The sequence below is a fragment of the Rhodococcus sp. MurmanLake-1 genome (assembly GCF_056945715.1).
In genome coordinates this window covers 112921-155372 of sequence record NZ_JBWZNF010000013.1, presented here as the reverse complement: position 1 = coordinate 155372, position 42452 = coordinate 112921, and the positions used below count along the sequence as shown (strand labels likewise).

Below are 42452 nucleotides of genomic sequence, written 5' to 3'. Positions count from 1 at the left end.
GCCGAAGATCGCCGTGAGGAATTCAAGAAGAACATCGCAGAGTTGAAGCTGGACAAGAAGCAGGCAGGCGGCGACGCTGCGACGCGCATCGCCGGCCTGGTGCTCATGGTCGTCGGTGTGGTCGGCGCCTTCGTCGTCTACATCTCTTCGCTGACGCTCTCGGACCTGCGGGATCTGGTGTCGTACCAGATCCTCACCGTGGTTTTCCTCGCCCTGACAGTGGTCGGTGCCGCACTCTTCCTGGCCGCATCGGTGGCAAAGGTGCTGCGGCTGTGGTTGGTTCGCCAACTGCTCGAGGGTCAGGCCCAGACAGATCAGATCTCTCAGGCGCTGAGCACGCGCAACTGATCTCTGCGAAGAACCGACAGATGCCCGCTACGGAAGTTCGTGGCGGGCATCTGTCATTGCTCGGCTACCGTGGTGTCTCGACTACGCGGACGGTGGCCGGGAATCGCGTCGGATGGGATGGTCCTCCGGGATCTGCACCATCACGATCGGTGTCCCGTCCGGGTCGGCGATCCACATCTCGTGTAGGCCCCACGGTTCCTGTCTTGCCTCGCGCGCGATCTTCACCCCGGCGAGAACCAGTTCGGTCTGAACGGCAGTGAGGTCACGGACCTGCAGCCAGATCGCACCGCGAAAGCCACCCTCGCCGGTGCCGCCGTGCGCAGCGACTTCGATCAGCCCTTGGCCGGCGAAGAAGACTGTGCCGCCGGGATATTCACGAGCGATCGCCAGACCGAGGGTGTCTCGGTAGAAGCTCAGCGTTCGTTCGTACTCGCTCGGGCGCAATATCGTACGGCTACTCAGAATCTCCACGTCCGACCTCCCTCTCGCACCTACTGTCTCAGAAGTACCAGGGATATGGTGACCAATCGGGATCACGCTTTTCGAGGAACGAGTCGCGACCCTCGACGGCCTCGTCGGTCATGTACGCCAAACGTGTTGCCTCACCGGCGAACAGCTGCTGGCCGACCAACCCGTCGTCCTGCAGGTTGAACGCGTACTTGAGCATCCGCTGTGCCTGCGGCGACTTGCCGTTGATCTTGCCTGCCCAGTCGATCGCGACGTTTTCGAGTTCCGCGTGGTCGACAACCTTGTTGACCGCGCCCATCTGATGCATTTCCTCGGCGGTGTACGTCTCACCCAGGAAGAAGATCTCGCGAGCGAACTTCTGGCCCACCATCTTTGCCAGATAGGCGCTGCCGTAGCCGCCGTCGAAGCTTCCGACGTCGGCGTCGGTCTGCTTGAACCGTGCGTGCTCGCGGCTGGCGAGCGTCAGGTCGCACACCACATGCAGGCTGTGACCGCCGCCCGCAGCCCAACCGTTGACCAGGCAGATCACGACTTTCGGCATGAAGCGGATCAGGCGCTGGACCTCGAGGATGTGAAGGCGTCCGGCGCGTGCTTTGTCGACGGTGTCCGCCGTTTCACCTTCGGCGTACTGGTAGCCGCTGCGGCCACGGATGCGCTGGTCTCCGCCCGAGCAGAACGCCCAGCCGCCGTCCTTCTCGCTCGGTCCGTTGCCGGTGAGCAGGACCGCTCCCACGTCGGAGGTCATACGGGCGTGATCGAGCGCGCGGTACAACTCGTCGACGGTGTGCGGGCGGAACGCATTACGTACTTCCGGTCGGTCGAAGGCGACGCGAACGGTGCCTTGACTGACGTGCCGGTGGTACGTGATGTCGGTGAGGTTCTCGAATCCGGGAACAGGGCGCCAGAGATGCGGGTTGAAGGTCACCTCAGTCACGATAGAGGCACGCCTCGCGTGTCTAACGGATGCCTGAGGTAGAACACGTTCCCGGGCGCGCTAACGTGCAGGTCATGAGCGAACAAACCGCAGACGGCACGGAGATCGTCACAGACGGTGAGAAGCGGGGCGGATTTCCACGGTTCCGGCATACTCCCGCAGGTCCGGACTTCGGCCGCTTCGTCGAAGCGATGCGCAGGTTGCAGGACCTTGCCGTCTCGACCAATGTTCCCGACGACGTACTCGCAGACATCGCTACGCAGGCCGAGGAGCTTGCCGATCGGTTGACTCCGTACGAGGTGCCGGAGGGCAAGTCGCCCGCGGGCTCGAACATCCAACTGCCCGGACGCGGCAGCCTCCTCATGCTCCCGTGGATGGTCGAGAAGTTCGACACCGAAGGAGTCCGCAGTACCGGCGTCTTCCGCCGCTACCACCTGGGCGGCAACGGTGCCGCTCACGGCGGTGTCCTGCCCTTGCTGTTCGACGACGTCTTCGGGATGACGGTCCACGCGGGTGGCCGTCCGATTTCCCGGACCGGCTACCTCCACATCAACTACCGCGCGATCACTCCGCTCAACACGCAACTGGTGATCGAAGGGAAGGTGGATCGGGTCGAGGGTCGCAAGACCTTTGTCAGCGCACGTCTGACCGACCTCGACGGCAAGCTCCTCGCCGACGGTGAGGCGCTCATGATCGAACTGCTTCCAGGACAGCCCTGAGATGTTCCCCTCGTTCGACGATCTGATCTCGGACGCCGTGGTGCTCGCGCTGCCGATGCGAGTTCGCTTTCGCGGCATCACGACTCGTGAGGCTCTGCTCGTTCGTGGCCCGGCCGGGTGGGGAGAATTCGCACCCTTCGTCGAGTACGACGACGACGAGGCGTCGCAGTGGCTGCTCGCCGGGATCGAGGCGGCGTGGCTGGGTCCGCCGCCTGCGCTTCGTCACGCCGTTCCCGTCAACGCCACCGTGCCGGCGATCGACGCCTCTGCCGTTCCGCAATTGTTGGAGCGCTTCCCCGGGGCCCGGACCGCCAAGGTCAAGGTCGCCGAGAAGGGGCAGTCGTTGGCGCAGGACGTCGCCCGGGTGAACGAGGTGCGTCGGCACATCCCGAACGTGCGCGTCGACGCCAACGGCGGGTGGAGTGTGGACGAGGCGATCACGGCTTTGCGAGCGATCACCGAAGACGGTGAACTCGAATACGCGGAGCAGCCGTGTGCAAGCGTCGAGGAACTGGTCAGCGTCCGCGCCGCGGGGACCGGTGTGCGGATCGCCGCCGACGAGAGCATTCGCCGTGCCGAGGACCCGTTGCGCGTCGTACGAGCCGGGGGAGCGGACGTAGCCGTCGTGAAGGTGCCCCCGCTGGGCGGAATGCGTGCTGTGGTGGCGCTGTCGGCGCAGCTGGCGGACTACGGGGTGCCGGTGGTGGTCTCGAGTGCGCTGGACACGGCTGTGGGGATGTCCGCGGGACTGGCGGCCGCGGCAGCCTTGCCCAGGCTTCCGTTTGCCTGCGGCCTCGGCACGGGCGGCCTGTTCGTCCGGGATATCGCGGTCACCGGAGCAGCCGTCGACGGCGCTTTGTCCGTTGGTGCCGTCGAGCCTGATCCGGTTCTGCTCGAGACGCTGGCCGCGCCCGCGGACCGGCGCGACTGGTGGTTGGAGAGGGCCAGGCGCTGCCATCGGATACTCGGCAGTAGAGACCTGCCGAATTTCGTATAGTCTCGGGCGCGACCTGATGAACATCAGTGAAGAATGAAGGGATCGAAAGTGGTTGCAGCTCTGAACGAAACCCTGCTCGAGGAGTCACGGGTTCCCGCGGTCGTCGCGGACGTGCAGACCTTGATCGACGCAGAGGTTTCGGATAAGTCGGGGGCCTCAGGGCTGGCTCTCAAGGGTGGCTACGGCGCGGTCAAGAAGGTGAGCCCGTCCATCGTGCCGGACGCCGTCACCGCGCTTCTGCCGGCTTTCGTGGCAAAGCTCGAGCCGTACTGGCAGGAATTCTCGGCTTCCGGTGAAGGCAGCTTCGCCGATTTCATCAGCGCCCGCGGTGACGCGGTTGCCGATTCCCTCCTCGAGGTGACGGACGAGCGTATCGAAGGTAGCGACAAGGCCGTCGTCAAGTCGATGTACTCGAAGCTGCGCGGTTCGGCCAAGAAGCATGTGACTGCAGCTCTGCCGCGTCTGGGCGATGTGATCCAGAAGCACGCTGCATAAGCGAACGTAAGACAACGAGCGGCCCGGGAGTTTCTCCCGGGCCGCTCGTTTTTTTACGTTCGCTTGTCAGTGAGCCGAATGTCCGTGGCGCCAGAAGCCGGTGAAGGTGATGTCGGTCTTGGCGAACTTTCGGTCGTTCACGAGATGCCGACGCAGCCCGGTGGTGAGTGCCTGTTCGCCGGCGACAAACGTGTACGACGGCCCTTCGGGCAGTTCGGCGGCGCGGACGGTCTCGAGGGTCAGAACACCCGGCGTTGCGTGTTCGTCCTCGCGAACGAGCCAATGCACGTTGACGTTCGCCAACTCCGGAATGTCTTGCTTGTCTTCGATGTTCGGAATCTCGACGAAGACCTCGGCACGCAGGTCTGCCGGCGCGGTTTCCAGAATGCCGATGATCGCCGGAAGTGCGCTCTCGTCGCCGACGAGCAGTTGCCACTTGGCCTCGGGTGTGGGGTTGTAGATGCAGCCTTCGTCGAGGAGGGCGACATTGTCGCCGGTCGACGCGGTGTCCGCCCACGCGGATGCCGGGCCGATGTCGCCGTGATAGGCGAAGTCGATGTCGATCTCCGTGGTCTCACCGAAGAGACCGGATCCGGCAGCACGGTAGGCGCGAATCGTGTAGTTGCGCACGACCGGTCGCGTGTCCTTGGACATCAACAGGTACTGCGCGTACCAGAGATTGCTTGCCGCGCTCGGCAACCGGAGTTCGCTCTGGCCGACCTGCGGGATGAACATGCGGAACCACTGATCGGCACCCATCGGTGCGATGGTGGACAGCTCTTCGCCGGCAATGGTCACTCGGATGAAGCTCGGGCTGATTCGTTTGTTCGCCACGACCTGCGCCGACACGATGCTGCGTGAGGCCGGTTTCACGAACTTGGCGCGCTTGGCCATGACTGGTTGCTCCCTGATTAGCTGTTACTCGTACCTAATCAGGTAACCCTAACCTGATTTACGGCCGGTGTGGAGTGGTGGGTCTGTCCTTTTCGACGACTTCGGGAGGAAGGCCCCACTGCGCTCGGCCAAGTCGGCTCATCGGTGCGATTGCCGCGAAGTCCGGTAACCCGTCGTCGGCGACAGCCTCGGGACGTACTGCGACCGCGACCACATTTCCCATCACGACAAATGAATTACCGACCTCGATGACCTGGTGAAGCGTGCATTCGATGGCGATCGGGGAGTCGGCGACCCGGACGGGGCGAACCCGCTCGCTCGGTTCGCTACGGATGTTCAACTCGAGAAATTCGTCGGCCTCGGCGTCGTAGAAGGCCGAACTCTTGTTCACCACGTCTGCGAGCGTGGCGGTCGCCAGGTTGATCACGAATTCGCCGGTCGCTTCGATGTTGCGCAGACTGTCCTTGCGTCCGACCGACGTGAACTGCACGATCGGCGGCGCCGAACTTGCCACGGTGAAAAAGCTGTACGGAGCCAGATTGCCGACGCCGTCCGCCGACAGGGTGGACACCCAGGCAATCGGCCGGGGGACCACCGAAGCGGTGAGTAACTGATAGAACCGGCGGGGTTCGAGCTCGGCTGGATCGAAGAGTGTGCGCACCCACACATAATGCCGCTGTCCCCGCCCCTGGGCATGCTTGCACCCGAACATCTGACACTCTTGAAGGCGTGAATCCGTCCACTGCACAAGCCACAGCCGTCGTCGACGAACTGGTTCGTGGTGGCGTGCGTGAAGTCGTGCTGTGTCCAGGCTCTCGCAACGCGCCCCTCGCATTTGCCCTCCAGGCCGCCGATCTCGACGGCCGGTTGCGTCTGCACATGCGGATCGACGAGCGGACAGCAGGCTTTCTGGCACTCGGACTGGCAATCGCCGGGAAACGACCGGTCCCCATCGTGATGACCTCCGGGACCGCCGTCGCGAATCTCGGACCTGCTGTCCTCGAGGCGAACTATGCGCGAGTGCCGCTGGTGGTCCTGAGCGCCAACCGGCCTTACGAGATGCTCGGCACCGGCGCCAACCAGACCGTCGAGCAGCTCGGGCTCTTCGGCAGTCAGGTTCGCGCAACCATCAGCCTGGGCTTGGCCGAAGACGATTCGACGCAGAACAGCCAGTGGCGCTCGGCGGTCTGCCGGGTCCTCGCCGCTGCCCGCGGAACCAGATCCGGAAACGCGGGTCCGGTGCATTTCGACATCCCGCTCCGTGAGCCGCTGGTGCCGGACGTGCACATCCATGGCCCGGTTCCGGAGGGCCGTCCAGGCGGTGCAGCCTGGACCACCACGCAGAACGCGACGCTCGATGTTCCGGTCGATCTGGACCTCACCGCAGATACGGTGGTCATTTCCGGACACGGCAGCGCACTTCGGCCTGAGCTGGCCGGCCTGCCGACGGTGGCCGAGCCGACGGCTCCGATGCACGGGATCGCACTGCATCCACTCGCGCTATCGCAACTCAAGCCCAAGCAGGCGATCATCACCGGCCGCCCGACGTTGCATCGTCAGGTCTCGAAGGTGCTGGCCGACCCGGGCGTCGACGTCTACGCGCTGACTACCGGGCCGCGCTGGCCGGACGTATCCGGCAACGTACTCGCCACCGGAACCAGAGCAGTGGTCACCGGGACTCCCGATCCGGCCTGGATCGCTCGATGCGCCGCGCTGACCGAACACGCCGAAACTGCCGTCCGCAAGCAACTCGACGCCCACCCCAAGGCCACCGGCCTGCACGTGGCAGCTGCCGTGATGGATGCACTCGCGGACGGCGACCAGCTTCTGCTCGGCGCCTCCAACCCCGTTCGCGACGCGGCCCTCGTGAGCTATCCCAAGCCCGCTGTCCGGGTGCTGTCCAATCGCGGCGTCGCAGGTATCGACGGCACCGTCTCGGCGGCGGTCGGTGCCGCATTGGCGTACGAGGGCGGCCGGACCGTCGCGCTCATGGGCGACCTGACCTTCCTGCACGACGCGTCCGGGCTGCTGATCGGGACCGGTGAGCCGAGGCCGAGCGACCTCACCGTCGTTGTAGCCAACGACGACGGCGGCGGCATCTTCGAACTCCTCGAACAAGGCGACCCGCAGTACGCCGGCGTCTTCGAGCGAGTGTTCGGAACACCGCACGGCATGGACCTCGCTGCGCTGTGCGCGGCCTACCGCGTGCCGCACGCAGCCGTCACCGTCGACGCCCTGGCAACGACGCTGGCGCAACCCGCAAACGGCATTCGTGTGCTCGAAGTCGCGACAGATCGCAGTGGACTGCGCGAACTCCACGCTTCCGTGCGAGCACAGCTGTGACGCAAACGGTTCTGCGGCGCTTCCGCATCGGCGTACTCGTGGTTGCGGTCGGCATTTCGGTGCTCGCGGTGATCCTGGTTCTCGGTGCCTGGCGCAACGATCGGACCATCGAATCGAACATGGGGACCGCAACCGCCGAGGTGCTCTCGGCAGGCTCGCTACGTTCGGCGATCAGCTTCGTGACACCAGACGGCGCGAATCACAACCCTGAACTCGGCGTGCTCTACCCCACCAATCTGACTGTGGGACAACGCATCGAGGTGGAGTACTCCAAAGCCGACCCTGATTTGGTCCGGGTAGCGGGACGCAACGCGACGGTGGCGCTGATCCCGGCGGGATCGGTGATCGTCGTGACGTGGCTCCTGGCTGGACCGTCGATCTGGTACCTGCGCAAGCGGGAAGCGGGAGCTCCGGGATCGGCGCCGGTCGCCTCGAGTTAGTTCGCGCTTCGCCGGAACTTCACACGAACATGACGTGGACTTTTCCTGGCCCTGTCACCGTTCTCGGTGTGAGAGTAGCCATCGTTGCGGAGTCATTCCTGCCCAACATGAACGGCGTCACCAACTCGGTACTACGCGTGCTCGAACACCTCGATCGCACTGGCCACGACGCCATGGTCATTGCGCCGGACACTGTCGGATCCGACACCTCTGCCGCCACCGAACACGAAGGTGTTCAGGTGGTTCGGGTGCCCGCCGTCATGGTGCCCAAAGTCAGTTCACTCCCCGTCGGCCTGCCACAACCGCGTCTGACGACGGCCGTGCGGACCTTCGCGCCCGACGTCGTCCATCTGGCGTCGCCGTTCCTGCTCGGCGCCGGGGGAGTGGCCGTCGCCAAGCGGCTCGCGATACCCACCGTCGCGGTTTACCAGACCGACGTCGCCGGATTTGCCGAAAGCTACGGTCTCGGCGTCACCAGTCGCGCCGCGTGGGCGTGGACCCGTCGAATCCACAAGAGCTGCAACAGGACCCTTGCGCCATCCACGTCGGCAGTCGACGCCCTCGAAGAGCACGGCATTCCGCGCGTGCACCGGTGGGCCCGCGGCGTCGACGCACAACGATTCGCGCCTTCGCGTCGTAGCTCGGCGTTGCGGCAGTCCTGGATCGGCGACAGCGACCAGTTGGTGGTCGGCTTCGTCGGTCGCCTCGCGCCCGAAAAACACGTCGAGCGACTGGCCGTGCTGGCGGCCGATCCCAGCGTGCAGATCGTGATCGTCGGAGACGGCCCGGATCGCGAGAACCTACGACGACTGATGCCGGATGCGATCTTCACCGGACAACTCGGCGGTACCGCGCTGGCCGACGCCTATGCGAGCCTGGACGTATTCGTTCACCCCGGCGAGCACGAGACCTTCTGCCAGGCGGTTCAGGAAGCCCTCGCGAGCGGTGTACCTGTCGTCGGACCGGACGCCGGTGGACCACGTGACCTGATCTCGCATTGCCGCAACGGCTACCTCCTGCCGACGGACAGGTTCACCGAACTCCTGCCAAGCGCCGTCGACGCACTTCGTCAGCGTGATCTGCGGGTGCAGTTCGGCTCCGCAGCGAGGCGCTCGGTGCTGCACCGGACCTGGCCGGCAATCTGCGAAGAGTTGCTCCGTCACTACGAGGACGTGCAGGGCCTCGGGCGGCGAACGGGTGCCAGAGCAGCCTGAACGCCTTCGCTGCCCGAGGGTTGGTAGCGTTTCGGGTGTGGCCACTACACACGGAACCCGAGCAACTCTCGAGAAGCAACCGCACGAAGTCGCGTCGATGTTCGACGACGTCGCGGAGCGATACGACCTCACCAACACCGTGCTGTCCTTCGGCCAGGACAAGGGTTGGCGCAAGGCCACCCGCGAAGCTCTCGACCTCAAGCCGGGCGAGAAGGTACTCGACCTCGCCGCCGGAACCGGAGTCTCGACCGTCGAACTGGGGCGCTCCGGCGCCTGGTGCGTCGCCACCGATTTCTCCAAGGGAATGCTCAAGGCCGGAATCTCGCGCAAAGTTCCGATGGTCGCAGGTGACGCGATGTACCTGCCCTATGCCGACAACGTGTTCGATGCCGCGACGATTTCCTTCGGCCTGCGCAACGTCTCCGACTTCGAAGCCGGACTGCGCGAGATCGCCCGCGTCACCAAGCCGGGCGGACGTCTCGTCGTCAGCGAGTTCTCGACGCCCGTCTTCGGGCCCTTCCGCACGGTCTACATGGAGTACCTCATGAAGGCGCTCCCGCAGGTCGCACGCACCGTCAGCAGCAACCCCGACGCCTACGTCTACCTCGCCGAATCGATCCGCGCCTGGCCGACCCAGGAAGAGTTGGCACGCAAGATCGAGGCTGCCGGGTGGAAGAACGTCAAGTGGCGCAACCTCACCGGCGGCATCGTGGCGCTGCATTACGCCACTGCCTGAACTGCTGTGCGCCTTTATTAACCCCCGGCGGTTAATAAAGGCGCACAGCACTTGCTCAACCGAACAGCGGCCGGGAGTCGATCTTTCTCGACGCGGCCCCCGACGCACGCCATGCCTTCGCCGTCAGATCGGCGTCGGCGTCGGTGACGAGGTTCCCCATCACCCGAACGGCGACCGTCATCAGTGCCCGTGAGCGCATCGCAATCGGGCCCGAGGCGGGCAGGAATTGCGGAACCGTCAGCAGGCCTGCGAGCCGGCGCGCGACCGAGAATGCCTGCCCGTAATGCTCCCGAAGCACGGTCGGCCACAGCTCCGTGAGGTCGTCGGCGCCGAGCTGTTCGACCACCAGACGTCCGCCTTCGAGGCCGTAGTCGATGCCCTCACCGTTGAGCGGGTTCACACACGCTGCGGCGTCGCCGATCACGGCCCAGTTGCGTCCGGCGATGTTGGAGACGGCGCCGCCCATGGGTAGCAAAGCCGAAGCGGCGGAATGAATTTCGCTGCTCCACTGCCACTCACTTCGGCGCTGGTCGGTGTACAAGTCGAGCAAGGGACGCAGGGCACCCGGCGCCGGGCGCTTGGACGTCGCCAGTGTCCCGACGCCGATGTTCACCTCGCCGGTGCCGAGCGGGAAGATCCAGCCGTACCCCGCCTGCAACGTGCCCTCGGCGTCCCGCAGTTCCAGATGCGAGGTGATCCACGGGTCGGCGCTGCGCGGCGTCGCGACGTAAGCGCGTGCCGCGACGCCGTACGCGGTGTCCCGGTGCCACTGCCGTCCCAGCTTCTTGCCGAGCGTCGAGCGAACGCCGTCGGCGATGATCAGCGTCCGGCAACGAAGAGTGCTGCGTCCCGAGGGGCCGGCGAGTACGACGGCGGCTACTCGATCACCGTCGAGTTCGACGTCGACGGCCTTGGTGCCCTCGACCATGACCGCGCCGGATTCGACGGCGCACCGGCGAATGGCGTCGTCGAGTTCGGTCCGGGGGATCGCACTGCCGATCGGCGGGAACGACGTCCCTGGCCACTCGAGTTCGAGTTCTTGGCCGAAGCCGGACAACCGCAGGCCCTTGTTCGTCGTATGTGACCGAACCCACTCGCCGAGGCCGAGGAGATCCAGTTCGGCCACGGCGCGCGGAGTGAGTCCATCACCACAAGTCTTGTCTCGCGGGAACACGGCAGCGTCCACCAGCACGACGTCTCGGCCGCTGCGGGCGGCCCATGCCGCGGCCGAAGAACCCGCGGGACCTGCGCCGATGACCACAATGTCGGTTTCGGTCGGAAGCGAATCGACGACGGGGGACTGCTCTTCTACGGACACACTCACATCTTCCCAGGCTCGCGATCGCCACCGTGGCGAGGCCGTCCCGAGTGCGAACCGCTAGGTTCACTACCGTGGGAACCGAGCCGTCACTGACGACAGGAATGGGTACTGACATCGTGAGCACCGAAAAGACTGCTGCCGACGCAACCGCATCGAGCACCGTCGTTGCAGGCATCGACCTGGGCGACGAACAGCTCGCCGCAGTAGTGCGTGGTGGACTCTCCGATGTCGAGGAGTTGTTGGTCAGCGAGCTGTCCGACGGCGAAGACTTCCTCACCGAGGCCGCGCTGCATCTCGCGCGAGCCGGTGGAAAGCGCTTCCGTCCGTTGTTCACGATCCTGACCGCGCAACTCGGACCGGTGCCGAACGATCCGTCGATCATCACCGCAGCGACTGTCACCGAACTCGTTCACCTGGCGACGCTCTATCACGACGACGTCATGGACGAGGCGTCCATGCGGCGCGGAGCACCCAGCGCCAACGCCCGCTGGGGAAACAGCGTGGCGATCCTGGCCGGCGACTATCTGTTCGCGCACGCATCACGCCTGGTATCGACGCTCGGACCTGAAGCCGTTCGGATCATCGCCGAAACCTTCGCCGAACTGGTCACCGGCCAGATGCGCGAGACGATCGGCGTCAAGAAGGAACAGGATCCGGTCGAGCATTACCTCAAGGTCGTGTGGGAGAAGACCGGTTCGCTCATCGCTGCATCCGGACGATTCGGCGGCACCTTCTCCGGCGCCGACGCAGCTCACATCGAGCGTCTCGAGCGCCTGGGTGACGCCGTCGGCACCGCGTTCCAGATCTCCGACGACATCATCGACATCTCCTCCGTATCGGCGCAGTCCGGCAAGACTCCGGGCACCGACCTGCGCGAGGGTGTCCACACCCTGCCCGTCCTGTACGCGTTCCGCGAAGAAGGAGCCGACGCAGATCGCCTGCGGGAGCTGCTCGCGGGCCCGGTCACCGAAGACGCACTGGTAGAAGAAGCTCTCGAACTGCTCGAGCGTTCGCCGGGCATGGTCAAGGCGAAGGCAAAGCTGGGCGAGTACGCAGTCTCGGCAAAGGCCCAGTTGGCCGAGCTCCCGCAGGGACCGGCGAATGAAGCGCTCGTGCGCCTCGTGGACTACACGATCGAACGAGTCGGCTGACACACCTGGGGTGAAACCCTGACGACCCTGGGTGGGAACCCTGATGACCCTGTCCTTCGTTGACTGAACAGAACCGGTGCATACGCCGGGAGTTCGGGTGAGCCTTCGGCTCCAGCGAGGCAAGAGGTGAGCAGTTTGCACGGCTACGCGAACGGTGCGAAGACATTCGGGTTGTTGGTGGGGATGTCAGCGCTGATCGTCTTCATCGGTTCGCTGTTCAACAGCCCGTTCCTTCTGTGGGGATCCGTTCTGTTTGCCGTCGGCATGAATGCCTACGTGTACTTCAACAGCGACAAGCTGGCGCTTCGATCGATGCGCGCCCAGCCCATCACCGAGGTCGAGGCACCGGCGATCTACCGGATCGTGCGCGAACTCGCCACGACGGCGCACCAACCGATGCCCAGGCTGTACATCAGCCCCACGAACGCCCCGAACGCGTTTGCCACCGGTCGTAGCCCTCGTCACGCCGCGGTGTGCGTGACCAGCGGCATCATGCAAATCCTGAACGAACGCGAGCTGCGCGCCGTACTCGGGCACGAACTCTCCCACGTCTACAACCGGGACATTTTGATCTCGTCCGTGGCCGGCGCGATGGCCAGCGTCATCTCTGGCCTGGCCAACTTCGCGATGTACGCGAGCATCTTCGGTGGCCGAGGGAACGGGCAGGGAAGTAATCCGATCGCCTTGCTGCTCGTCTCCCTACTGGGACCGATCGCGGCAACCGTGGTCAAGCTGGCCGTCTCGCGCTCTCGCGAGTATCAGGCTGATCAATCGGGAGCCGAGCTCACCGGTGACCCATTGGCGTTGGCGTCGGCGCTGCGCAAGCTCGAGTCGGGCGTGGCAGCCGCGCCGTTGCCGCCTGAGCCCAAGCTCGCGGCGCAGTCCCACCTGATGATTGCCAACCCCTTCAGAGCGGGGGACAAGGTGAGCAAGCTGTTCTCGACGCATCCGCCCATGGCGGACCGGATCGAGCGTTTGGAGAAGATGGCCGGGATGTAGGGCCGTCGGCCCCTGTGCGCGGTTAGGTAGTCCCAGGACTCCTTAACCGCGCACAGGGGCGCAGCCCCCACTACCGGTAGTTCACGAACTGCAGGGCGATCCCGAAGTCCTCACCCTTGAGCAGGGAGATGACGCCCTGGAGGTCGTCGCGCTTCTTGCTGCTCACACGAAGTTCCTCACCCTGGATCTGCGCCTTGACGCCCTTGGGGCCCTCGTCGCGAATCTTCTTGGTGATCTTCTTCGCGTTCTCGCTGCTGATGCCCTGGACCAAGGTTCCGGACAGCTTGTAGATCTTTCCGGACTGCGCCGGCTCGCCGGCATCGAATGCCTTCAGCGAGATGTCACGACGGATCAACTTCTCCTTGAACACGTCGAGGGCGGCAAGCAGTCGCTCCTCGGTGTCGGCGTTCAACGTGATCGTCTCTTCACCAGACCACTCGATCGACGCTCCCGTGTTTCGGAAGTCGAAACGCGTGGTCAACTCCTTGGCAGCCTGATGCAGGGCGTTGTCCACCTCTTGACGGTCAACCTTGCTCACCACGTCGAAGGACGAATCAGCCACTTCACACTCCCGCTTTCCGGTAGTTCACGAACATCGAGTTCTGCCCACCTTCCATACCGGTGGACACCTCGACGTTATCGGGTCGGCACCGCCCGTTACCACCCGGTTTGCAAAATGGGGGTGTGTTCGTTGTATTCTTCTCACCGCACCGAGGAAGCCGTTTTCGGCCGCCGCACGTCGCGATATACTTGCGAATGCGCCGGATCGAAGCCTGGTGCAAGCACGGCAGATTGCCCGAGCGGCCAATGGGAGCGGACTGTAAATCCGTCGGCTTATGCCTACGTAGGTTCGAATCCTACATCTGCCACACCAAGTCAGCCCCGATTCTCTTTACGAGAGTCGGGGCTGACTTTTTTTGTGCTTGTTCCGAGGTCGGGTGCGCGTTGGTGACGCCGGCGTCGGCTGCGGCTCAGGGGTCTCGGGAGTGCTTCTTGGGATGGCTTCGGGGGAGTGCGGGGTCAAGTTGGTTCCCGCAAAGCCCTCGCCAGCGGCCCCGATCGGTGCAACAATGGGCTCCGGCACCATTTTTGCCCCGATGACCAGCGGATTTGGTGCTGGCGCTCGTTCGTGTGTAATCTTTCGGAGGCTTCAAGAGAGCGGCAACGCACTCCTGAGCCACGCCCCCTTAGCTCAGTCGGTAGAGCGTTTCCATGGTAAGGAAAAGGTCAACGGTTCGATTCCGTTAGGGGGCTCGCTGGATTGTGGTGCCGTGCTTTCCGCGCGACACTCGACACCGAGGCGGTGTAGCTCAGTTGGTAGAGCAAACGACTCATAATCGTTGCGTCGCCGGTTCAAGTCCGGTCACCGCTACACAATATGCATGATCCACCCTGATTGCTCGTAATCAGATACACCCGAAAGAAGGCATCCCGTGGCCTCCTCGACCGACGTTCGGCCCAAGATCACCTTGGCCTGCGAGGTATGCAAGCACCGCAACTACATCACCAAGAAGAATCGGCGCAACGACCCCGATCGCCTGGAGCTCAAGAAGTTCTGCCCCAACTGCGGAACCCACCAGTCGCATCGCGAGTCGAAGTAGTAAGTCCTTAACAGGACGACGATTTTCGCGGAAGACCCTCTCGGGGCCTGCGTCTTCGGGTCCTAGCTAGAAGAGAGTCTCACCGCGTGACAGATTTGCAAGAGAACCAGGCAGCGGCCGAGGTCCCTACGGACCCGGCCGCTCATGCCGTCCAGATGGTCGGTCACCACTATCGTGTCGAAGACTTCTACGAGGTCGGACGCGAGAAGGTGCGCGAGTTCGCTCGCGCCGTCCAGGACGCGCATCCTGCGCACTACGACGAATCGGCAGCCAAAGGCCTCGGATACGACGGCCTGATTGCTCCCATTACGTTCGTCGCCATCGTAGGTGCCATTGCTCAGCGACGTCTGTTCGAAGAGATCGTCACCGGCTACGACTTGAGTCAGATTCTTCAGACCGATCAGCGACTGGTGCTGCACAAGCCCATGCAGGTCGGTGACCGACTCTTCTGCGATGTTTTCCTGGATTCGTTCAGGCAGGCCGCAGGTAGCGACATCATCGTGACCAAGAACATCATCACCGATCAGAACGACGAAGCAGTTGTCACCACGTGGACAACGCTTGTTGCTCGAACGGGTGGGGAAGTGGACGAGAACATCGCCCACGCAGTCAAGGACGTGATGATGCATGTCGCTTCGTAAATTTTCCGACGTGAGTGTCGGCGAACTTCTCCCCGAGAAGTCCGTCACCCTGACGCGTGGAAACCTCGCCAACTACGCGGGTGTTTCGGGAGATCCCAATCCGATTCACTTCAGTGACGAGGTCGCACGACTTGCCGGCTTGCCGGACGTCGTCGCGCACGGCATGCTCTCCATGGGCATCGGTGCCGGCTACGTCACCGAATGGCTGGGGGATCCGGGTGCAGTGACCGAGTACAACGTACGGTTCACGAGCCCGGTGATCGTGGCAGCCGACAAGGCTGCCGAGATCGAGTTCACCGCCAAGGTGAAGTCGATCGACGAAGAAAGCAAGACCGCAGTACTGGCAATCGTGGCCAAGTCCGAAGGTAAGAAGATCTTCGGTCGCGCCACCGCCACGGTCCGTCTAGCCTGATCGCAGGGCGGATTGTGTTTGTTCCGGGGCTTTGAAGTACACTGAGATTTCTGGGATTCCTCAGCGCTGCGCGCTGCCCTGAATGTTGCAAGACATTCACCTCGGGTAGCGCGTATGTTGTGTGATCGCAGAACGGTTGATTCAGGCAGGGTCCACCTGTCGATGTCAACCAAAGGGGCGTAGCTCAACTGGCAGAGCAGCGGTCTCCAAAACCGCAGGTTGCAGGTTCAAGTCCTGTCGCCCCTGCCCCCGGATGCCAGCGACTGAGAGGAACGACGTGAGCGAGGAGCGCGCCAAGCGCGACGCCGACACTTCGGATGCGGAGACTTCAACGTCTGCCGATTCGACCGGTGTCGACGACACTGCAGCTGACGCGACTACGCGTTCCGATCTGTCGTTGGACAAGGACGGTGCCGAGAAGGCTCCCTCCGCATCCAGTGGGGTTTCCAACAAGCCGACCGGCAAGCGCGCTGCACGCGGCGCCTCGGTCAGCGCGTCCACCGTGAAGACTCCGGCCCGGACGGCATCCCGGACATCTTCGGCCAAGCCGACTGCAACGAACCCCGGCAAGAAGCCCAAGGCGAAGAAGGACAACATCTTCAAGCGCCTGCGCAAATTCTTCCGCGAGGTCATCGCAGAACTCCGTAAGGTCATCTGGCCGAACCGCAAGCAGATGATCACCTACACCAGCGTCGTGCTGACGTTCGTGGTCTTCATGGTCGCTTTCATCAGCGGCGTCGATATCGCTGTGATCAAGGGTGTCACCTGGCTGTTCGGCTGATCGCCGTAGCAGTCGGGCGTCTTTGCCTGCGAGCGCGACAAGACCCGACCCGGGTCCGAGTAACGAGAGGAAGCGAGTGCCCCAGTGAGCACCCCCGAGAACGACACGAATGAGGCTTTGGCCGAAGAGCGTGTTTCTGCCGAGGCGGCAGCCGAAGTAGACGTCGTGGTTGCCGAAGGCACCGATGCAGACGTTGCCGAAGGCACTGATGCAGACGCTGCAGCGACCGAGGACGTCATCTCCGACGATGCCGAGAACTCCGACGAGGCCGCTCCCGCCGCCGAGCTCGAGGTCGAGGATCCCGTTGCCGAACTCAAGGCTGCGCTGCGTCGCGCCCCGGGTGACTGGTACGTCATCCACTCGTACGCCGGTTACGAGAACAAGGTCAAGACCAACCTCGAGACTCGCGTTCAGAACCTCGACGTCGGTGACTACATCTTCCAGGTGGAAGTTCCCACCGAAGAGGTCACCGAGATCAAGAACGGCCAGCGCAAGCAGGTCAATCGCAAGGTTCTGCCCGGATACATCCTCGTTCGCATGGAGCTCAACGACGAGTCGTGGGGCGCAGTGCGCAACACGCCTGGCGTCACCGGTTTTGTCGGTGCCACGTCGCGTCCCTCGCCGCTGACCCTCAACGAGGTCGTCAAGTTCCTGCTCCCGCAGCAGGAGCAGAAGAAGCAGCAGGCTGCAGCGGCCGCCGTCGCAGCAGGCGAGGCACCGTCCGAGTCCTTCGGCAAGCCCCTCATCGAGGTCGACTTCGAGGTCGGCGAGTCGGTCACCGTCATGGACGGCCCGTTCGCAACCCTTCCGGCCAGCATCAGCGAGGTCAACGGCGAGCAGCAGAAGCTCAAGGTTCTCGTGTCGATCTTCGGTCGTGAAACCCCGGTTGAGCTCAACTTCAACCAGGTCGCGAAGATCTGACCACCCCAAAACTTGCAATTTGTTCGACGCAAGACACACACCCAAGCTAGAAACTAGGAACTAGAGATGCCCCCAAAGAAGAAGAAGCTCGCCGGGCTCATCAAGCTGCAGATCCAGGCAGGTCAGGCTAACCCTGCACCTCCCGTGGGTCCCGCGCTCGGTCAGCACGGCGTGAACATCATGGAGTTCTGCAAGGCCTACAACGCGGCGACTGAGTCCCAGCGCGGCAACGTTGTGCCGGTCGAGATCTCGGTCTACGAAGACCGGACCTTCGATTTCAAGCTGAAGACCCCTCCCGCCGCCAAGCTGCTCCTCAAGGCAGCCGGCGTCGCCAAGGGCTCCGGCGAACCGCACAAGACCAAGGTTGCCTCGGTGACCATGGATCAGGTGCGCGAAATCGCGAAGACCAAGGCTGAAGACCTCAATGCCAATGACATCGAGCAGGCCGCGAAGATCATCGCCGGCACCGCTCGTTCCATGGGCATCACGGTCCAGGGCTAATAGTCCGCTCCACAGCACTACGTGGGAGGGCCGGCCAGGCCCCGACCACAACTGAACCATTCACCACTGCACAGGTAATTCGCTGCAGTGATAAGTAAGGACAGAACAAATGGCAAAGCGCAGCAAGGCGTACCTCGCCGCCGCTGAGAAGATCGACGCAGACAAGCTCTACAGCCCGCTTCAGGCTGCAAAGCTCGCCAAGGAGACGTCGTCCACCAAGATGGATGCAACCGTTGAGGTTGCAGTTCGTCTGGGCGTCGACCCCCGTAAGGCTGACCAGATGGTCCGCGGAACGGTCAACCTGCCCCACGGCACCGGTAAGACCGCTCGCGTCATCGTGTTCGCTGTTGGCGAGAAGGCAGCAGAAGCCGAGGCTGCAGGCGCTGACGTAGTCGGTGCAGAAGACCTGATCGAGCGCATCCAGGGTGGATGGGTCGATTTCGACGCCGCAATCGCGACTCCTGATCAGATGGCCAAGGTCGGCCGCATCGCCCGTGTCCTCGGACCGCGTGGCCTGATGCCGAACCCGAAGACGGGCACCGTCACGGCGGATGTCACCAAGGCTGTCAACGACATCAAGGGCGGAAAGATCAACTTCCGCGTCGACAAGCAGGCCAACCTGCACTTCGTCATCGGCAAGGCATCGTTCGACGATGAGAAGCTGGTGGAGAACTACGGCGCAGCCCTGGACGAGATCCTGCGTGCGAAGCCCTCGTCGGCCAAGGGTCGCTACGTGAAGAAGATCACGGTCTCGACCACCACCGGTCCGGGCATCCCGGTGGATCCGAACCGTACTCGCAACCTCCTCGAGGATGCTGCAGACGCGTAAGCAGTCCGCATACGAACAAGAAGGCCGGCAGGGATCACTCCCTGCCGGCCTTCTTGTCTGTTTCGGGAGGGGGTGATCCCTGCCGGTGGTACCGGTCCAACGGGGGTATCGATCCAACGGTGGTATCGATCTAACGGTGGCATCATCGGGGTATGCACGAAGCGTTCCAGTTCCTCGGAAACTTTTGGTGGCTGATCTTCGTTTTCGGCGGCACCATCGGTGGGGCGCTGAAAGGTGTCGCGGTTGCCAACGAAAGGCGGATCGAGCGCCGGCAAGAGCGCTTCCGGCTCAAGCAGGAGACCAAGGTCGCCATCGCGCAGGCCAACGCACAACATCACGCCGACGAAGAAACACAGCGCCGAGAGCTGGCCAAGGCCATCGAGCAGCACGATGCGGTCGACGCCCGATGGTTCTCGTACGAGCTCGATCCGGTCACACTGCTCGACACTCCGATGATGACGGACATGCGTGAGCCTTTGACGGCCGATTTTCATCGAGCCAAATATCGTGCCGATCTGCTCCGTCCAGGCAATCCGGAGACGATGATCGGTAACCAGCAGGCGCAAACCGAGTACCGCGAGGCGGTGCACACTTACTCGATCGCCTTCGAGATCGCGGAAGCGGAGGCGAAGCGTCGCCGACGGAGCGGATTCACCCTCGACGAACAAGAGCGCCTGGTAAGGGCGCAACGTCTGCTGCGCCTGGCCATGGACGATGGCGCGACGCCACAGGAACGTCAGAGTGCGTATCGGAAGGCTCACAAGGAACTCGACGGGCTGCTGGTGCTGCCGGACCGAGCTCGGGCAGAGATCGAACACAAGATCGCCAGGGCTATCGGTGCTTGAAGAAACCGGGTGCGTGAAGAAACCAGCTGCGTGACGAACCCGATTTGGTTATGCAGCGAGCAGTCAGGTAGTCTTCGACGCGGAGTTCAGTGCTGGATATGAACTTCACCCCAAAATCATGTTCTACCCAAGACCGTTGGTGATTGCACTCAGTAATGAGTGTGGTTGAAAGTCCGGGAGTGCCCGGCGGCCCACGTAGGTGAACGAGGTAGGGGGATAGCTTGATGTAGTGGTTCTACAGTTTGCCTGGTTATGCACTGCTTTGCGTTGCATCGTTACGCTGATTCGTAAGCCTCTTCTTCATGTTTCCTCTGTACGCCCCGTGCGCTTGCGCCGGGGCGTTTTGCATGTCGCGGACTGTGTCTTCTCGGGTTCACCCGATGAGGTGCAGCGGTTCCTGAGTGGGACAACGACTGTCACGAGAGGAGGCGAAGTATGGCAAAGCCTGAGAAGGTTTCCGCAGTTGCGGAAATCACCGAGCAGTTCAAGGGTTCGACCGCCGCTGTGGTCACGGAATACCGTGGCCTTTCGGTTGGCAACATCACGACACTGCGACGCGCTCTCGGAGAAGGTGCCACCTACTCCGTCGCCAAGAACACCCTGGTCAAGCGTGCCGCCGCAGAGGCTGGCATCGAGGGCCTTGATGACCTGTTCGTTGGTCCGACCGCCATTGCATTCATCAAGGGCGAACCGGTCGACGCTGCGAAGGCTCTGAAGAACTTCGCTAAGGACAACAAGGCGCTCATCATCAAGGGCGGCTACATGGACGGCGCTGCGCTGTCCGTGGAAGAGGTCAACAAGATCGCGGATCTCGAATCCCGCGAAATCCTGTTGGCAAAGCTTGCCGGCGCGATGAAGGGCAACTTGGCAAAGGCCGCAGGCCTGTTCAATGCTCCCGCTTCGCAGATGGCCCGTTTGGCCGCTGCCCTGCAGGAGAAGAAGGCCGCAGAAGGCGGAGCCGCAGAGGCCCCCGCAGAGGCTGCCACCGAGGCTCCGGCCGAGGCCGAAGCCGAAAGCTGATCCGCACCCGCGCATCACTGCTATAACCCCGCCCGGTCGCGGATCAGCGACATGGGACTTACAGGAAGGACCGCCACAATGGCGAAGCTCAGCACCGAAGAGTTGTTGGACCAGTTCAAGGAGCTCACCCTCCTCGAGCTCTCGGAGTTCGTTAAGGCATTCGAGGAGACCTTCGAGGTCACCGCTGCTGCTCCCGTCGCCGTCGCCGCTGCAGGCGCACCGGCTGCCGGCGCAGAAGCTGCTGAAGAGCAGGACGAGTTCGACGTCGTCCTCGAGTCGGCTGGCGACAAGAAGATCCAGGTCATCAAGGTCGTCCGTGAGGTCGTTTCCGGCCTCGGCCTGAAGGAAGCCAAGGACCTCGTCGAGAGCGCTCCGAAGGCTATCCTCGAGAAGGTTGCCAAGGACGCCGCAGAGGCTGCCAAGGAAAAGCTCGAAGCTGCCGGCGCAAAGATCGTCATCAAGTAAGACGGTTTTCCCGCTGCTCTTCGCGAGTAGTAACGAAGAGGGCCACTCCCCACGGGGAGTGGCCCTCTTTTTTTGAACTTTTTTCGCGGGTGATATGTCGGAATCCATGCAGGTGGGAGGGGTGCCCGAACTAGGCTGTGACCTGAATTATGCTTCTTCCCTACTCGTTAGTAGTATTCGCAGTCACGGGTACCACTCCCATGCGATAGAGTGACCCAACCCACACGGGTGCATGCATGCAACGGACGTCGCGGAGGTAATGGTGGGAGTCGAGGTAGCGGTACAAGGACTGACAAAGTCTTTCGGGTCGCAGAGGATTTGGCAGGACGTGTCGTTGACACTTCCCGCGGGTGAGGTCAGCGCACTGCTCGGGCCTTCGGGTACCGGTAAGTCGGTGTTCCTGAAGTCCCTGATCGGACTGCTCCGCCCTGAACAAGGCTCCATTGTCATCGACGGCACGGACATCCTGCAGTGCTCCTCCAAGGAGCTCTACGAGATCCGCAAGCTGTTCGGCGTTCTGTTCCAGGACGGCGCACTGTTCGGCTCGATGAACTTGTACGACAACATCGCATTCCCGCTTCGTGAGCACACCAAGAAGTCGGAATCCGATATCCGCAAGATCGTGATGGAGAAGCTCGATCTCACGGGTCTGGTCGGCGCCGAGGACAAGCTTCCCGGTGAGATCTCCGGCGGTATGCGCAAGCGTGCCGGTCTTGCGCGTGCACTCGTTCTCGATCCCGAGATCATCCTCGTCGACGAGCCTGACTCCGGTCTCGATCCGGTGCGTACGACGTACATCAGCCAGACGCTGATCGACATCAACGCCCAGTCGGACGCGACGATTCTGATCGTCTCGCACAACATCAACCTCGCACGCACGGTGCCGGACAACATCGGCATGCTCTTCCGTCGTCAGTTGGTGATGTTCGGTCCTCGTGAGGTGCTGCTCACCTCTGACGAGCCCGTCGTCAAGCAGTTCCTCAACGGAACGATGATCGGTCCGATCGGTATGTCGGAGGAAAAGGACGAGGCTCAGATGGCGCACGAGCAGGCGCTCGTCGACGCCGGTCACCACGCCGGTGGTGTCGACGACGTCGAGGGCATCGTGCCGCAGATGAAGGCCACCCCCGGAAACCCGGAGCGTCAGGCTGTTCGTCGTCGCCAGGAGCGCGTCCGCCAGATCATGCACACCCTCCCAGCTAACGCTCAGGCGGCAATTCAGGACAGCCTCGACGAGGTTGACGGAACTGGGCAGTACGCTCCCCAGTACGCCGACGCGAGCGGCTATCAGGGGGAGTGGAACGACAACTCGCAAGACACGCAGGTCATTCCTGCATACGAGGGCGATCCCTACGGAAACACGACACACGGGCAAGGGTAGGCATATCGGATGGGGGTTACCCGCAACTCGGTTCTGAGTCCGGTCAACGGAGCATTAACTCAGGCCGGAAACATCGTCGAACTGTTTGTCGACGTCGTCAGGAATACGTTCCGGCGTCCATTTCAGTTCCGGGAGTTCATCGAGCAGGCCTGGTTCATCGCCAGCGTGACAATTTTGCCGACGGCATTGGTAGCCATTCCTTTCGGCGCCGTCGTCTCACTGCAGACCGGTTCGCTGATCAAGCAGTTGGGTGCAGAATCGTTCACCGGCGCTGCCAGCGTCCTGGCGGTGATCCAGCAGGGTAGCCCTCTGGTGACAGCATTGTTGGTCGCCGGTGCGGCCGGATCGGCCGTGACGGCCGACCTCGGTTCTCGAACCATTCGCGAAGAGATCGACGCGATGGAAGTCCTCGGAATCAATCCGATTCAGCGCCTGGTGGTTCCGCGTGTACTCGCGATGGTGCTGATCGCTGTGCTGCTCAACGGACTGGTGTCCGTAGTAGGTATCGCGGGTGGTTACTTCTTCAACGTGATCCTGCAGGGCGGTAACCCCGGTGCCTACATCTCGTCGTTCTCAGCTTTTGCGCAGCTACCGGACATTTGGAGCGGTGAGATCAAAGCCGCGGTGTTCGGTGTCATCGCCGGTGTGATCTCCGCGTACAAGGGACTCCACCCATCCGGTGGCCCGAAGGGCGTCGGTGAGGCGGTGAACCAGGCCGTCGTCATCACGTTCCTGCTGTTGTTCTTCGCCAATCTGATTCTGACGATGGTGTACCTCCAGATCGTGCCGGCGAAGGGATCTTGACCTAAATGACCATCGCACGAGGCCGCGGCGATCAGTTCCTGCTGAAGAGCCGCAAAGTTGCCAGAATTCCAGTGAACGCGTTGGACCGCGCTGGCGAGCAGATGTCGTTCTACGCGCGCGCCATCGCATGGACCCCGCGCACCCTGCATCGGTACCGGAAGGAGACGCTTCGGCTGCTCGCCGAAGTGACCTTCGGTAGCGGTGCGCTCGCAGTCATCGGCGGAACGATCGGTGTCATCGCGATGATGTCGGGATTCACCGGTGTCGTCGTCGGTCTGCAGGGCTTCGCCGCTCTGGAGCAGTTGGGTAGCTCGGTCCTGACCGGCTTCCTGTCCGCATACGTCAACACCCGTGAGATCGCTCCGATCGTTGCGGCTCTTGCGCTCTCGGCCACGGTGGGTTGTGGTTTCACCGCTCAACTCGGCGCTATGCGAATCTCCGAAGAGATCGATGCACTGGAGGTCATGGCAGTTCCGTCAGTGCCGTTCCTGGTCACCACCCGCATGATCGCCGGCTTCGTCGCCGTCATCCCGCTGTACATCGTGGGTCTGCTTGCGGCGTACCTCGCGTCGCGAGTGATCAGTACGGTGTTCAACGGGCAGTCGACGGGCTCGTACGACCACTACTTCAATCTGTTCCTGCCACCGCAGGACGTGCTGTATTCGTTTGCGAAAGTCTTGGTCTTCGCCTTCGTGCTGATTCTGATCCACTGCTACTACGGGTTCCATGCCTCGGGTGGTCCCGCAGGCGTCGGCGTGGCCGTCGGCCGCGCTGTTCGCGCCGCAATCGTCACGATCGCCGTTCTCGACTTCTTCCTCAGCCTCGCAATCTGGGGCACCACGACGACAGTGAGGGTGGCCGGATGATCGAGGCTCCGTCAGTCCTGCGCCGCCGTGTGCTCGGACTCGTGTTCTTCGTGGTGTTGGCACTGTTCCTGGCCTTCACCATCGGAACCTTCAACAAGACGTTCAAGGACGTCGTGAAGATCGACCTCGTCACCGACACCGTCGGAAATGCATTGCCACCCAACGCGGACGTCAAGGTTCGTGGTCTGCTGGTCGGCGAGGTGCGATCCGCGTCGACAAAAGACGGCCAGGTCACCTCGGTCCTCGCGATCGAACCGGACAAGGCTGATCTGATTCCGTCGAACGTGACGGCACGTCTGCTCCCGAAGACGCTTTTCGGTGAGCGATACGTCTCCCTGATCATTCCGGAGGGAACCACCGCTGCTCCGATTTCCGCGGGAACGGTGATCCAGCAGGACAAGAGCGGAAACGCTGTCGAGGTCGGCGACGTTCTGGACGGACTGCTCCCACTTCTGCAGGCGATTCCGCCGCAGGATCTGGCGAACACTCTGGGTTCTCTCGCGCAGGGTCTGACGGGGCGCGGCGCTGAGCTCGGTCTGACGGTCGATCGTCTCGAGGAGATCTTCCGCGGCGTCAATACCGAACTGCCCGCGGTTCAAGAGGATCTGCGCAAGTTCGCGGACTTCTCCCAGACATACTCGGACGCTGCGCCCGATCTGATCAACGCTCTCGACAATCTGCGGACCACGGGTAACACGGTGGTTCAGAAGCAGGACCAGTTGCGGACTCTGCTGGCGTCGCTCACCGTGACATCGTCGGACACCGCAGCCTTCCTCGAAGCGAACTCGTCCTCGATCATCACGCTCGCTGCGGATTCGAAGGAAGCTCTCCAGCTTCTGGCTCAGTACTCACCGACGTTCGGGTGCACGTTCAAGGGCTTCTCGGACACCGCCCCGGAAGCTGCCAAGATCCTGTCCACCGACGCGCCCAATCCTGGTGTGCGTGCGAGTATTCAGATCGTGAACCCCAAGGGGCGCTACCTGCCCAACCAGGACGAGCCACGGCTCGTCGACAACCGCGGCCCGGTTTGCTACGACAACGTCACCGAGCCAGGTCGTCCGTTCCCGCAGTACCCCGGTGGTTCGTACGGTGACGGTTCCTACCAGGTTCCTTCCCGCAATCCCGGTCCCGCCACCATGGAATTCCTGCCTGCACCCGAGGGCTCAGGACCTCAGTTGTTCTCGACCAACAACAGCGGTCCTGCTCAGCAGGCCGGCTACGCGGGCTCGAAACTCGAAGAGGATACGTTGAAGGTGATCTACGGACAGGCCAACGGTGTTGCGCCGGACGATGTTCCGGCGTGGACCACGATGGTCAGTGCTCCGGCATTTTCCGGTGCGGAGGTGAGCGTCCAATGAGAGGACTCGCAGCTCCACTGACAAAGCTCATCATCTTCGTGGTGGTCACCGTCCTGGCGACAGGATTGCTGGCCGCCAGCATCGCCAACCTCGGCGGCGGCGGAGGCACCAAGTTCAACGCAGTGTTCTCCGACGTCACCTCGTTGAACGAGGGTGACGAGGTGCGCATCGCCGGTGTTCGTGTCGGACAGGTCGAGAAGATCGCGATCGTCAACGACAACCAGGCCGAGGTGCAGTTCTCGGTGTCCGACCGTGATTGGTTGCCTGCCAGTTCCATCGCCACGATCCGGTTCCGCAACCTGGTCGGGCAGCGATACATTTCGCTCTCGCAAGGTGAAGGCAGCCAGGGGCAGAAGATCACCGGCGGCGACACCCTGCCGCTGGCGCAGACTCGCCCGGCAGTCAATCTCACGACGCTGTTCAACGGCTTCAAGCCGCTGTTCACCACCCTGAGCGCTGACGACGTCAACAAGCTGTCCTACCAGATCATCCAGGTCTTCCAGGGGGAGTCCGGCACCATCAGCGAACTCGTCCGCAACACAGCGAGTTTGACCAACACCGTCGCGGACAAGGACGCCGTCATCGGGGCGGTGATCAAGAACCTCAACGACGTTCTCGACACAGTCAACGCGAACGACAAGAACCTCGATTCGCTGATCGTCAACACCCAGCAACTCGTCACCGGGTTGGCCAACGAGCGTGGTGTCGTCGGTTCGGCCGTCACCTCACTCGCCGGGTTGACCGATGCGACGGCAGATCTGCTCGAGCCGACGCGGCCGTCGATTCAGGGCTCGATCACGGCGCTCAACACGCTGGCGACGACGCTCAACCGTCGTAGTGACGACGTGAACGCGGTGCTCGAGACCTTGCCGGTCAAGCTCGACAAGCTCGCTCGCGTAGCGAGTTACGGTTCCTGGTTCCAGTTCTACCTGTGCGGAATCGACATCGTTGCCGGTCCCGGACAGTCTGCCTCGCTGAATCTGCCCACCGGCCTGCCGACGGTCAATCAGCCGATTTACACCAACGCGGCCACGCGATGCACTCAAGACGGTATGAGGGAGTTGCAAGGTCGATGAGTAAACGTCGCAGTCCGGCAATGGCCGGAGCCATCGGTATCTTCGTGGTGCTGTTGGCCACTTTGTCCGCGTTCTTCCTCGATTCGCTTCCGTTCGTGGGAGCCGGCTCGTCCTACTCCGCCGAGTTCTCCGAAGCTGCGGGTCTCAAGCCTGGCAACGAGGTTCGTATCGCCGGCGTGAAGGTCGGCAAGGTCACTTCCGTCGATCTCGACGGTGACCGTGTTCTCGTCGACTTCAAGGTCAGTGACGCGTGGGTGGGAGATCAAACCTCTGCGTCCATTCAGATCAAGACGATTCTGGGACAGAAGTACCTCGCACTCGATCCGCGCGGAACCGACAACCTCGATCCCAAGGACCGGATTCCGCTCGAGCGCACCACCTCTCCGTACGACGTCGTTCAGGCCTTCTCGGCAGCGGCGGACACCGTCGGCGACATCGACACCGACCAGTTGGCGAAGAGCATGGAGACGTTGTCCCAGGCATTCTCCGAGACACCTGGCGATGTCCGCGCTTCGCTCGACGGTGTCAGCCGGCTGTCGCAGACGATCGCGAGCCGCGATCAGGACCTGCAGAAGCTCTTCGCCGCCACCGGGAAGACGTCGCAGATTCTTGCGGATCGCAACAAGGAATTCACCCAGCTGATCCGTGACGGCGGACTTCTGGTGCAGGAACTCAACAATCGCCAGCAAGCGATTTCGCAGCTGCTCACCGGAACTCAGCGCGTCTCTCAGCAGCTCACCGGTCTCGTTCGTGACAACGAGGCGGCAATCGGGCCGGCGCTGACGCAGCTCAACGGCGTCATCGACATCTTGAAGGCCAACAACGAGAACTTGGACAAGGCACTGAAGCTCTACGAACCCTTCATTCGCTTGTACGCCAACGTGGTCGGCAACGGCCGTTGGTTCGACCAGGTCGTCGTGAACCTCCTTCCGCCGGGTCTGCCGGATATTCCGGGCTACCGTGACCCCGTTCGTACGTTGGGAGGCAACTGATGGCTGATACTGCCGAAGCCGGAAGCGGCTCCAAGAAGCGCTCGGTCGCGATCATCGCCGCTGTTCTGATCGGGTTACTCGTAATCGGTGGCGCGCTGTGGTGGGTGTTCACTCGCGCCGGTACCACCAAGATCACCGCCTACTTCGACAAGTCGGTGGGTATCTACGACGGTTCCGACGTTCGTGTTCTCGGTGTCAAGGTCGGCACCGTCGAATCCGTCGAACCTCAGGGAGATCAGGTCAAGGTCGAGTTGCGCGTCGATCGTGGGATCGACATCCCCGCCGGTGCCAGTGCCGCTCAGATCACGCCTTCGGTGGTTGCCGACCGCTACATCCAGCTGACACCGGTCTTCACCGGCGGCGACAAGATGGCCAGCGGTGCAGTCATTCCGATCGAGAAGACGGCGACGCCCGTCGAGGTCGACCAGTTGTACTCCAGCATCGACGAACTCGCGTCGGCGCTCGGTCCCGAAGGTGCCAACAAGAACGGCGCGCTGTCCGATTTCGTCGAGACGGGTGCGGCCAACCTCGAGGGCAACGGTGAAGCGTTGGGAGACAGCATCACCAACCTCTCGGATGCCGCACGGACGCTCAATGATTCGCGTGACAACATCTCGCTCACCATCAAGAACCTGGATACTTTCGTGGGCGCTCTCGCGGCCAACGATCAGCAGGTGCGCCAGTTCAACACTCAGTTGTCGGACCTGACCGGATTCTTGGCAGGTGAGCGCGACGATCTCGGTGCCGCTCTGAACCAGCTCTCGATTGCTCTCGGCGACGTTGCGAAGTTCGTGGCAGACAACCGTGATCAACTGGTCCAGACAACCGAGGGTCTCGTCGAACCGACACAGACATTGGCGAACAACAAGGAAGCACTGGCCAACACGCTCACCATGCTTCCGCTGGCGATCTCCAACCTGGTCAACTCGTACGACGCCGAATCAGGTGTGCTGGCTTCACGTCTGGCGTTCCCTGATCTTCAGAACCCGGCCGGCGTGCTCTGCAAGTTGATGGACCTCGGCAAGCTGTTGCCCGGTGATCCTCGGTTCGAGGCATTGGGAAGGCAGATGCAACCGGCTATCGACCAGTGCGCAAACGTCGCGGCGATGACCGACGCAGCCAATCAGGCTGCAGGCCTGAACCTTCCCTTCGGCATCCTTGCCGGTTCCGAACGACAGATGCAGGTAGTTCCGGGCACTGTGCCCGGCGTCGTGTCACCGCGACTGACCAGTGGAAACGGGGAGGGCGAGTGAAGCGTTCATTGATAGTCGGCGCCGGACTGTGCGCCGTCCTGATCTCGGCAACAGCCTGCTCGTCCGAGGGAATCTACGCGGTTCCGCTTCCCGGCGGTCCCGATGTGGGTTCCGATCCGATGCACTTGACCATTCAGTTCGACGATGTCTTGGACCTTGTTCCGCAGTCCGCTGTGAAGGTCGACGGTGTTCCGGTCGGTCGAGTCGACGACGTGTCGGTCGGACCGGACGGATGGACCGCGGACGTCGGAATCATCCTCGACTCGTCGGTTGATCTACCCGCCAACGCAATTGCCGCGGTCGAGCAGACCAACCTGCTCGGCGAGAAGTTCATCCAGTTGTCGGCCCCGCCGTCCGGACCGGACTCTGCGAAGCTGGCCGACGGAGACCTGATTCCGCTCGATCGCACTCGCCACGCCACGGAGATCGAGCAGGTTCTCGGCGCATTGTCGCTGCTGCTCAACGGCGGCGGTGTGGGCCAGTTGCAACCCATCGTCGAAGAACTCGGGGCCGCATTCGACGGTCGCGAGGGCAAGACGAGAAGTCTTCTGGAGCAGGCGAACACACTCATCGGTGGACTCAACGAACAGCGTGACGACATCACCCGCGCGCTCGACGGCCTGGATGTGCTCTCGACCCGCGTCAACGATCAGAACGAGAAGATCGGGAAGATTCTCGAGGAACTCCCCGTTGCGACACAGGTTCTCAACGAGCAGCGCCCGCAGCTGACGCAGATGCTTGCTCAGGTGGATCGACTCGGAACAGTGGGAACCGACGTCCTCACACAGTCCAAGGACGATCTGATCGCTGATCTTCAGGCTCTGCGTCCAACGCTGCAGGCGCTCGCAGACTCCGGTGACGACTTCGTCGGGGCACTTCCTTTCCTTCCGACGTTCCCGTTCCCGGACGGTGTCGAGAAGATTGCGCAGGGCGGTTCCGTGAACCTCTTCCTGAGCGTCGACTTGCAGATCGGCAACACTCTCTCGGGTCTCGGTGTCGGACAGGGTGAACCGGAATACCGTCAGCCGAAGTTCGGCAACCCAAAGCCGGTGGTAGATCCGTCCAACCCGTACTACAACGGAAACGGACCGCGGCCGGGTTGGCCGACGGTGTCGCTGCTGCCGATCGCTCCGATCCTGCCGCAGATCCCCGTCGTCGCCGGTCTACCCGCCACCACGGCCAGTGACCCGGCAACACCGGCTCCGGCAGCGGACCCACTCAACCCCATCCAGGGAATGCTGGAACAGTTCGGAATCGGTGGTGATGGACAGTGAGATCAGCTCTGGTCAGATGGCAGCTCGTCGGCTTCGTGGTGGTCGCGCTCCTGGGTCTCATCTACGTCGGCGCCAAGTACGTGCGTCTGGACAACCTCATGGGGTTCGGTCAGTACACGGTCAAGACCGAATTGGCCACGTCCGGTGGAATTTTCACCAACGCCGAGGTGACGTATCGCGGTGTGCCGGTCGGTCGAGTGGGCGACATGTCGTTGACCGAGGACGGAATTCAGGTCGACCTGAAGATCGACAACAGTGCTCCGGAGATTCCCGCGTCGGCCCGTGCAGTCGTGGCCAACCGCTCCGCCATCGGTGAGCAGTACGTCGACCTTCAGCCCGATACAGATCAGGGACCGTTCCTCGCGGACGGCTCGGTGATCGCGGTGGGGGACACCACAACTCCGATCCCGATCGAGGATGTGCTGACCAGCGCCAACGGCTTGGTCAAGTCCGTGCCGGTCGACGCGCTCCACACCGTCGCCGTCGAACTCGGTGCCGCATTCAACGGCAAGGGCGAGGACATTCAGGTCCTGGCCGATTCGCTGTCCGGTCTGTCGCAGTCCGGGCTCGACACTCTGCCTCAGACGCTCGCGCTGATTCGGAACAGTGAGACGGTACTGACGACGCAGTCGGATCAGTCCTCCGCGATCAAGCAGTTCAGTACCGATCTCGATGCTGTCACGGCGCAGTTGCGGACCAGCGATCCGGACATCCGTCGCTTGATCGACAACGGCATCCCGGCCAGCGATCAGATCGGTGCCCTCATCAACGAGGCGGGCCCGAGCCTGACGACTGACCTGACAAATCTTGCCGCGACCACCAAGACGCTTGCACCCCGAACGATCGCGCTGCAGCCGTTCCTGATCTTCCTTCCCGGCCTGGCCGCTGCCGCACCGACGGTTGCTCCCGGCGACGGAACGGTCCATCAGGGCTTGGTGCTCGAGACCAACAATCCGCTCTCGTGCACGGTGGGTTACGAAGGCACCATGGCGATCCTGGACGAGATGAAGCGTCAGAATCCCAATTTCGACGACACCCAGCAGGACTTCCCGCTCAACACCGCCGCGTCGTGTGAGACGCCGCTGGGCAGCGAGACGGGCGTCCGCAGTGCCAACCGCGTGGTGTACGCCGATCCCGACACGATCCAGCCTTGGGACTTCAAGCCGAAGGTCGATCCGGACAAGTTGAACCTCAACCCGATCGCGACGCAGTTGGCGCCGTTGCTCGGAGTGACACCGAAGTAGACCGATCCGAATGTGGTCGAGTTTGTGCAGTTCAGGCTACTGAGTTGTGGCAGTTGACGATTCGCGGCCAGAGGCTGGGCAAAACAGGTAAGTAGGGTAGTGAGTGTGATTCAGAGAAACAGTTCCCCGCAGTCCGGCGGGCCCGAGCAAGTCGAATCGGGAGCGCCGACAACCGGTAGACCGAAGGGGCTGACAGCGTCTCTGATTGCGGTCGGTGTCTTGCTTCTGGCGGCAGTGGTTGCGCTCGGTGTGTTCGGCGTCCCGTACGTTCGGGCGCTCACCACCGACCGCACCACAGCCGAGATGCGTGACGACGCGCTGATCGGTGCGCAGCAAGTCGCGATCAACCTCAACAACGCGGATTCGGCCAATCTCGACCAGTCGATCGAGAACATGCGTTCTTCGGTGACCGGTGACGAGATGACGACGTATCTGCAGACCGTTCAGGATTCGATCACCGACGAGTTGCGTAACTCGGGTTCGAAGGCTGACACCGAAGTTGTGCAGTCCGCGCTGACCGAGCTCAATACCGATGACCGGACCGCCACGGCACTGGTCGTCGTTCGAGTCACCACGACCCAGGGCAACCAGTTCGTCAAGAATCAGCTCGGCATGCGGCTGGGCATGGTCGAGGTCGACGGGGTCTGGAAGGCGCAGTCCGCTGATCCGATCGGATCGCGGCTCGATCTCGGCTCGGGCACTCTGCCGGCTGCCGACGGCTCCACGCCTGCTCCTGACGCAACGCCCGCACCCGGTTCGGGGACCGAAGCACCGGCATCCGGTGCTCCTGCACCGACAACCGAGGGTGGTGATTCCGGTGGCCAGTAGTTCGTCGAACCTGCACACCGACATCCCTCGAAGGAGAAGCGCGTAATGCCACCCAAACGTCGTACCGGCGGACCGTCCTCCCCTCAGAACCGTCGGCCGAAGATCGCTGGAAGCGCTCGTTCGCTCAACGTCCCCGCGGGGACGTCCGACTCGGACCCGGTCGAGCCCACGATCGAACAGCCGGAAGAAGAGACACAGGAGGCTGTGAAGCCAGAGGTTGCGAAGCCGAAGGTTGCGGAGCCGACGCTCACGAAGGCCGAGTCCGGAGACATCGAGCCGCCGAAGACGGAAACCGACGCTCCGGAATCCACACCAGGCCCCGATCTGACCAAACCGGCGAAAACCGTCGCAGACGAGCCCAAGGCCCCTGCTACCCCGGAGACGGGCGCGGGGGAGTCGGCGACAACACCTACACAATCCAAGGCCGGTTGGCGCCTGGTCGCGATCCTGGGGGCCGCAGCGGTCATCGTCGCGATCCTCGCCGGCATCGCCTTCTTCAAAGTCGGCGCGAAGACGGACGACATCGCCTGGGTGGACGAAGGCGCCACGGCTGAGGTTCTTCGTGTGACGCCGTCGGCGTTGGCTGCAGTCTTCACGTTCTCGCCCGACACGTTCGACGCCGATTTCGACAAGGGTGTTCAGGGCCTGAACCAGTCGATGCGCGATCAGCTGACCCAGTACAAGGACACGCAGAAGGCCGGCGTCGAACAAACTCAGACGGCAACGACCGCTGATGTCCCGCTGATCGGGATCACACGACTCGAGAAGGACCGGGCGCAGTTGCTCGCCCAACTGAACGTCAGTTCGACGCAGAACGGCGTGGCGGCAGACTCTCGCTCCGGAATGGTCATCGTGAGTCTGGAGAAGCAGGACGGAAACTGGCTGATCTCGGAGATTCGCGACCAGTAGCTCGGAGATTCGCGACCAGTAGCACCTGCGTACCAGCGCGAAGATCTGGACCGACGCACGATGTCGGTCCAGATTTTTCGTATGTGACGTCGTTGCTGGCTACACTTCCGGTGGCAGTGTTCGAATGCGCGTCACGAATGTTCGAATGCTGCGACACGCGCTCTCGCCCTTGACGGAGCGGTCCGCAAGGTCCACTCTGATCGGTGAACATGCACGGACGAGTGATCGGCAGTCTCACGTCAGTATCTGAATTCGACCCTCAGTTACACCCGACTCGACATTTCCAGAGTAAGGGTGTACTTTTGGACGTTGCGCTGGCTGCCTCCTGTCCACCCCTCGTCTCAACCGCTGCGAAGTCAAGTACTTCTTGCTTTCTGCGACGGGTTTCGTTCGGGTTGTAACCAGCGAAATTCGAAGCAGATACAGCGGCGGTCGCAACAGCACGGAGCGGCCCGCGTGAGGTGCTGGAAGGACGCATCTTGGCAGTCTCTAGCCAGACCAAGGCAGTTTCCGGAATCCCCGGAGCCCCGAAGAGGGTTTCGTTCGCGAAAGTTCGCGAACCCCTCGAAGTTCCCGGGCTTCTTGACGTACAGACAGATTCGTTCGAGTGGCTGATCGGCGCGCAGAGTTGGCGTGAACGAGCAGCGGCACTCGGCGACAATGCAGTGTCCGGTGGTCTCGAGGACATCCTCGCGGAGCTTTCTCCGATCGAGGATTTCAACGGCACTATGTCGCTGTCCTTCTCCGACCCTCGATTCGACGAGGTCAAGGCCTCGACGGACGAGTGCAAAGACAAGGACATGACCTACGCGGCGCCGTTGTTCGTCACCGCGGAGTTCATCAACAACAACACTGGTGAGATCAAGAGCCAGACGGTCTTCATGGGAGATTTCCCGATGATGACCGACAAGGGCACCTTCATCATCAACGGCACCGAGCGTGTGGTCGTCTCGCAGCTCGTGCGTTCCCCCGGTGTGTACTTCGACATGAGCGTCGACAAGAGCACCGAGAAGGATCTGCACAGCGTCAAGGTGATCCCGGGTCGCGGCGCATGGCTCGAGTTCGACGTCGACAAGCGCGACACCGTTGGTGTCCGTATCGACCGCAAGCGTCGTCAGCCTGTCACCGTCCTGCTCAAGGCACTCGGCTGGACCACCGAGCAGATCACGGAGCGCTTCGGCTTCTCCGAGATCCTCATGGCCACGCTGGAGAAGGACAACACCGCCGGCACCGATGAGGCGTTGCTCGACATCTACCGCAAGCTGCGTCCGGGCGAGCCCCCCACCAAGGAGAGCGCGCAGACCCTGCTGGAGAACCTGTTCTTCAAGGACAAGCGCTACGACCTCGCTCGCGTGGGTCGTTACAAGATCAACAAGAAGCTCGGCCTGAACGCGGGTCAGCCGATCGTTGCATCCACGCTCACCGAAGAAGACATCGTCGCCACCGTCGAGTACCTCGTGCGTCTGCACGCAGGTGACACCTCGATGACGGCTCCGGGCGGCGTCGAGGTTCCCGTCGAGGTCGACGACATCGACCACTTCGGCAACCGTCGTCTGCGTACCGTCGGCGAGCTCATTCAGAACCAGATCCGCGTGGGCCTGTCCCGCATGGAGCGTGTGGTTCGTGAGCGCATGACCACGCAGGACGTCGAGGCAATCACGCCTCAGACGCTGATCAACATCCGTCCCGTCGTCGCTGCGATCAGGGAGTTCTTCGGAACCTCCCAGCTGTCGCAGTTCATGGACCAGAACAACCCGCTGTCGGGGCTGACGCACAAGCGTCGTCTGTCCGCCCTCGGCCCGGGTGGTCTGTCCCGTGAGCGCGCCGGCCTCGAGGTTCGCGACGTTCACCCGTCGCACTACGGCCGCATGTGCCCGATCGAGACCCCGGAAGGCCCGAACATCGGCCTGATCGGTTCGCTGTCGGTCTACGCCCGCGTCAACCCGTTCGGTTTCATCGAGACCCCGTACCGTCGCGTCGTCGACGGACAGGTGACCGACGAGGTCGACTACCTGACCGCTGACGAAGAAGACCGCCACGTAGTCGCGCAGGCCAACTCGGCCATCGACCGCGAGGGTCGCTTCACCGACTCGAAGATTCTCGTCCGCCGTAAGGGTGGCGAGGTCGAGTTCGTCGCGTCCTCCGACATCGACTACATGGACGTTTCGCCGCGTCAGATGGTGTCCGTCGCAACCGCGATGATTCCGTTCCTCGAGCACGACGATGCAAACCGTGCCCTGATGGGCGCGAACATGCAGCGTCAGGCTGTCCCGCTGGTTCGCAGCGAGGCACCTCTCGTCGGAACCGGCATGGAGCTGCGTGCAGCTGTGGATGCCGGCGACGTCATCATCACCGAGAAGACCGGTGTCGTGGAGGAGATCTCCGCGGACTACGTCACGGTGATGGCTGACGACGGAAGCCGCAAGACGTACCGGATGCGCAAGTTCGCGCGTTCCAACCAGGGCACGTGCGCCAACCAGCGTCCGATCGTGGACGAGGGACAGCGTGTCGAGGCCGGCCAGGTTCTGGCCGACGGCCCTTGCACCGAGAACGGTGAGATGGCGCTGGGCAAGAACTTGCTCGTCGCGATCATGCCGTGGGAAGGCCACAACTACGAGGACGCGATCATTCTGTCGCAGCGTCTCGTGGAAGAGGACGTCCTGACCTCGATTCACATCGAGGAGCACGAGATCGATGCCCGCGACACCAAGCTCGGTGCCGAGGAAATCACTCGCGACATCCCGAACGTCTCCGACGAGGTCCTCGCCGACCTCGACGAGCGCGGCATCATCCGTATCGGTGCCGAGGTTCGTGACGGCGACGTGCTGGTCGGAAAGGTCACGCCGAAGGGCGAGACCGAGCTGACCCCCGAAGAGCGCCTCCTTCGCGCCATCTTCGGTGAGAAGGCTCGCGAGGTTCGTGACACGTCCCTCAAGGTTCCTCACGGTGAGACCGGCAAGGTCATCGGAATCCGCGTGTTCTCACGTGACGAAGACGACGATCTGCCTCCCGGTGTCAACGAGTTGGTCCGCGTCTACGTGGCACAGAAGCGCAAGATCCAGGACGGCGACAAGCTCGCCGGCCGCCACGGTAACAAGGGCGTCATCGGCAAGATCCTGCCGCAGGAAGACATGCCGTTCCTCTCGGACGGCACGCCTGTCGACATCATCTTGAACACGCACGGTGTCCCGCGTCGTATGAACATCGGTCAGGTCTTGGAGACCCACCTCGGGTGGATCGGCAAGACCGGCTGGAACATTCAGATCGCGTCCGACGGCACTCGTCCCGACTGGGCTGCGACCCTGCCGGAAGAGATGCTGTCCGCTCCGGCCGACTCGAACATCGCCACCCCGGTGTTCGACGGTGCGAAGGAAGACGAGCTCACCGGTCTCCTCGGCGCGACGCTGCCGAACCGTGACGGCGAGCAGATGGTCGGACCCGACGGAAAGGCCACCTTGTTCGACGGCCGCTCCGGCGAACCGTTCCCGTACCCGGTCTCGGTCGGTTACATGTACATCATCAAGCTGCACCACTTGGTCGACGACAAGATCCACGCTCGTTCGACCGGTCCGTACTCGATGATCACGCAGCAGCCTCTCGGTGGTAAGGCCCAGTTCGGTGGCCAGCGCTTCGGTGAGATGGAGTGCTGGGCGATGCAGGCCTACGGCGCGGCTTACACGCTGCAGGAACTGCTGACCATCAAGTCGGACGACGTGGTCGGTCGAGTCAAGGTGTACGAAGCCATCGTCAAGGGCGAGAACATCCCCGAACCCGGCATCCCCGAGTCGTTCAAGGTGCTCCTCAAGGAGCTCCAGTCGCTCTGCCTCAACGTGGAGGTGCTGTCCTCGGACGGCGCGGCCATCACGATGGCGGACGGCGACGACGAGGACTTGGAGCGGGCCGCAGCGAACCTGGGCATCAACCTGTCCAGGAACGAAGCTGCGACGGTCGACGACCTCGCGAACTAGGTTTCGGTCCCCGGGTTGCTCTTGAAAGAGCGGCCCGGGGGCGTAGTTCACATTTGAATTGGCAGTCAGGTTGCCGGGTGACCGGCAACCGTAACCCCAACGGGGAAAGGAAGTTACGTGCTCGACGTCAACTTCTTCGATGAACTCCGCATTGGCTTGGCCAGTGCAGAGGACATCCGCAATTGGTCCTACGGCGAGGTCAAGAAGCCGGAGACCATCAACTACCGCACGCTCAAGCCCGAGAAGGACGGCCTCTTCTGCGAGAAGATCTTCGGCCCCACCCGGGACTGGGAGTGCTACTGCGGTAAGTACAAGCGTGTCCGCTTCAAGGGCATCATCTGTGAGCGCTGTGGCGTCGAGGTCACTCGCGCCAAGGTTCGTCGTGAGCGTATGGGTCACATCGAACTGGCCGCACCGGTCACGCACATCTGGTACTTCAAGGGTGTTCCGAGCCGTCTCGGTTACCTGCTCGACCTGGCTCCGAAGGATCTCGAAAAGATCATCTACTTCGCTGCCTACGTCATCGTCGGCGTCGACGAGGAGCTCCGTCACAACGAGCTTTCCACCCTCGAAGCCGAGATGCAGGTCGAGAAGAAGACCGTCGCAGATCAGCGCGACGCCGATCTCGAGGCACGTGCGCAGAAGCTCGAAGCCGACATCGCCGAGCTCGAGGCAGAGGGCGCGAAGTCCGATGTCCGCCGCAAGGTCAAGGACGGCGGCGAGCGCGAAATGCGTCAGCTCCGTGACCGCGCGCAGCGTGAGCTGGATCGTCTCGACGAGATCTGGACCACCTTCACCAAGCTGAGCGTCAAGCAGCTCATCATCGACGAGCTCCTGTACCGCGAGCTGGTCGACCGTTACGGCGAGTACTTCACGGGTGCGATGGGCGCAGAGTCCATCCAGATCCTGATGCAGAACTTCGACCTCGACGCCGAGGCAGAGTCTCTCCGTGAGACCATCCGCAGCGGCAAGGGCCAGAAGAAGCTGCGTGCACTCAAGCGCCTCAAGGTGGTTGCGGCATTCCAGACCAACGGCAACTCGCCGATGGGCATGGTCCTCAACGCTGTTCCGGTGATCCCGCCGGAGCTTCGCCCGATGGTTCAGCTCGACGGTGGACGTTTCGCGACGTCCGACCTCAACGACCTGTACCGCCGCGTCATCAACCGCAACAACCGCCTCAAGCGACTGATCGACCTCGGTGCTCCCGAGATCATCGTCAACAACGAGAAGCGGATGCTGCAGGAGTCGGTCGACGCCCTGTTCGACAACGGTCGTCGTGGACGTCCGGTCACCGGACCGGGTAACCGCCCGCTGAAGTCCCTGAGCGATCTGCTCAAGGGCAAGCAGGGTCGTTTCCGTCAGAACCTGCTCGGTAAGCGCGTCGACTACTCGGGTCGTTCCGTGATCGTCGTCGGTCCTCAGCTCAAGCTGCACCAGTGTGGTCTGCCCAAGCTGATGGCTCTCGAGCTGTTCAAGCCGTTCGTGATGAAGCGTCTGGTCGATCTCAACCACGCGCAGAACATCAAGTCGGCCAAGCGCATGGTCGAGCGCAAGCGCGTCCAGGTGTGGGACGTCCTCGAAGAGGTCATCGCCGAGCACCCCGTGCTGCTCAACCGTGCACCTACGCTGCACCGTCTGGGTATCCAGGCATTCGAGCCGCAGCTCGTCGAGGGCAAGGCCATTCAGCTCCACCCGCTGGTGTGTGAGGCCTTCAACGCCGACTTCGACGGTGACCAGATGGCTGTTCACCTCCCGCTGTCGGCAGAGGCTCAGGCCGAGGCCCGCATCCTGATGCTGTCCTCGAACAACATCCTCTCGCCTGCTTCGGGTCGCCCGCTCGCCATGCCGCGTCTGGACATGGTCACGGGTCTGTTCCACCTGACCCGTCTCGACGAGGGTGTCACCGGTGAGCTCGTTGCTCCGACCAACGACGAGGCAGAGCAGGGCGTGTACTCCTCGCCCGCCGAGGCTCAGATGGCAGTCGACCGCGGCGCGCTCTCGGTTCAGGCTCAGATCAAGGTGCGTCTGACGCAGCAGCGTCCGCCGCGCGACCTCGAGAACGAACTGTTCCCCGAGGGCTGGAAATACGGTGACGGCTGGACCGCCACCACGACACTCGGCCGTGTGCTCTTCAACGAGCTGCTTCCGGCGGACTACCCGTTCGTCAACGAGCAGATGCCGAAGAAGCGCCAGGCGACGATCATCAACGATCTCGCCGAGCGGTACCCGATGATCGTGGTTGCTCAGACCGTCGACAAGCTCAAGGACGTCGGGTTCTACTGGGCCACCCGTTCGGGTGTCACGGTCTCGATTTCCGACGTGCTCGTGCCGCCGGAGAAGCCTGCCATCATCGAGGACTTCGAGGCTCAGGCCGACAAGATCGAGAAGCAGTACCAGCGTGGTGCTCTGGACAAGAAGGAGCGCAACAGCGCTCTGGTCACCATTTGGCAGGAAGCGACCGACAAGGTCGGCAAGGCCATGGAGGCTCACTTCCCCGACAGCAACCCGATCCCGATGATCGTGAAGTCCGGCGCAGCCGGCAACATGACTCAGGTTCGCTCGCTCGCCGGTATGAAGGGTCTGGTGACAAACCCGAAGGGTGAGTTCATCCCGCGTCCGATCAAGTCTTCCTTCAAGGAAGGCCTGACCGTTCTCGAGTACTTCATCAACACGCACGGTGCTCGTAAGGGTCTGGCCGATACCGCACTCCGCACCGCCGACTCGGGTTACCTGACCCGTCGTCTGGTGGACGTTTCGCAGGACGTCATCGTCCGCGAGGTCGACTGTGGAACAGAGCGCGGCATCGTCACCACGATCGCCGAGAAGCAGGCCGACGGCACGATGATCCGCGATGCTCACGTGGAGACCAGCACGTACGCCCGTACCTTGGCGGCCGATGCAGTCGACGCGAACGGCACCGTCATCGTCGAGCGTGGCCACGATCTCGGTGACCCCGCGATCGATGCTCTGCTCGACGCCGGCATCACGACGGTCAAGGTCCGCTCGGTCCTGACCTGCACCACCGGCACCGGCGTTTGCGCCACTTGCTACGGCCGTTCGATGGCCACCGGCAAGCTGGTCGACATCGGTGAGGCTGTCGGTATCGTCGCCGCACAGTCGATCGGTGAGCCCGGTACCCAGCTGACCATGCGTACCTTCCACCAGGGTGGTGTCGCAGGAGATGACATCACCGGTGGTCTGCCGCGTGTCCAGGAGCTGTTCGAGGCACGTGTGCCCAAGGGCAAGGCTCCTATCGCGGACGTCACCGGTCGGGTACAGCTCGAAGACGGCGATCGTTTCTACAAGATCACCATCGTTCCGGACGACGGCGGCGAAGAGGTTGTCTACGACAAGCTCAGCAAGCGTCAGCGTCTGCGCGTCTTCAAGCATGCCGACGGTCGCGAAAGCCTCTTGGCTGACGGTGACCACGTCGAGGTCGGACAGCAGCTCATGGAAGGTGCTGCCGATCCCCACGAGGTCCTGCGAGTCATGGGTCCGCGTCAGGTTCAGATCCACTTGGTCAACGAGGTCCAGGAGGTGTACCGGAGCCAGGGTGTGTCGATCCACGACAAGCACATCGAGGTCATCGTGCGCCAGATGCTTCGTCGCGTGACGATCATCGATTCCGGTGCCACCGAGTTCCTGCCCGGTTCGCTCACCGAGCGCGCCGAGTTCGAGTCGGCAAACCGCCGCGTTGTCGCCGAGGGTGGCGAGCCCGCAGCCGGCCGTCCGGTGCTCATGGGTATCACGAAGGCGTCGCTCGCGACGGATTCGTGGCTGTCCGCGGCATCGTTCCAGGAGACCACTCGTGTCTTGACCGACGCGGCTATCAACTGCCGCTCGGACAAGCTGATCGGTCTGAAGGAAAATGTCATCATCGGCAAGCTGATCCCTGCCGGTACCGGTATCAACCGTTACCGCAACATCCAGGTTCAGCCGACCGAAGAGGCACGCGCCGCTGCTTACGCAGTGCCGTCGTACGACGACCAGTACTACAGCCCGGACGGCTTCGGCCAGAACACCGGTGCTGCAGTTCCGCTGGACGACTACGGCTTCAGCAACGACTACCGCTAAGCGTTAGTTCGTAGAAAATCCCCCCACCTCGAAAGAGGTGGGGGGATTTTTCATCTCGCTCGCTTCAGGAGTTGCTGCCGCTGAGATCCGGGATGACGATCTCCTGGACAGCCCACTTGTTGCCGTCGGGGTCGGCGAAGTAGATGAATCTGCCCCAAGCCTGGTCGTCGATCGGGCTGATGTCGATGCCGCGGCTCTTGAACTCGCGCTCAGCCTCTTCGATGTCCTTGACCACTACCTGCATGCCGACGACGGAACCGGGCTCGGCGTCGGTGATTCCCTTGCCGATGCAGATCGAGCAGGCCGAACCGGGTGGGGTCAGCTGGACGAAGCGCAGGTCCTCGCTGACCGTGTGATCGTGGTCGGCGTTGAAGCCGAGGCGGACGTAGAAGTCCTTGGCGCGGTCGATGTCGGTGACGGGAATGGCGACCAGTTCGAGCTTGATGTCCATGACGTGCCCTTCATGTGATGGTGGATTCCGGCGACAGGTCCAGTGTTGCGGGTATTGCGGTCAGAAACGGTCCTCATTAGGCGTTCGGATGAAACTTTCCGAATTCCTTGTTGCTCCGAGAGTGCTTCTCTCACTTCTCGACCGATCCCGAACCAGGAGCGGATACCCCGACTCCGCAGCTCTGACGCATTCCGTCGAACGCGCCGCGCACGCCGACGCTCTCGGCTACCACCGGTTCTGGGTGGCCGAGCATCACGCGGTGCCCGGGATCGGGAGCGGGTCGCCGGCAGTGCTGCTTGCCGCGATCGGCGCGCATACGCGCGATATCAGACTCGGGAGCGGTGGGGTCATGCTGCCGAATCACCAACCGCTGATCGTCGCCGAGCAGTTCTTGATGCTCGAGGCGCTGTACCCGGGGCGAATCGATCTCGGCCTCGGCCGATCGCTGGGATTCACGGAACCTGTTCGTCAGGCACTACGACGCAGCAAGGATGCTCCGGACACGTTTGCGTCAGATCTCGATGAGGTGAGGCGCTATCTGGACGGATCCGCGGCAGTGACGGCACGGCCGGCGTCGGAGACCGGGGTGCCGATCTTCGTACTCGCGACGCGTACAGGTTTGAAAGTGGCAGCGCAACTGGGGCTTCCGGTGGTCGTGGGTGGGCCGATACTCGGAATCGGGAGCACCGACCGGGTGGATGCATTGGACGAGTACCGCCGAGCTTTCCGGGCCACCGACGCTCATCCCGAACCCTATGTGGTGGTTTCTCTCGAAGTGGCGGTTGCCGATACCACCGACGCGGCGCGTGAGTTGCTGATCCCGGAGGCATACGCGCTCGCAGAATCGTCACGGACGGGGGAGTTTCCGCCGCTCGCGTCGCTGGACGAGATCAGGCGCG

The 42452-nt window shown here is 62.7% G+C and carries 41 protein-coding genes and 4 tRNA genes (1 of these 45 running past the window's edge); 38 read left to right on the top strand and 7 right to left on the bottom strand.

Features of this window, described 5'->3' with window-relative positions; genetic code table 11:
- Nucleotides 1–348, top strand: a 348-nt coding sequence (locus AC2ETI_RS27305; protein ID WP_483634669.1) for a hypothetical protein, incomplete at its 5' end; no start/stop codon positions are given.
- Between the two features lie 81 nt (nt 349–429).
- Here the strand turns inward: AC2ETI_RS27305 and AC2ETI_RS27300 are convergent.
- Together AC2ETI_RS27300 and AC2ETI_RS27295 are read right to left on the bottom strand one after the other, a co-directional pair.
- Nucleotides 430–819 carry a VOC family protein gene (locus AC2ETI_RS27300; protein WP_003941917.1) on the bottom strand — a complete coding sequence of 130 codons (390 nt, stop codon included), beginning with the start codon at nt 817–819 and terminating at the stop codon, nt 430–432.
- A gap of 28 nt (nt 820–847) precedes the next feature.
- Complete coding sequence (locus AC2ETI_RS27295) at nt 848–1741, bottom strand: 1,4-dihydroxy-2-naphthoyl-CoA synthase (protein ID WP_029536747.1); 894 nt, start codon at nt 1739–1741, stop codon at nt 848–850.
- 83 nt (nt 1742–1824) lie between these two features.
- Between AC2ETI_RS27295 and AC2ETI_RS27290 the strand changes: the two genes are divergently transcribed.
- Genes AC2ETI_RS27290 through AC2ETI_RS27280 form a run of 3 tightly spaced genes read left to right on the top strand, consistent with a single transcriptional unit; the run spans nt 1825 to nt 3961 of the window.
- On the top strand, nt 1825–2469 hold the full coding sequence (locus AC2ETI_RS27290) for a PaaI family thioesterase (RefSeq protein ID WP_024487302.1): 645 nt from the start codon (nt 1825–1827) through the stop codon (nt 2467–2469).
- 1 nt (nt 2470) lies between these two features.
- Complete coding sequence (locus AC2ETI_RS27285; protein ID WP_029254857.1) at nt 2471–3466, top strand: o-succinylbenzoate synthase; 996 nt, start codon at nt 2471–2473, stop codon at nt 3464–3466.
- Between the two features lie 48 nt (nt 3467–3514).
- On the top strand, nt 3515–3961 hold the full coding sequence (locus tag AC2ETI_RS27280; protein WP_003941973.1) for a DUF6918 family protein: 447 nt from the start codon (nt 3515–3517) through the stop codon (nt 3959–3961).
- Nucleotides 3962–4027: 66 nt separating this feature from the next.
- On the opposite strand, the gene AC2ETI_RS27275 is transcribed toward AC2ETI_RS27280, so the two are convergent.
- On the bottom strand, nt 4028–4855 hold the full coding sequence (locus AC2ETI_RS27275) for a siderophore-interacting protein (RefSeq protein WP_020968957.1): 828 nt from the start codon (nt 4853–4855) through the stop codon (nt 4028–4030).
- A gap of 58 nt (nt 4856–4913) precedes the next feature.
- Complete coding sequence (locus tag AC2ETI_RS27270; protein ID WP_021343457.1) at nt 4914–5516, bottom strand: flavin reductase family protein; 603 nt, start codon at nt 5514–5516, stop codon at nt 4914–4916.
- Between the two features lie 68 nt (nt 5517–5584).
- On the opposite strand from AC2ETI_RS27270, the gene menD reads away from it, so the two are divergent.
- The 4 genes from menD (at nt 5585) to AC2ETI_RS27250 (ending at nt 9588) form a co-directional block, all read left to right on the top strand.
- Nucleotides 5585–7198, top strand: a complete 1614-nt coding sequence (menD, locus tag AC2ETI_RS27265) for a 2-succinyl-5-enolpyruvyl-6-hydroxy-3-cyclohexene-1-carboxylic-acid synthase (RefSeq protein WP_483634668.1) — start codon at nt 5585–5587, stop codon at nt 7196–7198.
- On the top strand, nt 7195–7638 hold the full coding sequence (locus tag AC2ETI_RS27260) for a DUF3592 domain-containing protein (RefSeq protein ID WP_020968960.1): 444 nt from the start codon (nt 7195–7197) through the stop codon (nt 7636–7638). The genes menD and AC2ETI_RS27260 overlap by 4 nt, the downstream gene beginning before the upstream one ends.
- Nucleotides 7639–7706: 68 nt before the next feature.
- Nucleotides 7707–8852: a glycosyltransferase family 4 protein gene (locus AC2ETI_RS27255; protein WP_024487303.1), complete on the top strand. Its 1146-nt coding sequence runs from the start codon at nt 7707–7709 to the stop codon at nt 8850–8852.
- 37 nt (nt 8853–8889) lie between these two features.
- On the top strand, nt 8890–9588 hold the full coding sequence (locus tag AC2ETI_RS27250; protein ID WP_003941879.1) for a demethylmenaquinone methyltransferase: 699 nt from the start codon (nt 8890–8892) through the stop codon (nt 9586–9588).
- 55 nt (nt 9589–9643) lie between these two features.
- On the opposite strand, the gene AC2ETI_RS27245 is transcribed toward AC2ETI_RS27250, so the two are convergent.
- Nucleotides 9644–10906: a geranylgeranyl reductase family protein gene (locus tag AC2ETI_RS27245; protein WP_483634672.1), complete on the bottom strand. Its 1263-nt coding sequence runs from the start codon at nt 10904–10906 to the stop codon at nt 9644–9646.
- Nucleotides 10907–11010: 104 nt separating this feature from the next.
- On the opposite strand from AC2ETI_RS27245, the gene AC2ETI_RS27240 reads away from it, so the two are divergent.
- Both AC2ETI_RS27240 and htpX read left to right on the top strand, forming a co-directional pair.
- A complete protein-coding gene (locus AC2ETI_RS27240; RefSeq protein ID WP_020906817.1) occupies nt 11011–12060 on the top strand; it encodes a polyprenyl synthetase family protein in 1050 nt (349 codons plus the stop codon).
- A 135-nt stretch (nt 12061–12195) separates the two neighbouring features.
- The gene (gene htpX, locus AC2ETI_RS27235) at nt 12196–13059 is read left to right on the top strand and encodes a zinc metalloprotease HtpX (RefSeq protein WP_029254860.1); all 864 of its coding nucleotides are present in this window, start codon (nt 12196–12198) and stop codon (nt 13057–13059) included.
- A 70-nt stretch (nt 13060–13129) separates the two neighbouring features.
- On the opposite strand, the gene AC2ETI_RS27230 is transcribed toward htpX, so the two are convergent.
- Nucleotides 13130–13621, bottom strand: coding sequence for a YajQ family cyclic di-GMP-binding protein (locus tag AC2ETI_RS27230; protein WP_003941854.1), 492 nt, complete (start codon nt 13619–13621; stop codon nt 13130–13132).
- A gap of 224 nt (nt 13622–13845) precedes the next feature.
- On the opposite strand from AC2ETI_RS27230, the gene AC2ETI_RS27225 reads away from it, so the two are divergent.
- From AC2ETI_RS27225 to AC2ETI_RS27095, 27 genes are all read left to right on the top strand, one after another.
- Nucleotides 13846–13928: transfer RNA gene (locus AC2ETI_RS27225), tRNA-Tyr, on the top strand.
- Nucleotides 13929–14240: 312 nt separating this feature from the next.
- A tRNA-Thr gene (locus tag AC2ETI_RS27220) sits at nt 14241–14313 on the top strand.
- A 45-nt stretch (nt 14314–14358) separates the two neighbouring features.
- Nucleotides 14359–14431, top strand: a tRNA-Met gene (locus AC2ETI_RS27215).
- A gap of 61 nt (nt 14432–14492) precedes the next feature.
- Complete coding sequence (rpmG, locus tag AC2ETI_RS27210) at nt 14493–14660, top strand: 50S ribosomal protein L33 (protein WP_003941903.1); 168 nt, start codon at nt 14493–14495, stop codon at nt 14658–14660.
- Nucleotides 14661–14746: 86 nt separating this feature from the next.
- Nucleotides 14747–15301 (top strand): (3R)-hydroxyacyl-ACP dehydratase subunit HadA, encoded by a 555-nt coding sequence (hadA, locus tag AC2ETI_RS27205; protein ID WP_019744315.1) that lies wholly within the window; start codon nt 14747–14749, stop codon nt 15299–15301.
- Complete coding sequence (hadB, locus tag AC2ETI_RS27200; protein WP_003941909.1) at nt 15288–15713, top strand: (3R)-hydroxyacyl-ACP dehydratase subunit HadB; 426 nt, start codon at nt 15288–15290, stop codon at nt 15711–15713. Before hadA ends, hadB begins: the two co-directional genes overlap by 14 nt.
- 173 nt (nt 15714–15886) lie before the next feature.
- Nucleotides 15887–15959 (top strand) — tRNA-Trp (locus AC2ETI_RS27195).
- A 31-nt stretch (nt 15960–15990) separates the two neighbouring features.
- Nucleotides 15991–16494, top strand: a complete 504-nt coding sequence (gene secE, locus AC2ETI_RS27190) for a preprotein translocase subunit SecE (RefSeq protein WP_020968963.1) — start codon at nt 15991–15993, stop codon at nt 16492–16494.
- A gap of 84 nt (nt 16495–16578) precedes the next feature.
- The gene (gene nusG / locus AC2ETI_RS27185) at nt 16579–17415 is read left to right on the top strand and encodes a transcription termination/antitermination protein NusG (protein WP_003942049.1); all 837 of its coding nucleotides are present in this window, start codon (nt 16579–16581) and stop codon (nt 17413–17415) included.
- A 66-nt stretch (nt 17416–17481) separates the two neighbouring features.
- Nucleotides 17482–17916, top strand: a complete 435-nt coding sequence (rplK, locus tag AC2ETI_RS27180; RefSeq protein WP_003941896.1) for a 50S ribosomal protein L11 — start codon at nt 17482–17484, stop codon at nt 17914–17916.
- Nucleotides 17917–18025: 109 nt separating this feature from the next.
- Nucleotides 18026–18745 carry a 50S ribosomal protein L1 gene (gene rplA / locus AC2ETI_RS27175; RefSeq protein WP_003941982.1) on the top strand — a complete coding sequence of 240 codons (720 nt, stop codon included), beginning with the start codon at nt 18026–18028 and terminating at the stop codon, nt 18743–18745.
- Nucleotides 18746–18897: 152 nt separating this feature from the next.
- Nucleotides 18898–19590 carry a hypothetical protein gene (locus tag AC2ETI_RS27170; protein ID WP_042951226.1) on the top strand — a complete coding sequence of 231 codons (693 nt, stop codon included), beginning with the start codon at nt 18898–18900 and terminating at the stop codon, nt 19588–19590.
- 435 nt (nt 19591–20025) lie between these two features.
- Nucleotides 20026–20610: a 50S ribosomal protein L10 gene (gene rplJ / locus AC2ETI_RS27165; protein WP_003942074.1), complete on the top strand. Its 585-nt coding sequence runs from the start codon at nt 20026–20028 to the stop codon at nt 20608–20610.
- A 78-nt stretch (nt 20611–20688) separates the two neighbouring features.
- Complete coding sequence (gene rplL, locus AC2ETI_RS27160) at nt 20689–21075, top strand: 50S ribosomal protein L7/L12 (RefSeq protein WP_003941857.1); 387 nt, start codon at nt 20689–20691, stop codon at nt 21073–21075.
- Nucleotides 21076–21334: 259 nt separating this feature from the next.
- Nucleotides 21335–22456 carry an ABC transporter ATP-binding protein gene (locus AC2ETI_RS27155; protein ID WP_024487305.1) on the top strand — a complete coding sequence of 374 codons (1122 nt, stop codon included), beginning with the start codon at nt 21335–21337 and terminating at the stop codon, nt 22454–22456.
- 9 nt (nt 22457–22465) lie between these two features.
- Nucleotides 22466–23260, top strand: a complete 795-nt coding sequence (locus tag AC2ETI_RS27150) for an MlaE family ABC transporter permease (RefSeq protein WP_003942038.1) — start codon at nt 22466–22468, stop codon at nt 23258–23260.
- A 5-nt stretch (nt 23261–23265) separates the two neighbouring features.
- Nucleotides 23266–24126, top strand: a complete 861-nt coding sequence (locus AC2ETI_RS27145; RefSeq protein WP_003941894.1) for an MlaE family ABC transporter permease — start codon at nt 23266–23268, stop codon at nt 24124–24126.
- Nucleotides 24123–25484 carry an MCE family protein gene (locus tag AC2ETI_RS27140; protein ID WP_019744311.1) on the top strand — a complete coding sequence of 454 codons (1362 nt, stop codon included), beginning with the start codon at nt 24123–24125 and terminating at the stop codon, nt 25482–25484. The genes AC2ETI_RS27145 and AC2ETI_RS27140 overlap by 4 nt, the downstream gene beginning before the upstream one ends.
- Nucleotides 25481–26560 (top strand): MCE family protein, encoded by a 1080-nt coding sequence (locus AC2ETI_RS27135; RefSeq protein WP_019744310.1) that lies wholly within the window; start codon nt 25481–25483, stop codon nt 26558–26560. The genes AC2ETI_RS27140 and AC2ETI_RS27135 overlap by 4 nt, the downstream gene beginning before the upstream one ends.
- The gene (locus AC2ETI_RS27130) at nt 26557–27552 is read left to right on the top strand and encodes an MCE family protein (RefSeq protein ID WP_003942053.1); all 996 of its coding nucleotides are present in this window, start codon (nt 26557–26559) and stop codon (nt 27550–27552) included. The genes AC2ETI_RS27135 and AC2ETI_RS27130 overlap by 4 nt, the downstream gene beginning before the upstream one ends.
- Nucleotides 27552–28805, top strand: coding sequence for an MCE family protein (locus AC2ETI_RS27125; protein WP_003941941.1), 1254 nt, complete (start codon nt 27552–27554; stop codon nt 28803–28805). The genes AC2ETI_RS27130 and AC2ETI_RS27125 overlap by 1 nt, the downstream gene beginning before the upstream one ends.
- Nucleotides 28802–30079: an MCE family protein gene (locus AC2ETI_RS27120; protein ID WP_483634667.1), complete on the top strand. Its 1278-nt coding sequence runs from the start codon at nt 28802–28804 to the stop codon at nt 30077–30079. The genes AC2ETI_RS27125 and AC2ETI_RS27120 overlap by 4 nt, the downstream gene beginning before the upstream one ends.
- Nucleotides 30076–31323, top strand: a complete 1248-nt coding sequence (locus AC2ETI_RS27115; protein WP_019744308.1) for an MCE family protein — start codon at nt 30076–30078, stop codon at nt 31321–31323. Before AC2ETI_RS27120 ends, AC2ETI_RS27115 begins: the two co-directional genes overlap by 4 nt.
- Before the next feature lie 99 nt (nt 31324–31422).
- Nucleotides 31423–32151: a hypothetical protein gene (locus tag AC2ETI_RS27110; protein WP_019744307.1), complete on the top strand. Its 729-nt coding sequence runs from the start codon at nt 31423–31425 to the stop codon at nt 32149–32151.
- A gap of 45 nt (nt 32152–32196) precedes the next feature.
- The gene (locus AC2ETI_RS27105; protein WP_483634666.1) at nt 32197–33060 is read left to right on the top strand and encodes a hypothetical protein; all 864 of its coding nucleotides are present in this window, start codon (nt 32197–32199) and stop codon (nt 33058–33060) included.
- A gap of 461 nt (nt 33061–33521) precedes the next feature.
- On the top strand, nt 33522–37028 hold the full coding sequence (gene rpoB / locus AC2ETI_RS27100; protein ID WP_019744305.1) for a DNA-directed RNA polymerase subunit beta: 3507 nt from the start codon (nt 33522–33524) through the stop codon (nt 37026–37028).
- A 117-nt stretch (nt 37029–37145) separates the two neighbouring features.
- The gene (locus AC2ETI_RS27095; RefSeq protein ID WP_021343470.1) at nt 37146–41102 is read left to right on the top strand and encodes a DNA-directed RNA polymerase subunit beta'; all 3957 of its coding nucleotides are present in this window, start codon (nt 37146–37148) and stop codon (nt 41100–41102) included.
- A 64-nt stretch (nt 41103–41166) separates the two neighbouring features.
- Here AC2ETI_RS27095 and AC2ETI_RS27090 read toward each other — a convergent pair whose 3' ends face one another.
- Nucleotides 41167–41553: a glyoxalase superfamily protein gene (locus AC2ETI_RS27090; RefSeq protein ID WP_003942070.1), complete on the bottom strand. Its 387-nt coding sequence runs from the start codon at nt 41551–41553 to the stop codon at nt 41167–41169.
- 88 nt (nt 41554–41641) lie between these two features.
- Here AC2ETI_RS27090 and AC2ETI_RS27085 point away from each other — a divergent pair, with 88 nt between their 5' ends.
- On the top strand, nt 41642–42452 hold the 5' portion of the coding sequence (locus tag AC2ETI_RS27085) for an LLM class flavin-dependent oxidoreductase (protein WP_070384961.1). 197 nt of this gene lie beyond the right edge of the window; 811 of the gene's 1008 nt are visible here — the first part of the coding sequence; it begins with the start codon at nt 41642–41644; its stop codon lies off the right edge, out of view.

Bases quoted from the DNA above. Each gene is read 5' to 3' on its own strand.
- AC2ETI_RS27275 (WP_020968957.1), bottom strand. From the start codon at position 4,855: ATGGCCAAGCGCGCCAAGTTCGTGAAACCGGCCTCACGCAGCATCGTG.
- AC2ETI_RS27155 (WP_024487305.1), top strand. From the start codon at position 21,335: ATGGTGGGAGTCGAGGTAGCGGTACAAGGACTGACAAAGTCTTTCGGG.
- rplA (WP_003941982.1), top strand. From the start codon at position 18,026: ATGGCAAAGCGCAGCAAGGCGTACCTCGCCGCCGCTGAGAAGATCGAC.
- AC2ETI_RS27125 (WP_003941941.1), top strand. From the start codon at position 27,552: ATGGCTGATACTGCCGAAGCCGGAAGCGGCTCCAAGAAGCGCTCGGTC.
- hadB (WP_003941909.1), top strand. From the start codon at position 15,288: ATGTCGCTTCGTAAATTTTCCGACGTGAGTGTCGGCGAACTTCTCCCC.
- AC2ETI_RS27135 (WP_019744310.1), top strand. From the start codon at position 25,481: ATGAGAGGACTCGCAGCTCCACTGACAAAGCTCATCATCTTCGTGGTG.
- AC2ETI_RS27145 (WP_003941894.1), top strand. From the start codon at position 23,266: ATGACCATCGCACGAGGCCGCGGCGATCAGTTCCTGCTGAAGAGCCGC.
- AC2ETI_RS27150 (WP_003942038.1), top strand. From the start codon at position 22,466: ATGGGGGTTACCCGCAACTCGGTTCTGAGTCCGGTCAACGGAGCATTA.
- AC2ETI_RS27130 (WP_003942053.1), top strand. From the start codon at position 26,557: ATGAGTAAACGTCGCAGTCCGGCAATGGCCGGAGCCATCGGTATCTTC.
- rplJ (WP_003942074.1), top strand. From the start codon at position 20,026: ATGGCAAAGCCTGAGAAGGTTTCCGCAGTTGCGGAAATCACCGAGCAG.
- AC2ETI_RS27090 (WP_003942070.1), bottom strand. From the start codon at position 41,553: ATGGACATCAAGCTCGAACTGGTCGCCATTCCCGTCACCGACATCGAC.
- AC2ETI_RS27140 (WP_019744311.1), top strand. From the start codon at position 24,123: ATGATCGAGGCTCCGTCAGTCCTGCGCCGCCGTGTGCTCGGACTCGTG.
- AC2ETI_RS27285 (WP_029254857.1), top strand. From the start codon at position 2,471: ATGTTCCCCTCGTTCGACGATCTGATCTCGGACGCCGTGGTGCTCGCG.
- AC2ETI_RS27170 (WP_042951226.1), top strand. From the start codon at position 18,898: ATGCACGAAGCGTTCCAGTTCCTCGGAAACTTTTGGTGGCTGATCTTC.
- AC2ETI_RS27105 (WP_483634666.1), top strand. From the start codon at position 32,197: ATGCCACCCAAACGTCGTACCGGCGGACCGTCCTCCCCTCAGAACCGT.
- AC2ETI_RS27290 (WP_024487302.1), top strand. From the start codon at position 1,825: ATGAGCGAACAAACCGCAGACGGCACGGAGATCGTCACAGACGGTGAG.
- rplK (WP_003941896.1), top strand. From the start codon at position 17,482: ATGCCCCCAAAGAAGAAGAAGCTCGCCGGGCTCATCAAGCTGCAGATC.
- AC2ETI_RS27240 (WP_020906817.1), top strand. From the start codon at position 11,011: ATGGGTACTGACATCGTGAGCACCGAAAAGACTGCTGCCGACGCAACC.
- rplL (WP_003941857.1), top strand. From the start codon at position 20,689: ATGGCGAAGCTCAGCACCGAAGAGTTGTTGGACCAGTTCAAGGAGCTC.